Below are 46,235 nucleotides of genomic sequence, written 5' to 3' on the forward strand. Positions count from 1 at the left end.
GCGGCGGCAGACCCCGCCTGACCCCTAGAATAATCGGCGGGAACCTGCCTGTTTTATTACAAAAACCCTTTGTTTTGGCTTAGGGCGGTCAACAGCCTTGCGCCAAAGGGCTGTGGTTTGTATCCCTTGGCACAGCGGTGTCGGGCAGTCTTAGGGCTGGCGGCACTGTTATTTGGATTAACAACACCGGAACATGTTCAGTGCTGAAGCGCCTTTCTTATCGGATCAACACAGCGGTGGGCCGCTATTTCCCTGAACAACGGCTGTTCTTGAAATCTGATTCTGATACGCGCTTTATCCGCCTTCAACCCGTGACCCAAGCGGTTGCGGTGACAGTGGGGGCCTTGTGTTTGGGGTGGACGATTCTGGCGACATCCATTCTGATGATGGAATCGATTTCCGCAGGATCGGGGCGTGACCAAGCGCAAAGGCAACAAGCGCTGTACGAGGCGCGGCTGAATGCGCTGTCGGCGGACCGCGATTTGCGCGCCGAAGAAGCGGTGCGCGCCCAAGAGCGTTTCAACTTGGCATTGAAAGAAGTCAGCGACATGCAAAGCCGCCTTTTGGCGTCCGAGGATGGGCGGCGCGAGATGGAAACCGGGATTGACGTGATCCAAAGCACGCTGCGCCGCACGATCAAAGAACGCGATGAAGCGCGGGCCGAAAAAGAAACGCTGACCGCATCCTTGCAGGCGCAAACCGGGTCGGGCCGCACCAACCAAGGCCGCGTGCGTGACGCCGATGCCACTGTTGAAATTCTGGCCGAGGCGCTGGCGGGCACCGCACAACAGCGCGACAGCATGGCCGTGGTCGCCATGGCCGCCAAGGAAGAAACCGACGCGCTTGCCGTGCAGAAAAAAGCGCTGGAAACCAAGAACGACGTGATTTTCGCCAAGCTGGAAGAGGCTGTGACCATTTCGATGGAACCCTTGGACAAGATGTTTCGCGCAGCGGGCATGTCGCCCGATGATTTGCTGAAATCTGTGCGGCGCGGATATTCCGGCCAAGGCGGGCCGCTGACGCCGTTCAGCCTGTCGACCAAGGGCGAAAAGTTAAGCAATGATGAAATTCGCGCCAATGCGATTTTGCAAGGTTTGGACCGGATGAACCTGTACCGCCTTGCCGCCGCCAAATCGCCTTTTGCGTCGCCCATCAAATCGGCGTTCCGCTTTACCTCTGGTTTTGGGTATCGCCGTGACCCCAAAGGGGCTGGCACCCGGATGCACGCGGGCACCGATTTCGCGGCGAGCCATGGCACGCCGATTTATGCAACCGCTGATGGTGTTGTGACAATGGCAGGCTGGAATTCCGGCTATGGCCGCCAAGTTAAAATCCAGCACGAGTTTGGAATTGAGACAAGTTACGCCCATCAGTCAAATATCCGCGTCAAAGTTGGACAAAGGGTATCGCGTGGCGAGCGTATCGGTGATATGGGAAGTTCAGGCCGGTCTACTGGCACTCATCTTCACTACGAGGTTCGGATCGGGGGCAAACCTGTTAACCCGATGACCTTTATCAAGGCAGCGACAGATGTTTTCTAAAAGCAAAATCAACGAACCCGGCCCAAAAGCTGAGGCAGAAAAAACACCCGCACCAGCGGCAACAGCACGCACGGGGATGGAATTCACATCCTCGGCGCCAAAGGCAAAGCCTGCGGCATCGCTGTTGTCGTCGGATTTGACGATCACCGGCAACCTGCGCACCACGGGTGACATTCAAGTTGAAGGCACGGTTGAAGGCGATATTCGCGCCCATTTGCTGACTGTTGGCGAAACCGCCACAATCCGTGGTGAAGTGGTTGCCGATGATATCGTGGTCAATGGCCGCGTGATTGGCCGCGTGCGGGGGTTGAAGGTGCGCCTGACATCGACCGCACGGGTTGAAGGCGACATCATTCACAAATCCATCGCTATCGAATCGGGCGCGCATTTTGAAGGGTCTGTGCAGCGGCAAGATGACCCGCTGGCGACAGGTCGTATGGCCACGCCTGCGGCAGCAGCAGCGTCCCCTTCCCCACAACAGCCTGCCCCGGCCCCAAAGCCGCCAACAGCGCAAAACAATTGATCCCTTTGGGATTCGAACGAAATGGGCATCCCTGACGGGGTGCCTTTTTTATGTCAACGCGCGGCGGTACAGGTGCCAAGTGGCATGGCCCAGCACGGGCAGCACGATAAACAAGCCCAAAAACCCAATTGCGATGCCCGCAAACAGCAGCACAGCAATCATCAGGCCCCAGATCAGCATCCGGCGCGGGTTGGCCTGCACCACAGACACCGATGTGATCATGGCGGTGATAAAATCCACCTCGCGGTCCAACAACAACGGCAAGCTGACTACGGTCAGCGCGAACAACACACCCGCAAACACCGCACCTATCACAGTGCCAACGGCCAGCATGGTCAGGCCATTGACGGTCAAAAACACATCAAACGAACTGCTTATATTGGTCATCACCGTCAGCCCCAAGAACAGCGCAAAAATCATATGGGCCAGAAAGTTCCAGAACAGGAAAAACACCACAACCACCACAGCGATGGACGGGATTTGACGGTCTTTTTGCCGCGCGATCACGCCCAGAACGGCGCGCCATGACAAGGGTTCGCCCGCCTCCAACCGCCGGCTAACCTCATATAACCCGCAAGCAATGAAGGGCCCAAGGATGGGAAACCCTGCGGCGGCGGGCAGCGTCCACCAAATCTGGCCACTGACGGTCAGCGCGTAAACGATCAACCAGCCGCCCGCAACATAAACCCCTGCGAAAAACAACCCAAACATCGGCGCACGGGTGAAATCGCGCCAGCCCGCCAACAAACACGCGCGCAGATCGCCGGGGGCAAGAATAAGCACTTTGGGTTTGTGCGCAGCGATTGGGGCGGGGTGTGACATATGGCCTCCTGTCGGTTGACAGCAGCCTAACCAGCGCGCGCCACAGGGAAAAGCGGTATTTGGGGGTCAGCCCTCGGCGTTCGCCTCGGCCCGGCTTTTGCCTGCGACGTCCATCGCCAAAGTGGCTGCCATGAACTTGTCCAGATCGCCGTCCAGCACCCCTTGGCTGTCGCTGGTTTCCACCCCGGTGCGCAAATCCTTGACCATTTGGTAAGGTTGCAACACATAGGACCGAATTTGGTTGCCCCAGCCTGCATCGCCCTTGTTTTCATGGGCGGCGTTGATGGCGGCGTTGCGTTTGTCCAATTCCAACTGGTACAGGCGCGCGCGCAGGGCAACCATACACGCATCGCGGTTTTGGTGCTGCGATTTCATCGAACTGGTCACGACGATATTGGTGGGCAAGTGGGTGATGCGCACGGCGGAATCGGTGGTGTTGACGTGCTGCCCGCCAGCACCCGAAGACCGGTAGGTATCAATCCGAATGTCGCGGTCGGGGATATCAATTTCGATATTGTCATCGACGACCGGATACACCCAGACCGACGAAAACGACGTATGGCGCCGCGCCGCACTGTCATAAGGGCTGATGCGGACCAAGCGATGCACACCCGATTCCGACTTTAACCAGCCATAGGCGTTGGGGCCGCTAATCTTGTAGGCGGCGGATTTGATCCCCGCCTCTTCGCCATCCGACATGGATTGCAATTCAACCTTATAGCCCTTTTTCTCGGCCCAACGCACATACATGCGCGCCAGCATCGACGCCCAATCACAGCTTTCGGTGCCGCCCGCGCCCGCGTTCACCTCTAGGAAGGTGTCGTTGCCATCGGCCTCACCGTTCAGCAGCGCTTCCAGCTCCTTGCCACGGGCAAGTTCCAGCAGGGCGCGCAAAGCATCCTCGGCCTCGATCACGATCTCGGTGTCGCCCTCGGCCTCACCCAGCTCGATCAAGTCCGTGTTGTCGCGCAGGCCGGTTTCAATCAGTTGGTAGGTGGAAAGCTGGTCCAGAATGGCTTGGCGTTCGCGCATCAGCTTTTGCGCCTTGGCAGGGTCATTCCACAGATCGGGGTTTTCGATCATGGCGTTGAATTCTTCCAACCGATGCGGCGCGGTTTCCAAATCCATCCGCTGCCCCAAAAGAGACAGCGATTTGCGGATGGTTTCCACATTGGACAGGGTTTCGGCGCGCATTGGGGTGTTTCCTTCAGGGGGTCTTTTGCGACTTGGTCTTAACGGGTTGGGGTATGACGCGCAAGGCGGCCCCTGCAAGGCCGCCTCTATACAAATCACATGACAGGTTAATAAAGCCCGCCCGAACTGACCGACCCAAAGTTCGCCTTTTTTGGCAAGGCCTTGGTCTTGCCGCTGGCCGTGGTCACGGTATTGGTCGCCGGGCCATCATCGCTTTCGCCATAGGCAAACAGCGGCAGGTTGGACCCCATGCCAAAGCCGCCATCAACCATGGCACCTATGCCCAAAATCGGGTCCTCTCCCTCGCGGAAATACTCGGACACCACGTTCGGCCCGCTGGCATCATCAGGCAGCAGCGCCCCGGTAAACCGGTCGATTTTCTTGAAATAACCGCCCGGTGGCACCTTAAATTTGGTGCCGCCATACTTGGTCACCGCCTTTTGCATAAAGCGTTCAAACACTGGGCCGCAGACCGTGCCACCATATGCCGACCCCATAGAGCGCGGGTTGTCATAGCCGATATAGCAACCAGCCGCGATGTTGGACGAAAAGCCCACAAACCACACATCCTTGGCATCGTTGGTCGTGCCGGTCTTGCCAGCAATTGGCACGGGCAGGTTAATGCCCTTGGCCGTGCCGCGCTGCACCACACCTTCCAACATCGAGGTCAGCTGATAGGCGGTGATCGCATCCATCACGCGTTCGCGGTTGGACGTAATATTGGGCAATTCGCGCGGGTTCAGCGATGCCAACTGGCAATCATTACACACGCGCTGGTCGTGGCGGTAAATCGTTTTGCCATAGCGGTCTTGGACACGGTCCACCAAGGTGGGTTCCACCCGTTCGCCCCCATTCGCAAACATTGCATAGGCGGCGACCATTTTGAACAAAGTGGTTTCTTCTGACCCCAAAGAGTTCGCCAAAAACTGCCCCATGCGGTCATAAACCCCAAAGCGTTCGGCATAGCTTGCAACCACGTCCATGCCAATTTCTTCGGCAATCCGCACGGTCATCAAGTTGCGCGACTGTTCAATCCCGGTGCGCAGCGTGGTGGGCCCATAGTATTTGTCGGATGAATTGCGTGGCCGCCAGATGCCTTGGGGGGTGTTCACCTCAATCGGGGCATCGACGACGATGGTCGCAGGGGTAAAGCCGCTGTCGAGTGCTGCCGCAAACACAAAAGGTTTGAAGCTGGAGCCGGGTTGACGCTGCGCCTGGGTCGCGCGGTTAAAGACGGAATGTTGGTACGAAAACCCGCCCTGCATCGCCAAAACGCGGCCCGAATCCACGTCCATCGCCATAAACGCGCCTTCAACTTCGGGCACTTGGCGCAAGGTCCAGCGAATAAAGCTGCCATCCGCATCCTTGGTCATGGCGCGGATATGCACCACGTCGCCCACCGACACCAAATCGCCCGCAACCCGCGCTTTTTTCCCCAAACGCCCGTCCGATTGGCGTTTGCGTGCCCAAGTCACATCCTCGGCCGGGATGGTGCCAAGGTCTGCCACCCGTTCGATGCCAACGGTCGCATCGGTTTCGCCCACGGCCAGCACCACAGCAGGCCGCCAGCCGTCAATATCGCGGGCAATATCGGTGGCGGCCAAGGCGTCACGCCAGCTTTCCTCGGACGACAAAAGGCTGGGGTCGATGGTCTTGCGGGTGCCGTTCCAAACGCCAATGCCGCGGTCAAAATTTTCAAGCCCGGCTTGCAGCGCTTTTGCCGCCTCGGCCTGCAATTCGCGGTCGACGGTGGCGCGGATGGTCAGGCCACCGCCGAAAAATTCATCCTCTCCAAAGGTGCCGGACAATTGGCGGCGGATTTCATCGGTGAAATAATCGCGTGGCGGCAAAGCATCGCGAAACGCCGGATAATCGCCATTTTGCACGGATTTCAGCGGCAGTTCTTTTTCCGCTCGGTAAACATCCTCAGAAATATAGCCGTTTTGCCACATTTCGCGCAGCACATAATCGCGGCGTTCGGTCACGCGCTGTTTGGCGGTGACGGGATGATAGCGCCCCGGCGCTTGCGGCATGGATGCCAGCATTGCCGCCTCATGCGGGGCAAGTTGTCCCAGCGTTTTGTTGAAATACGTCTGCGCGGCGGCGGCCACCCCGTAAGAGTTTTGACCGAGGAAAATTTCGTTCAAATAGAGTTCAAGAATACGGTCCTTGGACAGTGTCTCTTCAATCCGCGTGGCCAGAATGATCTCTTTGATCTTGCGTTCGGCCTTGCGTTCGCCGCCCAGCAAAAAGTTTTTCATCACCTGCTGCGTGATGGTGGACGCACCGCGCACGGTTTCGCCACGGGTTTTGATCGCCTCGACCGCCGCCGCCGCGATGCCGCGCGCATCATAGCCGTGGTGGGTGTAAAAGTTTTTATCCTCGGCACTGATAAACGCGTTTTTGACCAAATCGGGAATTTCTTGCGAGCTGGCAAAAATTCGGCGTTCTTTGGCAAATTCGTCCATCATCGCCCCTTCGCCGGAATAAATCCGGCTGATGGTGGGCGGGCTGTATTGCGCAAGGCTTTCGTGGCTGGGCAAGTCCTTGCTGTACATGTAAAAAACCGCGCCAATCGACAGCGCGACAAAGAACAAACCCATCGTCACAAGGGTGAACAGGCCGCCAAAAAATGAACCGATAAACCTGATCACGGCAGCGTCCCCATGTTTTCCAACCTGTCCTATATACCGCATATAGCGTGGGGTCAAAAGCTGTCCCCTGCGTTAAGGAGTATTTTTGCTGATTTTTGCGTGAACGGGTCAGGGTTTTGGAACGCCCGCCCCACCAACCCCGGCCAGCGCGGCCTCGGTATCGGCCCATTGCGCTAGGCCGGTTTGCAGCGCGCCCGCCATCCGCGCCCGCCACGCAGGGTCCGTCAACCGCGCCAGATCGCGCGCTGACGATAAAAACCCCAATTCGATCAATAAAGACGGGATATCGGGACTTTTCAGCACCGAAAACCCACCCGATTGGATGGGTCTGCGGTGCATCCGCAACCCTTCGGCCTTGATGCTGGTTTTCAACGCCTCGGCCAAACGGTCCACGCGGGGGGCATTTTCGGTGCGCGCCATGTCCATCAAAACATTGGCGATCAGATCATCTTGTTCGGTCAAATCGACGCCGGCCAGCAAATCATCGCGGTCGTGGCGTTCGGCCAATGTGCGGGTGGCGGCATCGCTTGCTTCATCGGACAGGGTGTAAAGGGTGGCGCCCGACGCGTCCCCTTCGGCCAGCGCATCGGCGTGCAGCGATAACAGCACATGAGCGCCCGCCGCCCGCGCGATGGAAATGCGCGCCTCCAGTGGAACAAACACATCATCATCGCGGGTTAAAATCACCAAGGCATTGCCGCTGCGTTGCAACACCTCTTTGAATTCGCGCGCAAATGTCAGCATCAAATCCGCCTCGCGCAGCCCGTCACGTTCGGCACCCGGGTCAAGGCCGCCGTGGCCGGGGTCCAGCACCACAACCAAAGGGCCAACGCCGCGCGGGGTGATTTTGGGCAAATCGGCGGGTTTGGGCGGCACCCAAGCCTCGGGTTCGGGCTTGGCGGCCAGCAAGGCAAATTCGGCGGCGTCAATCGGGGCCAGCGTCACGTCAATCATGGTGGCGCCGTTTTCGGTGGTCATACCCGCCCCTGCCACGCCGTAAGGCCCGGTCAGTTCCAACACCAAGCGCGACCAGCCCGGTCGAAACACACCCGCGCGCAGGTCCGCAACCCGATCGGCATCGCGCGTCATGTCGATGATTTGTGAAAAATCCACCTCGCGCGTGTCCAAGATCAGGCGCGGCGGGTTGTCCAGCACCCGCACCCGCCACGGCACGGGTTGCGAAATGGCAAGGCGCAAGACCACCCCCCGCCCTTTATCACTAAGGCTGGACGCGCTTGCATCCAACCGGGCGATGGCAGACAGGGTTTGCGCGGGTTGGGTTTGCACAGATTGGCTTTGCCAAAGTTGGGTTTGCCCCGCCACAGGCGCGCCCAGCATAAAGATCACGGCCAAAAAGGCCAAAACTGCCCGCATCACACCTGCCCCCGTTTTTAGGCGCCCTTTATCGCGCAAAGGCGGTAAAAAGTAAATTCACAGCTTGGCGGGTTTGTGCTGATACGTCGCCATAAAGGCTTGCAGCCGCGCAATCCCTTCGACAATTTCCGGCGTGCTGCGGGCATAGGAAAACCGCAAGGTTTGCCCGCCGCGAATGGGGTCAAAATCCAGCCCCGGTGTGACGGCCACGCCCGCTTGGTCCAAAATCTGCGCGCAAAACGACAGGCTGTCACCCGTTAAATCCGCCACATCGGCATAGATGTAGAATGCCCCATCGGGGGGGGCGATTTTGGTGAAACCTGCCGCTGCCAATCCGTCCAGCATCAACTGGCGGTTGGTGGCGTAAACGGTGCGGTTCGCCTCCAATGCATCAATACAGTCCAGTGCCGCAAGCGCCGCGATTTGGCTGGCATGGGGCGGGCAAATGAACATGTTCTGCGCCAGCCGTTCAATCGCGCGCACATGATCTGCGGGCACCACCATCCACCCCACGCGCCAACCTGTCATGCTGAAATATTTGGAAAATGAATTGATCACATAGGCCTGATCGCTGATTTCCAGCGCCGATGTCGCGCGCTCATTGTAATGCAGCCCGTGGTAAATCTCATCCGAGACAAAGGCGATGCCCCGCGCGGCGCAATGGTCCATCAGCGCCTTTAACGCGTCATGCGACAACATGGTGCCGGACGGATTGCCGGGGCTGGCCACGATCAACCCCGCTATATCCACGCCTGCCAAATCCGCCGGGGTAGGCTGCAAACGATTGGCGGCACTGGTGGGGATGCCCACGGGGGTCAACGACAACGCGCGCAGAATTTGGCGATAGGAGGGATAGCCGGGTTCGCCCAACCCCACACGGTCGCCCGCCTCAAACAGCGCGGTGAACGCCAGCAAAAACGCGGCGGAGGAGCCGGAGGTGACGATCACCCGCGCCGGGTCAAGATCCACCCCGTACCAACGCTGGTAAAGCGCGGCGATGCCTGCCCGCAATTCCGGCAACCCAAGTGCCACGGTATACCCCAGCGCGCCCTGCCCCATCGCAACCGCCACCGCATCGCAGGCGGCTTGTGGTGCCCCGGTGCCGGGCTGGCCCACCTCCATATGAATGATGCTGCGCCCTGCCGCTTCATGCGCGCGCGCCGCCTCCATCACATCCATCACGATGAACGGATCGACATTGCCTCGGTGTGATGTGCGCATGATTGGCCCTTTGGTTTGACTGGTCACGGGCATTTTGGTTGCCCTGCCCCCCTGCAATCGGGCATGAGGGGGAAAAGGTCAACAATCAGCCCGCACCTGCGGGATGTGAAAACGGAGCAGAACATGAAAAAACTGATCGCCACCACCGCCCTTGCCTTGGCACTGGCCACGCCCGCGCTGGCGCAAAGCACAATGACAGACGCCGCGCGCACCGATTTTCGCACCGAGGTCCGCGCCTATCTGATGGAAAACCCCGAGGTGCTGATGGAGGCAATTGCGGTGCTGGAAGATCGGCGCAATTCCGATGCGGTCGCAGGCGATCTGGAAATGCTGCGCGTCAACGCGGATGAGATTTTCAACGACCCTGCAAGCTGGGTTGGTGGCAACCCCGACGGCGACATCACTTTGGTCGAATTCATGGATTACCGCTGTGGATATTGCAAAAAAGCGTTTGAGGAAGTGTCGGAACTGATCAAATCCGATGGCAATATCCGCTTTGTTGTCAAAGAGTTCCCGATTTTGGGCGAACAATCCGAAATGGCATCCCGCTTTGCCGTGGCGACCTTGCAAGTCGCGGGTGCCGATGCTTATGAGGCGGTGCATGACGCGTTGATGGTGATGCGCGCAGAGGTGAGTGTGGAAACGCTGACCGCCCTTGGCAATGATGCCGGGCTGGCCGATGTGGCCGCCGTGGTGGCACGGATGAACGCGCCCGAGGTAACAGCCGTGATCGAGGCGAACCGCGCGCTGGCCACCCGGATGGACATCAACGGCACCCCGACCTTTGTGATCGACCAGACATTGGTGCGCGGTTATGTGCCATTGGACGGGATGCGGCAGATTGTGGAAGGCCAGCGCAAAGGCTGATGTTGGCGGCCAGCGCCGGGGGGCTTTACGGTCCCCCCGCGTTGGTTGGTTTTTGACCTAAGGGCACACAAACCGCCGCCACAGTTAGGTATTTTTACCAAGATGAATTGGTGGCGTATGCTTACGCGGTGTTCGCTGCTGCCTCAGCCTCCGCTGCGGCGGCCTCAAGTTCGGCGGCTTTGCGTTCGACCTGTTCAACAATATGCTCGATCATCGCGTCATTGCCCAACTTATGGCTTTGCTTGCCCGCCAAATACACCATGCCAGACCCCGCACCGCCGCCGGTAAAGCCGATGTCAGTCATCAACGCCTCACCCGGGCCATTCACCACACAGCCGATAATCGACAGGCTGAGCGATGTGGTGATATGCGCCAAACGGTTTTCCAATTCGGAAACGGTTTTGATCACGTCAAACCCTTGGCGCGCACAAGACGGGCAGGAAATGATGGTGATGCCGCGGTGGCGCAGGCCCAGCGATTTCAGGATTTCAAAACCAACCTTCACCTCCTCCACCGGGTCGGCGGACAGCGACACACGGATGGTGTCACCGATACCGGACCAAAGCAAGTTGCCAAGGCCGATCGCAGATTTCACGGTGCCCGATTGCAGGCCCCCCGCCTCGGTAATCCCCAGATGAATGGGGGCATCAGTGGCATCGGCGAGTTGCTGGTACGCGGCGGCGGCCATGAACACATCGGACGCTTTGACGCTGATCTTGAAGTTGTGAAAATCATTGTCTTGCAGGATTTTGATATGGTCCAACCCGGATTCGACCATCGCATCCGGGCAAGGTTCGCCGTATTTTTCCAGCAAGTGGCTTTCCAGCGACCCGGCATTGACGCCAATGCGGATGGAACAGCCGTAATCCTTGGCTGCTTTTATCACCTCACGCACCCGTTCGGCGCTGCCGATATTGCCGGGGTTGATGCGCAAACAGGCCGCCCCCGCCTCCGCCGCTTCAATCGCGCGTTTGTAGTGGAAATGGATATCCGCGACGATGGGCACCGGGCTTTCGCGGCAAATTTCGCGCAAGGCCAACGCGCTTTCGCGGTCGGGCGCAGACACGCGCACAATATCGGCCCCCGCCACCGCGCAGCGCTGGATTTGTTCAATCGTCGCTTTGATATCGGTGGTCAGCGTGTTGGTCATGGTTTGCACCGAAATCGGCGCATCGCCGCCCACGGCCACTTTGCCCACCATGATCTGGCGCGATTTGCGGCGCGCAATATTGCGCCACGGACGGATGGGATTATGGGTCATAGCACACTCACGCCAAAGGAAAACGATTGCCCTATAGCTAGGACGGATGCACCAAAAGGGCAACCGCCCCGTTGGTCGCATCCCGCAAATTCGGCGTTACAGCGAGGGGCTGGACGGGCAAAGCACCAGCGCGTTATCCGCATCGGCCACGGCCACGGATTGCCCAGTTTCAACCGAAGGGAACCCCGTTTGCACAGCGTCCGCCGTCAGCACCACACCCTTGACCACCTGCGCGCCGGGCGCAGAAGGGCCAAAGGTTTTGCCATTCACGGTGAAATACACCGACCCTGAATTGCCGGCGCGCAGCACTGGCGCATCCTCCATCAGGGGCACCGAATAGCGTTCGCAGGCGTCCAGCACCTTTTCAAACAACACCGTACCATCCGCAGACGACACCCGCACCCAAGAGGGGCGCACGGCCAAAAGTTCAACGGTGTTGGGGTCAGCCGCCATAACCTGCACAGCGCTATCGGCTGCAACAGCCGCATCAGCCACGGCAACTTGCATCTGCGGCAACCGCTGCGGATTGATGGATGCAATGGGACCATCGCGCGCGGTCAGCACAGGCACATCCAACGCTTGGGGGCGATACAGGCGATCAGACCCCACAGGCGCTTGCGTGTTCGCCGCAATGGATAGGGGCGCTGCCGGGGTGATTTCCGCCACGTCGGGCGCGGACCGCACCAGAGGGGCCACAGCCTGCACATTGCCCAACGGATCAATTTCGGCCACAACCAGCGGCGCTTGATCGACGGGGGCCAGTTGCACGCGCTGCACCTCTTGCAACACCGACCAGCCGCCATAGCCCAAACCACCAATCAGCCCCAGCAGCACCAAAAGTGAGCCGACGGCCCCCGGTTCCACACGCGACAACATGGTTTCTGTGCGCGGCACAAAGCTGGCGTTTGGGTTGGCCAGCGGGTCGCCAAAATCTTGCACACGGCTGCGCGCTTGGGTAATACGGGCCGGGGATGCGGCGGCGGACATGCCATGCGCCAGCGTAAAATTCGCTTCACGGCAGAACTTGGCATAGGCCACATCTGGGTCCATACCCAGATAGCGCGCGTAAGACCGCACATACCCCGCGACAAACCCTTGGGTTTCAAACGCGGAAATATCACAATTTTCAATGGCGGCGATGTAGGTGGCCTTCACTTTCAACTCGCGTTGAACATCCAGCAATGACTTGCCCAAGGTCGCGCGTTCCCCGCGCATCAAGTCGCCTAGGCGCAAATCGAAATCGTCAAACCCTTTGGGCTTGTCGCTTTCCTGCGTCGAAGGTACTGTCCTCCGGCCGATCATACATTAAGCCCCGTTCGCTGCCCCAAAAAATACCCGAGTCGGTTTTTCCCCACTCAGAGCCCGTCTATTGTGGATAAGGTAGCATAATACAACCAACTTTGCATACGCAGAATTGATTAGGCCGACATCTCGGCACGATTCAGCGCACATTGCTGCCAAAGCGTGTCCATTGCCCGCACCAACATGTCGATTTGCGACGGATCGTGAACAGGTGACGGGGTAAATCGCAGCCGTTCGGTGCCGCGCGGCACGGTTGGAAAGTTGATCGGCTGCACATAAATGCCGAACCTGTCCAGCAAAAGGTCCGACAACGCCTTGCAATGTACCGGATTTCCAACATGCACGGGCACGATGTGGCTGCCATGATCAATCAGCGGCAGACCGATGGATTTCAAACGATCCTTCAGGATGCGCGCGTGCAACTGCTGGGCATCGCGCAAATGCTGCGCGGTTTTCAAATACCGCACCGATGCCGCAGCCCCCGCCGCGACCGCAGGCGGCATGGACGATGTAAAGATGAACCCCGGCGCATAAGACCGCACCGCGTCACACATCTTGGCCGATGCCGCGATATACCCGCCCGCCACGCCGTAAGCCTTGGCCAGCGTGCCGTTGATGATGTCCAAACGATGCATCACGCCGTCCCGTTCCGCCACCCCTGCCCCGCGCGGGCCGTACATGCCAACGGCATGCACCTCATCAATATAGGTCAGCGCGCCAAATTCATCGGCCAAATCGCAAATCGCAGCGATGGGGCCAAAATCACCGTCCATCGAATAGATGGATTCGAACGCGATCAGCTTGGGCACGGCAGGATCATCGGCGGCGAGCAGTTCACGCAAATGCGCCACGTCATTGTGACGAAACACCCGCTTGGCCCCGCCATTGCGCCGCACACCTTCGATCATCGACGCGTGGTTCAACGCATCGGAATAAATGATCAGACCGGGAAACAGCTTTGGCAGCGTCGACAGCGTGGCGTCATTGGCATTATAGGCTGATGTGAACACCAGCGCCGCCTCCGTGCCGTGCAAATCCGCCAGCTCCGCCTCCAACCGATTGTGATAAACGGTGGTGCCCGAAATGTTGCGCGTGCCGCCAGACCCGGCACCTGTGGCCGCCAACGCCTCGGTCATCGCGGCCAAAACTACCGGATGCTGGCCCATGCCCAGATAATCATTGCCGCACCACACCGTGATGTCACGCTGCGTGCCATCGGGCTTGCGCCACACGGCGGCAGGATAAGCGCCTTTTTGACGTTCAATATCAATGAACGTCCGATAGCGCCCTTCGTCATGCAAACGGTTCAGGGCAACATCAAGGGCAGCGTCATAGTTCATAAATCTCTCCAAGCGTCCCACCGCAGATATAGGTGGGTTTGGGCCAATTCACAACAGAATCGGTTTTGTAGCTTTGATATGCATCAAATGATATATCTGACAGGGGGCAATTTGCCGCCCCTTTGTCGCCTTAGCCCGGATCAACGACCGCCACGGCGCAATCTGTGGCACCTTTATCGGCGCAGGCCTGCACTGCCGCCTCTGGTGCTTGCGCGCCAAACCCAAGGCCAAAAAAGCCGGTTTGCGCCGAAATCGCCATCGCGCGCGGGCCTTTTTGCTTTTTGTAATCCCCGGTCAGCACCAAAGTGCCCTCCAGCGACAGTTGGAAATCGCGCGCCGCCCATTTTTTGGGGCGCACAAGCCCTGCCAGCACACACTCCGCCCCGCCTTTGCGCGCGGCGTTACAGCCAGCCAGCGCTGCGGCCGCAGCCGCCTCGGCGCTGTGATGGTTGGCGACCAAAACGGTCGCCTCCGATGTCAGCAACTCCTCCTCTGGGGCGACGGCCACGGCGGCGTAATAGGCGTAATCCTTGACCACAGATTCAAGCAAGGCCGCATTATCCGCCAACAATCCCGGCACGGGCAGCATTTCCACCGATGCGCCTTTGGGGGAAAACAGATTTTTGCTGGCCACCTCATAGCTGATGGGCTCGGCACCCGCCGCTGTCGCCATCCCACACAGCAGCAGCGCCGCCATCAAACCCTTGTTCTGCATTTTGATACCCACACTTGACCCGATTTGCCCCAATTTAACCCGTTCCGCCTGCCTTCACCAGCCACCCTAGACAGGGCGCGCGGGGCTGATACGCTGGCACCCATCACAATCCGGAGAGTTTTGATGTCCCTAGACGCCGTCCTTGCCCGAATCGACACCGACCTGCCCCATGCGCTGGACCGTTTGTTGGACCTGCTGCGCATCCCATCCATTTCCACCGACCCCGCGTTCAAAGGCGATTGCGACCGCGCCGCCGATTGGCTGGTGGCGGATTTGAAAACCCTTGGCTTTGATGCCTCCAAGCGCGAAACCCCCGGCCACCCGATGGTGGTGGCGCATTACGGCACGGATTTGCCGGGGCCACATTTGCTGTTTTATGGCCATTATGACGTGCAACCCGTTGACCCGCTGAATTTGTGGGACCGCTACCCGTTCGATCCGCAGATCGAGGAAACGCCCGCAGGCCGCGTCATTCGCGGGCGCGGTTCGTCCGACGACAAAGGCCAGTTGATGACCTTCCTAGAGGCGTTGCGCGCCTACCGCGCAGAACATGGCCGCCTGCCCTGCCGCCTGACGATTTTCTTGGAGGGGGAGGAGGAAAGCGGTTCGCCGTCCCTGATCCCCTTTATGCAAGACAACGCCGACGAATTGCGCGCCGATGTCGCCCTGATTTGTGACACCGGGTTGTTCGAGTCCAAAACCCCCGCCATCGTCACCATGCTGCGCGGGCTGTTGGGCGAAGAAATCACCATTCATGGCCCGAACAAAGACCTTCATTCCGGCATGTATGGCGGGTTGGCAATGAACCCCATCCGCGTTTTGTCGCGCATCATTGCAGGCCTGCATGATGATACGGGCCGCATCACCGTGCCGGGGTTTTATGACCAGGTTCCCGAACTGTCGGACGATATGCGCGCGCAGTGGCAGGGATTGGCGTTTGATCACGCGCGCTTCCTTGGCGATGTGGGCCTGTCCGTGCCCGCAGGTGAGGCGGACCGCACACCGCTGGAAATGATCTGGTCGCGCCCCACCTGTGAGGTAAACGGGATTTGGGGCGGTTATGCAGGCGACGGTTTCAAAACCGTGCTGCCCGCCATGGCCCATGCCAAAATCAGCTTTCGCCTTGTGGGCACCCAAGACCCCTTTGCCATCCGTGAGGCGTTTCGCGCTTATGTCACGGCGCAACTGCCCGTCGATTGCCGCGTTGATTTCAAAGGCCATGGCAACAGCCCCGCTGGCCAAATGTCTGTCGCGAACAAAGCGTTTGAGCCCGCCCGCGCGGCATTGACCGAAGAATGGGGGATTGCGGCGGCCTATGTTGGCTGCGGCGGCTCCATCCCGATTGCCGGATATTTCAAGACCTATCTGGATATGGACGCCATGCTGATTGGATTTGGTAAGGATGACGACCAAATTCATTCGCCGAATGAAAAATACGATGTGCAAAGTTTTCACAAAGGTATTCGGTCTTGGGCGCGGATATTGGAACGGCTTGCGGTTTGAGGCGTTTGGTTTTTGGACGACCGCCGGGGGTTTCACACCCCCGGACCCCCGTGAGGTATTTTTACCAAGACGAATGAGGGCGCGATGAATGTTGAGATTAGAGATATTTCTGGCGGCGACGAGGCGGCGTGGCGCGGGCTGTGGGGGCAGTATTTGGCGTTTTATGGCGTGACTTTGCCGCCTGCGGTGACGAACCAAACTTGGGGCCGCATTGTGGATGGCAGCACCGAACTGCGCGGCCGCTTGGCGGTGTTGGATGGGGAAGCAGTTGGGTTTGCGCTGCATCATTCACATTTATCAACTTGGGCGTCGAGTTTTGACTGCTACCTAGAGGATTTGTTTGTGACTGACGCCGCGCGCGGTTTTGGGATTGGCCGCGCCTTGATCGACGATTTGATAACGCATTGTCGCAGCACCGGGTATTCGCGGCTGTATTGGCACACCGACACCGGCAACGCGCGGGCGCGCAAATTATACGACAGCTACCCCCCCGACGATGGGCATGTGAGGTACCGTATCAAGATTTAAGGTATTGGGTGAAAATGGCGCGGTTGACGGGGCTCGAACCCGCGACCCCCGGCGTGACAGGCCGGTACTCTAACCAACTGAGCTACAACCGCGCATTTTCAATCACGTTCGGGCGGGCGGATGGCTGGCGCGGTTGACGGGGCTCGAACCCGCGACCCCCGGCGTGACAGGCCGGTACTCTAACCAACTGAGCTACAACCGCGTATGCCATCCGGGCCCGCCCGAACGTCAGGGGGTATTACGGCGCGGGGGGAACGGCGTCAAGCGGCCAAAACGGTTTTTTCACCGATCAGGCGCGGGAATAAATTCGGCGTCATCACCGGGGGGCAACCGAAAGCGGCCATGCGCCCAATCGCCTGCGCGCCACGCCTCTTTGGCGGCATCAATCTTGTCCCGGCTGGAGGCGACAAAGTTCCACCACAGATGGCGCGGCCCGTTCATTGTGGCCCCCCCCAGCAGCATCAAACGCGCGCCTTGATCGCCTGCCTTTAACGATACGCTGTCACCGGGGCGAAACACCAGCATTTGACCTGTAGTGTAAGTTTGGCCTGCCTGTTCCACGCCGCCTTGCAGCACATAGGCGCCGCGATCCTCATGGTTATCGGGCAAGGGAATCGCGGCCCCTGCTTGCAATATCACATCGGCGTAAAACACCTCCGACAGCATCGGGATGGGCGCGCGCGCGCCCCATGCGTCACCAAGGATCAGCCGCACCTCTTTGCCCTCGCCTTCCAAAACCGGCAAATCGGCTTTGGGGGAATGAACGAAATCTGCCGACGCCTCCTCCTGCGCGTCTGGCAGGGCCAACCAGGTTTGCAGCCCAAACAACGGCCCCGGTGCGCCCGGCCCATCCATCCGTTCGGAATGGGTGATGCCATTGCCCGCCAACATCCAGTTCACAGCACCCGGTTCAATCCATTGATCGGTGCCCAGACTGTCGCGGTGGTGGATGCGGCCCTGCATCAGATACGTCACCGTCCCAAGACCAATATGCGGATGCGGGCGCACATCCACACCTTTGCCGGTCAAAAACTCCACCGGGCCGAATTGATCAAAAAAGATGAACGGCCCCACCATTTGGCGCTTGTTGGACGGCAAGGCGCGGCGCACCTCGAACCCGCCCAAATCGCGCGCACGCGGGATGATCACGGTTTCAATCGCATCAACCGCATCGCCAACCGGGATATCGGGGTCAAGGGCGGGGTTCCAACTCATCTTATGCCTCCTATTGCGGGTTGGTGACACCCTAACGCAGCAGGGGTGTTCATAAAACCGCAACCCCTGCACGGGCGCTGTGCGAATATGCAAAGAGAGGGGGATGGTGGGTAATGACGGGCTCGAACCGCCGACATCTTCGGTGTAAACGAAGCGCTCTACCAACTGAGCTAATCACCCATCTGCGCGCTGGATAGCCCAAGGGTTTGCGCCACGCAAGGGGGGGCGTGTGATTTTTCGCAGCCGCCATCTACGCGCCCCCTTGGCCAATTGCAAATCCCCGCAATCCCATGCAACTTTGCGCCAGATGACAAAGGGGAACGACATGATCATTGGCCATATCGGCGTGCGCAAAGGGTCCAAAGGGGTGCCGGGCAAGAATTTTCGCCCCATTTGTGGCAAACCCCTGATGGATTGGTCGCTGGACCAGTTGTTCGCAGAACCGCGCGTGGATGCGGTCGTGGTGTCCACCGATGATGAGGCGATGTATGCCCATGCGGTGGCGCGCGGTGCTTTAGATATTGGCCTGCGCCCCGCCCATTTGGCCACCGACACGGCGGGCAAATTCCACGTCTGGCAACATGCGCTGGAGGTGACAGAGGCGATCACAGGCCCCGCGACCGCCTTTCTGGACCTTGATTGCACATCGCCGTTGCGCTTGCCCAGTGACATCACGGCGGCGCTTGATTTGTTCGCAACCGCGCGCCCCGATATGGTGATGTCGTGCTGCGATGCGCGCAAAAACCCTTATTTCAACCTTGTGGAACCCGATGCCACGGGCGCGCTGCAAGTGTCCAAACCCCTGCCCGGCCGCGTGTTGGCCCGCCAACAGGCTCCCGTGGTGTACGAACATGTCGGCGTGGTTTATGTCGTCGCCCCCGATTATCTGCGCCGCGCCGAAGGGCTTTATGATGGCCGCGTCATCCCTTACGTTTTATCGGCTGAACGCTGCCACGACATCGACAGCCCATTTGATTGGCGCATTGTCGAATTTTTGCTGCAACAGCAAATTGACGCAGGGCTTAAGCCAGCAGCGTAGAAATCCCCGCCAAGGTGCGCTGGGTCGCCCCGGCATGGGCGGCAAAAAACGCCTCAATCTGGGCGGGGGTCGGGTCATTGCGGGCGATCAGTGCTGCGGCGAGGGCCGCGGCATCTGGCACAGATTGCGCCACACCCGCCGCGCGTGCCTCTTCAAACGGATACTCGATGGTAAAGGTTTCCGGCCCCACCAAAACGGGTTTTTTTAACGCCAACGGCTCAATAATATTATGCGCGCCTTTGGGGTTAAACCCGCCGCCCACCACCACGCGGGTGGCCATGGCGAGGTAGAAATACATCTCGCCCAGACTGTCGCCAAAGAAAACGTCGATGTCATCGGGCAAATCACCCGCTAAATCCGGCCCCAAAACCGCACTGCGCCGCGCCACCCGCAGCCCCGCCGCCGACAGGTCCGCCGCCACCGCATCAAACCGTTCCGGGCGGCGCGGAACATAGACAAACAACGTGTCGCGCGCGGCCTGCACCGCCTTTATGGCCGCGATATATCCCGCATCTTCTCCCTCAATCGCAGAGGCGATGACGACCACATCGCGCAAGGGCGCCACGCGCACACCCGCCGCCACCAAATGCGCAGGAATGGGCTGGTCAAACCGCAATTCCCCTGTAATTTCAATATTTTGCACGCCGACAGTGCCAAACCGCTGCGCCTGCATCTCGGATTTGACCAAAGCCCCGGCAAACCCCCGCATCACCTGCGCGCGCAGCCCCGTTTGCCCATCGCGGGCATAGGATTTGCTGGGATATTGCGCGTTGCACATGAACAAGGGCACACCGCGCGCGCGGGCCGCCATAATCATGCCCGGCCAAATCTCCACCTCCATCACCAACCCGTATTGGGGGCGAAAACTGCGGAAAAATCCCACAAACCAAAGGCCCATATCAAACGGCACCCAGACCACCCGCACCCGCCCCGCCGCAATTTGCGCTGCATAAACGTGCAAGGATGAGCGCCGCCCCGCCGGGGTGAAATGGGTCACAACCACTCGTTCGCCGCGCGCCAGCAGCGCATCAATCAAGGGCACTGCCGACCGAAACTCCCCCAATGACACCGCATGCACCCACACGGCCCCCGGCATCGGCGCGCCATAAATCCCAAATCGTTCCGCAATATGGCCCCGGTAATCGGCATCCTTGCGACCGCGCCGCCACAAATACAGCAGCACAAACGGCAACCCCACACCCCACAAAACTGCATAGGCCCACAGCGCAATCCGCAACCGCCAACCCGGAAATCCCGTCACCGCCGCAGCCCCAACACTTGCGCCGCCAGCGCGTCCAACGGGGCCGCGCGCCGCACCAGCGATTGGCCGCGCAACCCCATCTGCGCCAAATCGGGGTCGGTCAATGCCGCCACCAATTGACTTGCATCCAACACTTGCCGTGCCGCTTGGCCTGCCTGCAACTGCGCATAATCATGGGTAAAATTTGCCACTTTTGGCCCGTGCAACACCGCACATCCCAAACATGCCGCCTCCCACGGGTTATGCCCTTCAACCGCGCTGAAACTGCCGCCAATCAAGGCGGCGCGCGCGCAGCGATACCACAGTCCCAATTCGCCAAAACTATCCGCGACATAGACGGGCTGCCCCGCTAGCACATCGCCCGCACGCCGATGCGCCGCAGGTACGGCCAAGGCCAAATCACGCGCCGGATCGCGCGGGGCCAGCACCAGCAACCAACGCGGATCGGCGGCAAAAAGCGCCGCTTGCGCCGCCAACGCCACCGCCTCATCCTGCGGGTGGGTCGATGCGGCCACCCACACCATCCGCCTCGCAAACTGTGCTTGCACTGCGGCCCATGCATCCGGGTCCGCGCTTAAAGGCGGCGCTGCCGCTTTCATCGACGCCATAACGCCCACGCCCACCGCCCCCAGCGCCGAAAGATTGGCCGCACTGCGCGTATCCTGCGCCAAAATCAGTTGAAACCGCGTCAAAAGATCGGCGTATAACGGCCTGATAATCTTGCGTTTTCCCAATGACGCACCCGAAATCCGCGCATTCAAATAGGCCAGTGGAATCCGCCGCCTGTTCGCCTCATACACCGCCACGGGCCAAATCTCTTGGTCCGACCACACCGACAAATCGGGGCGCCAATGGTCCAAAAACCGCGCCACAAACCGCGGCGCATCCAGCGGCAAATATTGGTGCTGCGTGCGCGCGGGCAAGTTGCGCGCCAGCACTTCCGCCGATGACCGCGCCGACGATGTGATCAGAAAATGCGCCGCAGGGTCGGCGCGGCCCATCGCCTCAATCATCCCGCGCAGGGCCATCACCTCGCCCAAACCGACCCCGTGCAGCCACACCAACGGCCCCGCAGGGCGCGCCTGCCCCGCCTGCCCCAGCTTTTCGCGCCAGCGCACCCCATCCTCGCGCCCGCGCGCAAGACGGCGTTGCAAATGCCAAGGGGCCACCCGCCCCAACACCCGCGCCGCCGCGCGGTACAGTTGCAAAACCACCCCCGGCGCGCGCGCTTCAGCCATGATCGTGAAACGCCTTTTGCAACCCGCGCGCCCAAAACGCCGGATCGTTCAGCACATCCGCAAACCGCGCGGCCGCCGCACCCGACCCAAACCCCTCATCACGGGCATAGGGTTTGCCCCATTCGCCGTCCAAAAACCGCGCAATCGCCGCCCCGTCCCCCGCATCGGCAACCGAAATCGACACCGCATCGGCCCGGTTGTGCTGCCGCGTGCCAATGTCCAGCGATGCCACCCCCAAAAACGGCGCCTCACGCACCCCCGCGCTTGAATTGCCCACCATGCAGGCCGCGTTTTTCATCAATTCCGAAAAATGCGCAAACCGCATCGACGGAATCAAGCGAAACCGTTCTTTTGGCAGCGCGTTGATAACGCTGAAAATATCCTCAGACCCCGGATCATTGTTTGGGGCAATAATCACAAAATTGCGCCCCGACGCCTCCAGCGCGCCAAATAAATCGCGGGCCTGCGCGCCCATCGTGGCCTGCTCCGATGTTACGGGATGGAACACGCAAATCCCGTAATCCTCAAACGCAATACCGTAGCGCGCGCGCACCTCAGCAATGCTCACCCCACTCGGGGCAGAGTGAAAATCCAACTCGGGTGATCCGATCACATACACCGCAGATGCAGGTTCCCCCAGCGCCATAACCCTGCGCGCCGCCGCGTCAGAGCTGACAAAATGCGCGCTCGCCAGCTTGGTGTTGCAATGCCTGAAAATCTCATCAATCGTGCCGGAAACCTCGCCCCCCTCTACATGGCCGCAGCGAATATAGTTGGTGGCCGCAACCAAAGTGCAGGCCAGCGCCTCCACCCGGTCGCCATGCGTGATAATCAAATCGGGCTTCATTTCCGTGATGAAGTCCGAAAACCCCATGACGGTTTTCGCCAACACCATGTCTTGCGGGTCGCCCGGGCGCTGGTTCAAAAACTCATGCACCCGCACGCCCGCCATGCGCTGCACCTCCAGCTTGGTCAGGCCGTACCGCGCCATCATATGCATGCCGGTCACGAAAAACGACACGTCAAACCCCGCCCCCAACGCCGCACGCGCCAGCGGTTCCAGCTTGCCAAAATCCGCGCGGGTTCCGGTGACAAAAAGCAAACTGCGGGTCATGCGCCCTGCCTTTCAAACATCACAACAGTCCCACCAAGTGCGTTTGCCGATGGACACAACCCGTGCCCCGCCAGTGCCGCATAGACCGCCGCAATCTGATCATCCGCCAGCCGGTCTGGGTGCAATTCAATCACCGCCGCGCGCAGGCCGCTGGCATCCAACGCCGGGATCAACTCCGCCTCGCCGCCTTCAATATCGCAAATCAGAACGTCTGGCTTAAACTCTGCCATCCCGTCAGAAATCCCGCGCGTCGGCACCGCAATCGCCTCCCCCGCCCCCAAAAGCGAGCTGGAGGCAACAGATGTCGCCAGATAAAAAGCACGGGTTTCACCCGGCGCGGCATGCGGCACCAAAACGGCATGGTGCAATGCCACATTTGCAATGCCATGCGCTGCCAAAAAAATTGCGGTGTCCGGGATTATCTCCGGGTTCGCCGCAAACGATAAAACGCGTCCCGCTGCAGTGGCCGTTTGCGCCGCAAGTGCTGTGATAATCCCAAGCCCCGAGCCAACCTCCAAAACACGGTCGCTCGGTTTTATCGCGTGTCGCAGCCCCAGAATTTCCGGTTCTTCATAAATCCCGCGCGAAATCGCCATCAGCACTTTATCATTCATGCCCGCGCGGTTCATCAGCACGCTTAATCCACGATAGGCGATGCTGGTTTTCAACCCGGACGGTCGCCAGACCGTCACTTTGACCTTGGCCACGGCCCGCCCAATTTCACGGCCAATTTTCCACAGCGGGGGCAATGTCATTGTGCAACTTTCTTTGTGTCGGCCGCGTCTAACCCACCTGGTGCAAGTCCAGCGGTACAGCAAATGTGCCACCCGCAAATTGGAACCGCCTTGGCACCCGTCATAAAGGGTCTGCGGCGGTCTTACAACGCACCTCCCCCATAAAGGGTGCTGGGAGGGGCGACATATCGCCAGTGTCCACCGCCCGGCCAAACCCACGCCGCCACGCCACCGCCGCGCGGTCCTTGCTTTTCTTCAAAATCGGATAGGCGTAAAACTGTGTCATCGCAAAAGGATAGGCCGTATAGATTTGCTCTCGCGCCAGTGTATCTTGGATATGCCCCATCGCCCGGTCACGCCAATCGACCTTATCGCGGGCTGCCAAAACCGCCAGCCGCGCCGCCTCTAACCTTGGCGTTAAGGGCGCGCTGCACCGCAAAGTGGTTTCCAAAAACCCATCCGGCTGCGCAGCCATCCGCGCCAAAAAATCGCTTTTGGTATAAAGTCCCGCAATCTGCATTCCCGCCGCACGCATGGCTTTTGAAAAACCACGCTCACCGCGCCGTATTACCTTGTATTTGTTCGATGTCAGCCGCAATGCGCGCCAAAACGCCACGAACGCCGGATGCGCAAACGTCGCCGCCGGAATCATATAGCAATAGCTTTCCAAGAACCGCTCCGCACCCCGGTCACGCAAAATCGTGCCCGTCAGGTCGGCGCTTGATGCCTCCAACTGCGCCAGCATCCCCTCCTGCGGGACCACGGGAAACCAAATGCTGTCGTTCATCACCAATAGACGATCGGGCGCAATATCCCACGCCATCAGCTGCAAAATCCCATCGCGGTAACCGCCAAAGTCATAGCCAAAATTGGGCCGCACCATGATCCGCCAGCACACAGGCGATAACAGCGCGCGGTCCACCGACGACAGGGGCGCGTTTGACACCAAAAACGGCGCATATCCACGCGCGACCAAATGCGCGCACATCGCCTGCACGCTTAACGCAAGTCCATCGGGCTGGTACACCAAAACCAAGGCCAGCTTTGGCCCCAAACCCACGGCCCCATCTTGCACCGCAAACCCGGCGGTCGCAGCGCCCTTGCGCAAATGACTCCCACAGCGCTTCGGGTATCGCGCGCAGTTGCTGGCCAAACCGGGCCAGTTCGCGGCGGACCTTCCACCACGGCATCACGCCAAATCGCTCCACTTCAACTGGGTGTTGCGGGTCACGCTTCGGGTCAGGCGCTTGCCCACCACAGCGTCAAACTCATACCCTGCAATCTCGCCCGAACCCGGCCTGCGCGCCCAAATATCAGCCTCGGCAATCACATGGCCAGCCGCCAAATCGCGGTCCGCCACCACCGATGCACGCGCGAACCGGTATACGGGTTCTTCGGCCTCGGTGCGCCGTTTGGGGTTATTGGCGGCAATCCAAATCTCACGGCTCCGATCAATTAGATGCCGCAATTCGGACGGGTCCATCGAATTGATGATATCCGGCCCTTTGCGATACCGGCTGTCGGTATAATGCCGCTCCAAAATACTCGCCCCCAACGCGACGCTTGCCAGCGCCATTTCCGGCCCGATCGAATGGTCTGAAAACCCCACAACCGCGCGCGGAAATGCCGCTTTCAAATCGCTCACCCCTTGCAAGGACACAATCTCCGGCGGGCTGGGATACAGGTTGGTACATTCCAGCAGCGCATACTCCACCCCCTCCGCATCGAGTATCGCCACCGACGCCCGCACACTCTCAATCGTCTGCATCCCCGTGGACAGGATCACAGGCTTGCCCTTGCGCGCAATATGCCGGATCAGCGGCAAGTTATCCGCCTCGCCAGACCCGATTTTATAGGCGCACACGTCCAACGTTTCCAAAAAATCCGCCGCCGCGCGCGAAAACGGGGTGGACAGGTAAATCATCCCCAAACTCTCGGTATACTCTTTCAGGCTGCGCTCATCGTCCAAGGACAGCGCACAGGCCTCCATCACATGCCAGATCGAAACATCGGCATTGGGCGGAAAAATCTGTTTCGCCTCCTCCGTCATCTCATCTTCAATGATATGCGTCTGGTGCTTGATACACTCGCAGCCCGATAACGCTGCCAGCCGCACCATCTCGCGCGCCACATCCAAGCTGCCGCCGTGGTTGATGCCGATTTCCGCAATCACCAAAGGCGGGTGGCCGGGGCCAATCTCGCGGTTACCAATTTTCATCTCAATTCCCTTCAACTGGCCGCAGCCCATCCCGAAACCGCCGCATATTCGCGCGGTAACTTGCCGCCGATGCCAAAAGCCCCGCCTGCGCCGCCGCATCCAAAACCCGCACCACCCGCCCCGGCGCGCCCATCACCAAACTGCCATCGGGAATGTCCTTGCCTTCCGCAATCAACGCGCCCGCACCGATCAAACAGCCTCGGCCAATGCGCGCGCCGTTCAGCACGGTCGCCCCCATGCCAATCAAGCTGCCTTCGCCAATCACGCAGCCATGCAGCATCGCGCGGTGCCCAATCGTGCAGTTTTCGCCAATCACCAGCGGGAACCCCATATCGGTGTGCAACACGCAGTTTTCCTGAACATTGCTGCCCGCGCCCACCCGGATTTCCTCATTATCACCGCGCAAGGTGGCCCCAAACCAAACGCTCGCCCCCGCCTCCAAAACCACACGGCCAATCAGGTTGGCATCGGGGGCCACCCAACTATCGGCGTCCATATGCGGCAAAATCCCGTCCAAAGCATAGATCATCTGGCCTCAAACTCCTCATTCAAACCGCGCACAAAGCCTGACAGTTGCGGCTGGCGGTCACGGCGCAACCGCTCACCTTCCAAAATACTGCGCAGGCGGGCAAAGGTCTGGTCTAACTCGCGGTTCACCAGCACATAATCATATTCCGCCCAATGGCTTATCTCGGATTGGCTTTTCGCCATGCGTCCTGCGATCACATCGTCGCTGTCTTGCGCGCGTCCCCGCAGCCGGGCTTCCAATTCCGCAATCGACGGTGGCAAAACGAAAATCGACACCACGTCCCGCCCCAAAACCGAATTGCGAATCTGCTGGCCGCCTTGCCAATCAATATCAAACAACGTGTCGCGCCCCTCGCGCATCGCATCCTCTACCGGACCCTTGGGGGAGCCGTAGAAATTGCCAAACACCTCTGCATGTTCCAGCATTTCGCCGCCCGCAATCATGCCTGTGAACTGGTCATGGCTACGGAAATAATATTCCCGCCCGTCCGCCTCGCCCACACGCGGCGCGCGCGTCGTGGCGGATACGGAAAACCGGATGCTCGGGTCCCAGCCCATCAACAACCGCGCCAGCGTCGATTTGCCCGCGCCGGATGGCGACGACAAGATCAACAACAACCCCCGCCGCGTGGTGTTTTGCAAAGGTGTGTCCATCATCATTCCACGTTTTGAACTTGTTCGCGCATTTGGTCTATCACGATTTTCAGGTCAAGCCCAACCCGCGTCAACGCCACCGACTGCGCCTTGGCGCACAGCGTATTCGCCTCGCGCATAAACTCTTGCATCAAAAAGTCCAGCTTACGCCCAACCGGCGCATCAAGCGCTAACACCGCCCGCGCTGCCGCGATATGGGCCCGCAGTCGGTCCAACTCCTCGGTCACATCGGCCTTCACCACCAGCAATGCCAATTCCTGTTCAATCCGGCTTTCGTCAATCTTGTCAGTGGCTTCCAGCAATCTTCTCACATTATCTCTTAACGTGACCGCCGCACCCTCTCGCCGCGCCAACGCTTCATCCGCCGCCACATCGGTCAACGCGGCAATCTGTGCCACTTGTCCCAGCAACACCGCTTGCAACGCCGCCCCTTCGGCCGCGCGCACTGCATCCAGATCGGCCATCAGCGCAGGCACATCCGCCAGCAACGCCGCCAGCAGCGGCCCCACATCATCCTCTGCCACGCTCATTTCCACCACACCGCGCAGCGCCAGCACATCCGCTTGGCTTGCCTGCGCCAAGGTCACCCCCGTGGCCATCGCTTCGGCCTCCACCTCGGCCAGCATCACCAATGCCGCGCGCAACGCCGCCTTGTTCACCACCAGCCCCGCATCCCCCGCCGCGCGCGTGATCTTGCAGGCCACACTCACGTTGCCCCGGCTTATTGCCGCCGTGACAGCCGCGCGCACACCCGCCTCCAACCCCGGCACCCAGTCTGGCACCCGCAGCCGCAAATCCAACCCTTTGCCATTCACCGACCGCACATCCCAAACCCAAGAATGCACGCCCAACTGCCCGCGCCGCGTTGCAAATCCGGTCATCGAATGGGTCATCGGCCAAAACCTTCCTTAATTCTGTCAATCCGCGCGCGCGCCGCGTTGTTTACCATTTATACAGTTTACGCACCAAATGCGTTTGGTTTCGTGTAGATTAAGACTCGAGTAACACATCTTGCCATATCGTTAACCCTGACCGCGCCACACACCAAAGGCAAACATCAGATCCGATAGCAGAGCAGGAAGGACGTATCAACATAAGGGCCGTGCCGCATCGCGCGCAGGTAAGGACGCCATGACACAGACCTTTGCCAACGCAACCTGTTCCACCAGCCCCGTGGCCCAACTGCGCGCCTATTGGGAAGGGTTGCGCCCCGAAGGCGGCTTGCCCCAGCGCGCACAAATCGACCCGCGCGGCATCGAATCCGCCCTGTCCGCCACCTTTTTGATCGAACGGGTCGCTCCCGGCATCGCCCGGTTTCGCATCGCAGGCATGGACCTAGCCGATTTTATGGGGATGGAGGTGCGGGGCCTGCCGTTTTCCAGCCTGTTCAGCCCCGCCGCCCGCCCCGGCCTGTCCACCAGCTTGGAAACCCTGTTCCAATCCCCGGCGATTTTGACAATGGATATGGTGGCCGAACGCGGCATCGGGCGGCCCATGCTGACCGCCCGCTTGCTGGTCATGCCCTTGTTTGATGATCTGGGTCGCTTGACCATGGGCCTTGGCTGCATGGCGCTGTCGGGCAATGTGGGCCGCAGCCCGCGCCGTTTTGATGTGACAGGCACCACCCTGACCCGGCTGGACCGCCCCACCACCCCCATCGCCCGCATCCCCGGCTTTACCCCCACCGTGCATCAGGCCGAAACGCGCCAAGGCTTTGCGCAGGCCGCCGCCCAGTTTGATGCGCCAAAGGCCAAAACCGCAGCGCCCTATCTGCGCTTGGTCGAATAATCCCCAACAAAAAGGGCCCCCAACCGGGAGCCCTTTTAAAAACGACAAACGCGCCAACATCGCGACTTTCAAACCGCGCGCTTACATCGCGCCTATCAAGTCGCGCGCTTACATCGCGACGCGGCGATCGGCATTGCGCACCCGCGACAACTCCTCCGCCACCAAAAACGCCAGTTCCAGCGACTGGCTGGCGTTCAAGCGCGGATCGCAAGCAGTGTGATAACGGTCTGCAAGGTTTTCATCCGATACCGCGCGCAACCCCCCGGTACATTCCGTCACATCCTTACCGGTCATTTCAAAATGCACGCCGCCCGGAATGGTGCCTTCGGCCTGATGGATGCCAAAAAACTCGCGCACTTCGCGCAGCACCGATTCGAACGGCCGGGTTTTATACCCCGATGCCGCTTTAATCGTGTTGCCATGCATCGGGTCGCAAGTCCAAAGCACTTTGGCCCCTTCTTCTTGCACCGCTTTAATCAAGCGCGGCAAGTTTTCACCCACTTTGCCCGCCCCAAACCGCGCGATCAGCGTCAAACGCCCCGCCTCATTTTCGGGGTTCAGCTTGGCCATCAACACTTTCAAATCATCGGCAGTTGTCGTCGGCCCGCATTTCAACCCAACAGGGTTCAACACGCCGCGCGCAAATTCCACATGCGCGCCGTCTGGCTGGCGGGTGCGGTCGCCAATCCAAATCATATGGCCGGACCCGGCAACAGGCTGGCCCGAAATGCTGTCAATCCGGCACAGCGCCTCTTCATATTCCAGCAACAACGCCTCATGGCTGGTGTAAAAATCCACCTTCGACAGTTGGTGCGCAGTGGAACTGTCCACCCCCGCCGCCGCCATAAAGTCCAGCGCGTCCGAAATCCGGTTAGAAATTTCGCGATACCGCTCTGCCTTGTCATGCTCGGCAAATCCCAGCGTCCAGGAATGAACGCGGTGAATATCGGCAAAACCGCCCGTGGAAAACGCGCGCAGCAGGTTCAAACTTGCCGCCGCTTGGGTATAGGCTTGCAGCATCCGCGCAGGATCGGGGATGCGACTGGCCTGCGTTGCCTCAAACCCGTTAATAATATCGCCGCGATAGCTGGCAAATTCTTCGCCATTGATAATCTCGGTCGGCGCGGACCGTGGCTTGGCAAACTGCCCTGCCATGCGCCCCACCTTGATCACAGGCACCTTGGCACCATAGGTCAAAACCACCGCCATTTGCAGCATCACGCGCAACGTGTCGCGAATGTTATCGGCCGAAAATTCCGCAAAACTTTCCGCGCAATCGCCGCCTTGCAGCAAAAACGCTTTGCCTTCGGATGCGGCCCCCAATGCTGCCTTCAGCCGCCGCGCCTCGCCCGCGAAAACCAAGGGCGGGTATTTCGACAGCTGCGCCTCCACGGCCCCCAACGCCTCCGGGTCCAGATAATCGGGCATCTGCACCCGTGGCTTGTTGCGCCAATCGGCTTTTGTCCAGCTTTGGGTCATCGGTCACTCCGAAAGTTGTCTTATTGGCTGGGGGTATAGGCAAAGGCGCGCGAAATGCAAAGGCGAAAGGCACCAGCGCCCCTTGCCGCGCGCGCAATTTCCTGTTTCGGTGTGCGCCAGGTCTGTCATCGGGTAAAAAATGTCGCTTCCGCCAAAAAAAGCCACCTCTGTCAGCAAAGATACAGCGCCCAAACGCTTTGTGTTCCTGCTTTTGGACAAATTTACGATGCTGTCCTTTGCCAGCGCGATTGAACCGCTGCGCATCGCCAACCGCGTGATCGGCGCGCCGGTCTACGCATGGGTGCTGGCGGGCGAAGGGGACGGAATGGTGCAATGTTCCAACGGGGCCGCTTTCACCCTCGACATCGGGCTGTCGGAAATTGACCGCGACGATACGGTGCTGGTGTGCGGCGGCATCGACGTGCAAAAAGCCACGACCAAGGGCATCCTGAACTGGCTGCGGCGTGAGGCGCGGCGCGGTGTCGCCATTGGCGGTCTTTGCACCGGGGCTTATGCGCTGGCCAAGGCCGGGCTGCTAGACGGTAAAAAAGCCACCATCCACTGGGAAAACCAAGATGGGTTCCTAGAGGAGTTTGAGCAGGTCAAACTGACCCGGTCAATTTTCGTGATTGATGGCAACCGCATGTCCACGGCGGGCGGCACCGCGTCCTTGGATATGATGCTGAAAATCATCTCTGCCGATCATGGTGATGATGTCGCCAACACGGTCGCGGACCAATTGATCTATTCCACCATTCGCACCGATCAGGACACGCAGCGCCTGTCCATCCCCACCCGCATCGGCGTGCGCCACCCCAAACTGTCCCAAGTTATCCAGATGATGGAACAAGCGATTGAAGAACCCATCAGCCCCGCCGATCTGGCCGAGGATGTGGGCATGTCCACCCGCCAGTTGGAACGCTTGTTCCGCCGCTACCTCAACCGCTCGCCCAAACGCTATTACATGGAATTGCGGCTGTCCAAAGCGCGCAACCTGTTGATGCAAACGGATATGTCGGTGATCAACGTGGCGCTCGCTTGCGGGTTCGCCTCGCCATCGCATTTCTCCAAATGCTACCGTGCGCATTATTCCACCACACCTTACCGCGAACGCGGCACCCAAGGCGGGGTGCCGCTGCGTTTGTCTATCTAAGGCCCAAAATCAAGGGGTAATGCGAAACGCGGCCCCTTCATAAGCCGATAAAAACCAGATCGACCCATCCGGCCCTTCCACAATATCGCGCACACGGGCAGTTTCCTCCGTTTCAATCCGCGCCTCCGCAAACCCCGCCGGGTTCAGGCGCGAAATATAATCGCTGTTCAAACTGCCCGTGAAAATATGCCCCTTCCACTGCGGCCACAGCGCCCCGGAATAGACCATCAACCCCGATGGCGCGATGGACGGGTCCCAGTAATGCAACGGCTGTTCCATCCCCGGTTTCGCCGTGCCTTCACCAATCCGCAGGCCCGAATATTCGCGCCCATAACTGATCACGGGCCACCCGTAATTGCGCCCCGCCTCTGGCATGTTCACCTCATCCCCGCCGCGCGCGCCGTGTTCCACGGTCACCAACCGCCCGGCCAAATCCAGCGCCGCCCCTTGAATATTGCGGTGGCCATAACTGTACAGCCCCGCAAAGGCGCCCCGCCCCTCAAACGCAGGTTCCGTCAACGGCGCCCCATCGGCCGAGAATCGCAAGACCTTGCCTTCCGGCCCATCCAGCACTTGCGCCAAATCACCGTCGCCCCGGTCGCCTGTGGTCAAAAACACCGACCCATCGCGCGCCTCCACCAACCGTGACCCGAAATGCCGCCCGCCGCGCTGCGCCACGGGTTCCACCACCGCACGGAAATCCACCAACCGGGTCCCATCGCTGGACAAGGTGCCAAACCCTGCCGATGTGCCGGCCCCGCGCCCCACCGGGGCCGCAAACGACAGCCACACCCGGCGCGATGTCGCAAAATCACGCGGCACCATCACATCCAGCAACCCGCCCTGCCCGTCATCCGCCACCTTTGGCACCCCAGACACCGCCACTGCCGCCGCCCCCAAGGCGGGCAGAAACAACAACCGCCCCGCGCGTTCGGTCATCAACACCCCGCCGCCCGGCACGGGCTCAATCGCCCAAGGCTCCTCCAGCCCGGTGATGATCGGCGTGATCGTTTGCGCCTGCGCTTGCCCTAACGTCACCTGCGACAGCAACACAACCGCCAGCAGACCCGCCGCAAATCCCCGCATTTTTTCGTAAACCTTGGCCACATTCCGCATGGTTTCCCTCCTTTTCTTTTCATAACAAGGCGATTATTATGCGCCTCTGGACATAAGTCTATCTAGGGAGCGAACAATGAAAAAACTACTCTTGGCCACCGCAGCAACCGCACTTATGGCAGGCGGCGCTTTCGCCGAAGATGCCAAAATCGGTATCATTCTGGGCTTCACAGGCCCACTCGAATCCATCACCCCCGGCATGGCAGGCTCCGCAGAGCTGGCGATCAAAGAGGTCAGCGATTCGGGCAAATTCATGGGCGGCGGCACTGTCACCGCTGTGCGCGCCGACAGCACTTGCGTTGACGCAACCGCAGCCGCCGCAGCCGCCGAACGCTTGATCACCGCCGAAGGCGTCAACGCCATCATGGGCGCAGATTGTTCCGGCGTTACTGGCTCCATCTTGCAAAACGTCGCCCGTCCAAACGGCATGGGCATGATCTCGCCTTCCGCGACATCCCCGGGCCTGTCGACCGCCGAAGATGACGGGCTGTTTTTCCGCACGGCCCCATCCGACGCGCGCCAAGGCGACGTGATCGCAGATATCTTGACCGAACGTGGCGTGAAATCCATCGCGATTTCCTACACCAACAACGACTACGGCAAAGGGCTGTCTGACAGCATCGCAGCCGCTTTCACCGCCAAAGGCGGCACCATCACCGCAAACACCGCGCATGAAGACGGCAAGGCCGATTATTCCGCCGAAGTCGCCACTTTGGCATCGGCTGGCGGCGAAGTGTTGGTTGTTGCAGGCTACGTTGACCAAGGCGGCAAAGGTGTTATCCAAGCAGCCCTTGATACTGGCGCATTCAGCACCTTCTATCTGCCCGATGGTATGTTCGGTGCCAGCTTGATCGAGGCAATCGGCGCTGGCCTGAACGGCACCTACGGCACCGTGCCGGGCACCGACAGCGATGGCGCTGCCAAGTTTGCCGCATTGGCAACCGCAGCAGGGCTTGACCCAACATCCAGCTACACCGGCGAAAGCTATGACGCGGCAGCGCTGATGTTGTTGGCAATGGAAGCGGCTAAATCCACCAATTCCAAGGATTGGACCGCCAAAGTCATGGACGTGGCAAACGCACCGGGCGAACAGATTTTCCCGGGTGAACTGGCCAAGGCGCTGGAACTGATCGCAGCAGGCACCGACATCGACTATGTCGGCGCAACGGCTGTTGAAATGATCGGCAACGGCGAATCCGGCGGCAGCTTCCGCGAATACACCATCATCGATGGGGCTGTGGCGACCGACGGTTTCCGTTGATCTTGACCTAAATCACACGACCAACGGCCCGGAGGGTTCACCCCCTTCGGGCCGTTTCAATGGCAAAGCGGCGATACGACCGCAGGCCAAACTGAACGACCGGGGGGGAACACAGCACCATGATCAGCGTCCAAAATCTGCACAAGAAATTCGGGGCCTTCCGCGCAGTCGATGGCGCCTCGCTTGAAATTAAAACCGGCTCCATCACCGGGCTGATTGGCCCGAATGGCGCAGGCAAAACCACATTGTTCAACGTCATCGCCGGGCGTCTGCCCCCCACATCGGGGCGCGTTAAGATGGATGGTCGCGATATCACCGGCCTGCCCCCGCATGAATTGTTTCACAAAGGCCTGTTGCGCACGTTCCAAATCGCGCATGAATTCGGTTCCATGACGGTGCGCGAAAACCTGATGATGGTGCCCGAAAATCAATCGGGCGAAACGCTGTGGAACACTTGGTTCAAACGCGGCAAAATCGCCGATGAAGAACGCCGCATCCGCAACAAAGCCGATGAAGTGCTGGAATTTCTGACCATCAGCCATTTGGCCGATCAAAAAGCCGCCAACATCTCTGGCGGGCAGAAAAAACTGCTGGAACTGGGCCGCACCATGATGGTGGACGCCAAAATCGTGTTTCTGGACGAGGTGGGCGCAGGCGTGAACCGCACCCTGCTGAACACCATCGGCGACGCGATCATCCGCCTGAACAAAGAGCGCGGGTATACGTTTTGCGTGATCGAACATGACATGGATTTCATCGCCCGCCTGTGCGGCCCGGTGATTTGCATTGCCGAAGGCAAAGTGTTGGCCCAAGGCACGGTCGAAGAGGTCAAAAACGACGATCGTGTGATTGAGGCCTATCTGGGCACCGGATTGAAAAATAAGGTCAAAGCCAATGCGTGACAGGGACACTTGGGGCAAATCCCGGATGGATATTTTTGAACAGAAAAAGAAAGGGTGCGGTTTCGCATCTTTGGGGGCGTGATGGGGCAACCGTTTTTGATCGGGGACCAAATGACCGGGGGGTACGGCGCGGCCGATATTTTGCACGGCTGCACGATTGCTGTCGAAAAGGGTGAAATCGCCGTGATCGTGGGTCCGAACGGGGCCGGAAAATCCACCGCGATGAAGGCGGTGTTTGGCATGCTGAAACTGCGCGGCGGTTCCGTGCGGCTGGACGGTGAGGATATCACCACCCTTTCCCCGCAAGACCGCGTGGCCAAGGGGATGGGGTTTGTGCCACAAACCTCGAACATCTTTACCTCCATGACCGTACAGGAAAATCTGGAAATGGGCGCGTTTTTGCGCCGCGATAATATCAAGGACACGATGGCGCAGGTCTATGATCTATTCCCGATCCTGAAGGAAAAGCGCAACCAGCCCGCAGGCGAATTGTCTGGCGGGCAGCGCCAGCAGGTCGCCGTGGGCCGCGCATTGATGACAAAGCCGAAGGTGCTTATGCTGGATGAACCGACCGCAGGCGTCAGCCCGATCGTGATGGATGAGTTGTTTGACCGGATTATCGAAGTGGCGCGGTCGGGCATCTCCATTTTGATGGTGGAACAAAACGCCCGCCAAGCACTTGAGATCGCTGACAAAGGCTATGTGCTTGTGCAAGGGGCCAACCGTTTCACCGACACCGGCCGCGCGCTGATGGAAGACCCAGAGGTCCGCCGCAGCTTTTTGGGGGGTTGAGGCGATGGATATTTTGAACGCGCTTGTCACCTTCCTGAACTTTGTCGTGGTGCCTGCCACCGCTTATGGCGCGCAACTTGCGCTTGGCGCTTTGGGGGCCACGCTGGTTTACGGCATCTTGCGGTTTTCCAACTTTGCCCAAGGCGACACCATGGCCTTTGGCACCATGATCACCATTTTGATGACATGGTGGCTGCAATCGCTTGGCGTCAGTTTTGGCCCCCTGCCAACGGCCCTGTTGGCGCTGCCCGTGGGCATCGCTGTGACCGCGCTGTTTTTGCTGATGACCGACCGCGTGGTGTACCGGTTTTACCGCGCGCAACGGGCCGCGCCCACGATATTGGTTATCGTCTCGCTGGGCGTGATGTTCGTGATGAACGGCCTGACCCGCATCATCATCGGCGCGGAGGAGCAAAACTTTGCCGATGGTGCGCGGTTTTTGATCACAGCGGGCGAATTCAAGACATGGTCCGGCCTAGATGAAGGCCTTGCCATTCGCGCCAGCCAAGCGATCACCGTGGTCACCGCCATCATCGTTGTGGCATGGTTGTTTTGGTTTTTGAACAAAACCCGCACCGGCAAATCCATGCGCGCGTTTTCGGATAACGAAGATTTGGCGCTGCTGTCGGGCATCAACCCCGATCATGTAGTGCGGATAACGTGGATCATCGTGGCAGCACTCGCGACCATTGCGGGCGTGCTGTACGGACTTGATAAATCCTTCAAACCCTTCACCTATTTCCAACTGCTGCTGCCTATTTTTGCCGCCGCTGTTGTGGGCGGCCTTGGCAACCCACTGGGGGCCATCGCGGGCGGCTTTGTTGTCGCCTATTCCGAGGTGCTGGTGACCTATGCGTGGAAAAAGGTGCTGGGATACTTGCTGCCCGCCGATCTGGCGCCTGACAGCCTCGTGCAACTTTTGTCCACCGATTACAAACTCGCCGTCAGTTTCATCATATTGATCATCGTGTTGCTGTTCATGCCCACGGGGCTTTTCAAGGGGAAATCGGGATGAACACACGCAACCTGATCTTGTTCGCCCTGGTCGGCGTCCTTTATATCGCGACGGGCATGTTCCAAAGCTGGAACCTCGCGCTAAACATCCTCAACATCGGGCTTTTGTCCGCGATCATGGCGCTTGGCGTCAACATGCAATGGGGTTTTGCGGGCCTGTTCAACACTGGCATCATGGGGTTTGCGGCGCTTGGGGGGCTGGCGGTGGTGCTGGTGTCTGCGCCGCCCGAACCGGGGGGCTGGGCGATGGGCGGCTGGGGCATCCTGACCGGGCTTGCCTTTGGCGCGGCCGTTATCGCCTTTGCCACATGGCTGTACCGCCGCCTTGGCAAAGGGCCAGTGCGCACGCTTGTGCTGTTTGCCGTGCTTGGGGGCGGGTATTTCGCTTATCGCGCCATATTGGACCCGGCCACGGCGGCAGTCGAATCCTTTAACCCCGCCGTGGCCGGCAATATCGGCGGGCTTGGCCTGCCATCCTTGCTGGCATGGCCTTTGGGCGGCGTTATGGCGGCCATTGCCGCTTGGGCCATTGGCAAAATCGCGCTTGGCCTGCGGTCCGATTACCTTGCCATTGCGACACTGGGCATCGCCGAAATAATCATCGTGGTGATGAAAAGCGAGGATTGGTTGGCGCGCGGCGTGAAAAACATGATCGGCCTGCCCCGCCCTTGGCCCGTGCCCTATGAGGTGGATTTACAGCAAACTCCCGCCTTTTTGGAGTGGGCCGCGAATTGGGGGTTTGACCCTGCCGCCGCCTCCAGCATCCTTGTGAAACTGGTTTATGCGCTGTTGTTCGGGACGATTTTGCTGGGGGTGATCTGGCTGTCGGAAAAAGCGCTGAACAGCCCTTGGGGCCGGATGATGCGGTCGATCCGCGACAATGAAGTCGCCGCCGAGGCGATGGGCAAAGACGTGACCCGCCGCCATTTGCAAGTGTTTGTCATCGGCTCTGCCGTGATCGGCTTTGCGGGCGCGATGATGACCTCCATGGACGGGCAGTTGACGCCGGGCACCTATAACCCGCTGCGGTTTACGTTCCTGATCTGGGTGATGGTGATTGTCGGCGGGTCTGGCAACAACTGGGGCGCGGTGCTGGGCGGGCTGTTGATTGGTTGGCTGTGGCTGATCGTGGAAAGCCTGGGGCCGGGGGTGATGCAGATGCTGACGCTGGGCCTTGGCGAGGGGCCATTGAAAGCGCATCTGATCGAGTCCGCGCCGCATATGCGCTTGCTGACGCTGGGGGTGATCTTGCTGTTGGTGCTGCGGTTCAGTCCGCGCGGGTTGATCCCGGAAAAATAGGATTGCCCTGCGGGGCCCGCGCGGGGGGCTGCTTGCCCCCCGGACCCCCCAGAGGTATTTGGACCAACACGAAGCGCACGATGCAGGTTGCGACATTTTTTGTCGCAAAACTGCATGACGTGTTTCGCCGTTTCCGGCCATCCTAGTGCAAATTGTTAGGGGAACTGCTATGAAAAGTCATGTGCGCGTCGTTGTCATCGGGGGCGGCGTTGTTGGCTGTTCCGTGCTGTATCACCTGACCAAACTCGGCTGGTCCGATGTCATGTTGATTGAGCGGTCGGAGTTGACATCCGGCTCCACTTGGCATGCGGCGGGCGGGTTTCACACGCTGAACGGCGATACGAACATGGCGGCCCTGCAAGGCTATACCATTCGTTTGTATAAGGAGCTGGAGGCGATCACCGGCATGTCTTGCGGGTTGCACCATGTCGGCGGCATCACGCTGGCCGACAATACAGCGCGGTTTGAACAGCTGAAGGCAGAACGCGCCAAGCACCGCTATATGGGCCTTGAAACCGAGATTTTGGGACCAGAGGAGATTGCCAAGCTGACCGATGGGATGGTCAATTTGGAAGGGATTATCGGCGCGCTTTATGACCCGTTGGATGGGCATCTTGACCCGTCGGGCACTACCCACGCCTATGCGAAAGCGGCGCGGATGGGGGGGGCGGAAATTGTGTTGCACAACCGCGTTTTGTCGACCACCCAAACGCGGGATGGCTGGGAAGTGGTGACCGAAAAAGGCACCGTGACGTGCGAACATCTGGTCAACGCGGCGGGCCTTTGGGCGCGTGAAGTGGGGGCGATGGCGGGGGTTTATTTGCCGCTGTTGCCCATGGCGCATCAGTATTTGGTGACCGATGATATTCCCGAAATCATGGACATCTTGAAATTGGGCCGCGAATTTCCGCATGTGATGGACCCCGGCGGTGAAAGCTATTTGCGCCAAGAGGGGCGTGGCCTGTGCATCGGGTTTTATGAAAAACCCTGTGAGCCGTGGTCGATTGATGGCACGCCTTGGGGCTTTGGCCATGAGTTGCTGAACGAGAGTTTTGATAAGATTGAGGATTCTGTCAACTTCGCCTATCGCCGTTTCCCGGTGCTTGAACGGTCTGGCGTCAAGCGGGTGATTCATGGCCCCTTCACCTTTGCCCCCGATGGCAACCCACTGATCGGTCCTGTGCCGGGTCTGCGAAATTATTGGTCGGCTTGCGCGGTTATGGCCGGCTTTTCGCAAGGCGGCGGGATGGGGCTTGCGCTGGCGCAATGGATGATTGAAGGCGAGGTGGAACGCGATCCCCGAGGCTTTGACGTGGCGCGTTTTGGCAATTGGACCACGCCCGGCTATACCGTGCCAAAGGTTATTGAGAACTATCAAATGCGGTTTTCGGTCGGCTACCCGAATGAAGAACGCCCCGCCGCCCGCCCGTTCCGCACCACACCGATGTATGACGTGTTCGACGGCATGGGGGCGGTCTGGGGCCAGCAATACGGGCTGGAGGTGGTCAACTATTTCGCCCTGCCCGGCGATGCGCGGTACGAAGACCCGACCTTCCGCCGTTCCAACGCATGGGAGGCGACGCAGCAAGAGGTGATGGCTGTGCGCAATGCCGTGGGCATCAACGAGGTGCAAAACTTTGGCAAATACCGCGTCACCGGGCCAAATGCCCGTGCGTGGCTGGACCGGATTATGGCCGGGTTAATCCCCAAACCGGGCCGGTTGTCGCTGACCCCCATGCTGGCCGCTTCGGGCAAGATCATCGGCGATTTCACCGTGTCCTGCCTGTCCGAGACCGAATTTCAACTGACCTCCAGCTATGGCGCGCAAGGTTGGCACAGCCGCTGGTTTGACCAAAACGCGATGGACGGTGTGACAGTTGAAAACATCTCCGACGCGCGATCAGGCTTTCAAATCGCGGGACCACATGCGCGCGAACTCTTGTCACGCGTCACCCGCGCCGATGTGTCGGCGGGCGCGTTCAAATTCATGGATGTCAAACGCATGACCGTGGGCATGGCTGATTGCATCGTACAGCGCGTCAGCTACACCGCTGATATTGGCTATGAAATTTACTGCGACCACATGTCAATGCGCCACCTGTGGACGGTGCTAAACGCAGCCGGCGCCGATCTTGGCCTGCGCCCTTTCGGCATGCGCGCGATGATGAGCCTGCGTTTGGACAAATTTTTCGGCTCTTGGGGCCGCGAATACAGCCCCGATTATACGCCGGGCGAAACCGGCCTTGACCGCTTTATCCGCTGGAACAAACCCAGTGATTGGATTGGCAAAGCGCCCGCGTCTGCCGAAAAATCCGCCGGGTCCAAACGCACCCTTTGCGCCTTTATCGTGGATGCAAACAGCGCGGATGTGGTCGCATGGGAACCCGTCTGGATTGATGGGTCGGTCCAAGGATACTGCACCAGCGGCGGCTATTCACACTATACCGGGCAATCGGTCGCGCTGGCCTTGATCCCAACGGCGCAAGCGGTTGAAGGCTTGATGGTAGAGATCGAAATCCTTGGCGAAATGCGCCCTGCCCGGTTGGTGACAACGCCGCTGTTTGACGCAGATGGCGCGCGGATGCGGGGGTAAACCGCGGGGCATAAAACCAAGGGGGGCGCTGCCCCCCTCACCCCCGAGGTATTTTTACCAAGATGAATTAAACGCCCATTCGTCTTGGCCTAAATACCTCCTGTCTTGCCTTTAAGTGTAATCTGATCGGCTGAGGGAATATTTCGCCATCTTTTCATTCAACGTCCGGCGCGGCAAACACAATTCATCCATCACCGCAACGATGCTGCCTTTGTGCCGGCGCATCGTGTTGTCGATCAGCATCCGCTCAAACGCTTCAACGTAGTCTTTCAACGGCTTGCCTTCGGTGGTCAGCGCTGGCCCCGCCGCCTCGTTATCGGCCATCAACAATGATGCAATCGACCCCGACCCGCGCCTGTTTTGCAGCACCGCACGTTCGGCAATATTCACCAATTGGCGCACATTGCCGGGCCACGGCGCTTGCAGCAGTTGGGCGGCCTCTTGGGCGGCCACTTGCGGGGCGTCACACCCATATTCTTCGGCAAATTGTTCGGACAACCGGGTGAACAGGGTCAAAATATCCTCACCCCGCGCGCGCAGTGGCGGGCACAGAATGGTCAGCGCGCCAAGCCGGTAAAACAGATCCGGGCGCAAAATATCTTCCAGTGTTTTGTCGGGTGCGTGTTCGTTCACAATCGCGATCACCCGCGTTTCGGGCGGGCTGCTTTGGTCGTTGATCAAGGTCAGCAACCGCGATTGCAACCCGTGGCTTAGGCTTTCAATATCCTCCAAACACAAGGTCCCGCCGCGCGTTTCCTCCACCAAAGGCACCGCGCCATCTTCCATCGGGCCAAACAGTTTCGCCGCCAACTGATCCTCGGACCACGCCGCACAAGAAATGGAGACGAATTTTTTCGACGCCCGTGGCCCCACCGCATGCAGCGCATGCGCGACCAGCGTTTTGCCCGTCCCCGTTTCGCCGTCAATCAACACATGACCGTCGGCTTGGCCCAGATCGAGGATATCTTCGCGCAGCCGTTCCATTTCCGCCGACGTACCGATCAGCTTTTTCATCAGCATCGACCCATCCGACAACTCGCGGCGCAGCGCGCGACTGTCCAGCGTCATCCGGCGGTTTTGCGTGGCTTTCTTGGTCAATTCCGTCATGCGGTCAGGGTTGAATGGCTTTTCCAGAAAATCGAACGCGCCCACGCGCATTGCCTCTACGGCCATCGGCACATCGCCGTGGCCGGTGATCATGATCACGGGCAAACCGCTATCAAGGCTCATCAAGCGTTTCAAAAACGCCATCCCGTCCATGCCCGGCATCTTGATATCGGATACCACAACGCCCGGATAATCGGCGCCAATTTTCTTCAGCGCCTCCTCGGCCGAGCTATAGGTTTCGGTTTCAAACCCCGACAGGGCCAGCCACTGGCTGATCGATTGCCGCATGTCGGCTTCGTCATCGACAATCGCGACCTTCATTGCACGCGCCATATTCTACTCCGCTGCTGCCAGTTCTGTGCCCAATATCGGAAGCTGCACCTCAAATACAGCCCCGCCGCCCTCACCATTGCGTGCGATCAACCGCCCGCCCAAATCGGTGACAATCCCCGATGAAATCGCAAGGCCCAGCCCCACGCCCTCGCCTGGTTTTTTCGTCGTGTAAAACGGCTCGAACATGCTGCCCAATTCGCCAATCCCGTGGCCATTGTCGCGCACCGTCAAATGCACCGAATGGTCCACCGCAATGGCCAGATCAATGCGCGGGTCTTTGGTCTCTTTGGTCGCGTCCAAGGCATTGCGCAACAGGTTGATAATCACCTGTTCCAGCCGCAAACGGTCCGCCATAATCATCACCGGCGTGCGCGGCAGGTTGCGCGTGATCTGCACCACGCGGGTTTTCAGCTGCGGCTCCATCATCGACAGCGCCGATGACAAACACGCGCGCACATCCACAGGCTCAAACGCCTCGCCGCCCTTGCGCGCATAGGATTTCAGCTGCCGGGTGATCGCGCCCATGCGTTCGATCAAATCGTCGATGCGCTGGAATGAAGACAGCGCCTCCTCCGGCCGGTGCCGCGTCAACAACAGCCGCGCCCCCGCCAAATAGGTTTTCATCGCGGCCAGTGGTTGGTTCAACTCATGGCTCACCGCCGCCGACATTTCCCCCAATGCCGCCAGTTTCGACGATTGCGCCAGCGTCAATTCCGCCACCGCCAAATCCTTTTGCACCTTCTCACGCTGCGCAATTTCGCGCTTCAACCGCGCGTTAAGCAACCGCAACTCCGCACTTTCGCGCTGAAAACTGGCGCTTTGCGACCAAGCCCTGCGTGACAACACATAAAACGTCAGCGCCAGCAAAATCGCAAAGCCCATGATTTCCAGCGCCAAAACCCCGTTCACCCGTTCGCGCACAGAATCGTAAGCGGTAAAGGTCTGGATGCGCCAACCGCGAAACGGCACCCGCGCCTCGGTTTTCATCACCGCAGTGCCGCGCAAATACGCATCAGGGCGGTTGGCGGCCCAATCGGTCGTGGCGCGCAATGCCCGTTCAATCGCGGACGGTGCATCTTGGGCGGCCAACGCGTCCGCCATCAACAGCCCGCGCCAGCGCGGTTCCGTCGCCAAAATCACCCGGCCTTCGCTGTCGGTCACCAAAACCGCATCGGTCAACCCGGCCCAAGCGCGTTCGTATTTCATCAAATCCACCGCGACCACGATGATACCGATCATCCGGTTGTCGGCCAAAACCGCACGGGAATAGGTGAAATCATTGCCGCCGGTTTGCCGCGGTTGCGCAGAAAAAACCGTATCCTTGGTGCGCTGCGCATCGACAAAATAGGCCGCGCTGCGGTGCAATGACCCCAGCAGGTTCCGGTTGGTCGCCCCCACCGCACGCCCGTCCTTGTCCAACAGCAAAATCGACGCCGCCCCGATTTCCGCTTGAAACGAAATCAGCCGCGCCGATGTGCTGGAAAACTGTGCCTCGCTCAGCGCGCGGATCAACTCTGGGTCGCGTGCCAACAGCAACGGCACCACCGAATTGCGCTGCAATTCCGAAATCAGGTTGCCGGTATACAGCGCCAATCGCACCTCGGCCCGGTTGCGGGTCGCATCGGTAAACCGTTCAGTCAGCCAATAATTGGTCACCAAAACCACCGCGACAGCCATCGCAAACAGCCCCGCAATTAGCGCGCGCATCGCCCAAGACAGGCGGCTTGACTTCAGCACGGGCATTGTGGCCTCAATTTTGGGCTGGGATGGCACATTATTCATGCACCAAGATTACGGCGCGGCGCGCATGACCTCAAGCGCGCAAAGATCAGGCAAGCGCCAAAGCGCCCATGACCGCGCCAAACAGCGCCGCCCCATCCGCCCCACCATGCGCAGGCTCCGCCGCGCGTTCCGGGTGCGGCATCATCCCCAGCACCCGGCGATTGTCCGACAAAATCCCCGCAATGGACCCCATCGACCCATTCGGATTTGCACTATAGGTAAAGGCGATACGGTCCTCGCCCTGCAACCGCGCCAAAACATCCGCATCAGCCGTGTAATTGCCATCATGATGGGCCACAGGAATCATCACCCGCTGACCGCGCACATAAGCGCTGGTGAACACGCTATCGCTGGTGGCCACCTGCAATTTCACCGTTTTGCAGATAAATTTCAGCCCAGCATTGCGCATCAACGCGCCCGGCAACAGCCCCATTTCGGTCAACACCTGGAACCCGTTGCAAATCCCCAGCACATATCCGCCCCGCGCCGCATGGGCCCGCACCGCCGCGCCAATCGGGCTTTGTGCTGCAATCGCCCCGCAGCGCAGATAATCACCAAACGAAAACCCGCCGGGCACCGCGACCACATCAACGCCCTCTGGCAGCGCCGTGTCTTTGTGCCAAACCCGGTGAACATCCGCCCCAGCATGCGCAAAGGCCACGGCAAGATCACGGTCGCAATTGGAACCGGGAAACGTAATGACAGCAGCTTTCATGGGCGGCCCCTCTGGCAAAGGATATCCGCATCCCATAGCCCATCACCGCCGCTGGTTCCAGCCCTTGCGCCCGCATTTTGGCCCAATTCCACCGATTTGGCACGCCCACGCCCTCTTGTTAACACAATCGAAAGGGAGACCTGCCATAACAACGACCCCAAGGATGCAGCGCAAGGGACCATGATGGACTACTTAACTACATTTCAACTCCTGTTCCTGTTGACCTGCGCTGGCGTCACAGGCTTTTTGCTGCTGAACGCCCTGTTGGATGTGTACGGCCCTAAATCTTTTCGTACGGATCGCCTCCAGCCAAAGTAGCGCACCTGCCCCCGATCATAGCGCGCGCCGCATTACCATCTGGTTAATAAAACCACCCGCGTCGGGTCATAAAACATCAAATGCACGCCTTTTTCCGCGCGCCCGCCCCCCACACTATCGCTTTCTTGAATATCTGCGCCAATCCCCCTATGTTTCCCAAACAATCATCCAACGAAAGCCGCACCAATGTCCTTTGCCGCCCTGCGCCGCCCCGCCCGCGATGCGACCCCCGCGATCGACTGCGCATCGGTCCCGGCCGAGGATTTGGTGAAACAGGCCGAAAACGCGTCCAATTTCCTCAAGGCCCTCTCGCATGAAGGGCGGTTAATGATTCTGTGCCACCTCACCTCGGGCGAAAAATCGGTGACCGAACTTGAAACCCTGCTGGGCAGCCGTCAGGCTGCGGTCAGCCAGCAACTCGCCCGCCTGCGGCTGGAAGGGTTGGTGTCGTGCCGCCGCGATGGCAAGGCGATCTATTACGCCCTGTCCGACCCGCGCGCGCAACGCATGATGGGCCTGATCCATGAAATGTTTTGCGGCGATCTGCCCAACACCCAATAGGCCACGCAGCGCTTTGGGCGGCCTCTTTTAACACAACACGAAAGCCACGCCAAAATTCTTAAACACCTTGGGTTTTGAACAGGGTTTATTGCCGCAAAGATAAGCCCCATTTTAACCTTTGCCAAAACAGTGATATAAAAATACCCATATTATCGCGAATATTCAGGCCAAACTTATCGCAACCGAATTTCCGCGCAATCTTCCCCACGTTTCAACGTCACATTCTTCCACCTGCACATCCAGTCTGGCGGATGCTGGCCTATTGGGCGACCACCCACGCCGCAGCCCACATAAGGCAGCCAGATTAAACCGATGTTTTAAAACGCACCCGTCGCAGGCAATTGACAAGATGCCCAAGAAAAGTTCAGATCACGGAACCACAATCGACTGTCATTGACCGCCGCTTGGTTGTTTCCCAGTGTTTTGAGTGTACGAGGGCGTTGTTGCACAACTCACGCCTGAGGCATGACCTCCCCTTTCCCCGCTGACGTCAGGCCACGCGAATGATTTCGGCTGTGCCGAGGGCGTTGAAGCGGTTGATGAGGGCGATGCGGATCTGGATTTCGGCGGTCTGGCTGTCGGGGTGCCTTGCGGCGATGCGCTCGCCGAAGGCTTTGAGGCACCGCATCCGTTGCCCGGCAATGGTTTGCTTGCAAACCATGAAAGGGTTCGCCTCGATCCGGCTTCGTGCATGGTATCCAGTCCAGCGCTTCCAGAATGCCCGGCCGTAGTGCCGGGTGGCGCGCAGGGTTTCGTGTCGGACGATCGCGGCGGGGCAGTCCTCTTTCCACGGTCGCCCATTCTTGCGGATGGGGATGATCGCGGTGGCCTTCCGGTCGGTCCCTCTTGTCTTATGGTTTGGCCAGTTCCTTTGCGAAGCTGGAACAGCTGCCCGGCACGGCATTTATGCCGGGCAGCGGCGGAGGTCGGACAGTTCCCCTCTTGGTCAAGGTGGACCGGGCACGAGTATGGTCGCCTCCGTCTTTTCTTACGACCTGAACGGATACGTGGGCTTCGGGCCCGCATGGCAAGACAAGGTTAGGAAAAGACAGATGGACGATACTATTGGGATCGATATTTCGAAAGACAAATTGGACGCCTATTGGCTTTCCAATCGCGAACACAGGCAGTTTTGCAATGACCGCAAGGGCGTGAAGGCACTTGCACTTTGGGCGC

40 protein-coding genes, 3 tRNA genes and 1 pseudogene (1 of these 44 running past the window's edge) are annotated in these 46,235 nt (G+C 59.5%); 16 read left to right on the forward strand and 28 right to left on the reverse strand.

Annotated elements, in window-relative coordinates; genetic code table 11:
- From BMY36_RS02345 to BMY36_RS02355, 3 genes are all read left to right on the forward strand, one after another.
- Positions 1 to 21: the 3' end of a ferritin-like domain-containing protein gene (locus BMY36_RS02345; protein WP_050520201.1), read on the forward strand. Its footprint begins 810 nt before the window's first position; the window shows 21 of its 831 coding nt (coding positions 811-831); its start codon lies off the left edge, out of view; the stop codon is at positions 19 to 21.
- 179 nt (positions 22 to 200) lie between these two features.
- Entirely contained in the window at positions 201 to 1,541 is a 1,341-nt protein-coding gene (locus BMY36_RS02350) for a M23 family metallopeptidase (RefSeq protein WP_050520200.1), read from the forward strand.
- Positions 1,531 to 2,064 carry a bactofilin family protein gene (locus BMY36_RS02355; protein ID WP_050520199.1) on the forward strand — a complete coding sequence of 178 codons (534 nt, stop codon included), beginning with the start codon at positions 1,531 to 1,533 and terminating at the stop codon, positions 2,062 to 2,064. Before BMY36_RS02350 ends, BMY36_RS02355 begins: the two co-directional genes overlap by 11 nt.
- Before the next feature lie 48 nt (positions 2,065 to 2,112).
- Here BMY36_RS02355 and BMY36_RS02360 read toward each other — a convergent pair whose 3' ends face one another.
- The 5 genes from BMY36_RS02360 to BMY36_RS02380 all read right to left on the reverse strand — a co-directional run bounded on the left by BMY36_RS02360 (position 2,113) and on the right by BMY36_RS02380 (position 9,329).
- Positions 2,113 to 2,886, reverse strand: coding sequence for a DUF2189 domain-containing protein (locus BMY36_RS02360; RefSeq protein WP_050520198.1), 774 nt, complete (start codon positions 2,884 to 2,886; stop codon positions 2,113 to 2,115).
- 66 nt (positions 2,887 to 2,952) lie between these two features.
- Positions 2,953 to 4,080: a peptide chain release factor 2 gene (prfB, locus tag BMY36_RS02365; RefSeq protein WP_050520197.1), complete on the reverse strand. Its 1,128-nt coding sequence runs from the start codon at positions 4,078 to 4,080 to the stop codon at positions 2,953 to 2,955.
- 107 nt (positions 4,081 to 4,187) lie between these two features.
- Positions 4,188 to 6,734, reverse strand: coding sequence for a penicillin-binding protein 1A (locus BMY36_RS02370; protein WP_050520196.1), 2,547 nt, complete (start codon positions 6,732 to 6,734; stop codon positions 4,188 to 4,190).
- 108 nt (positions 6,735 to 6,842) lie between these two features.
- Entirely contained in the window at positions 6,843 to 8,108 is a 1,266-nt protein-coding gene (locus BMY36_RS02375) for an N-acetylmuramoyl-L-alanine amidase (RefSeq protein WP_074818386.1), read from the reverse strand.
- 57 nt (positions 8,109 to 8,165) lie between these two features.
- Positions 8,166 to 9,329 (reverse strand): pyridoxal phosphate-dependent aminotransferase, encoded by a 1,164-nt coding sequence (locus tag BMY36_RS02380; protein WP_050520295.1) that lies wholly within the window; start codon positions 9,327 to 9,329, stop codon positions 8,166 to 8,168.
- A gap of 123 nt (positions 9,330 to 9,452) precedes the next feature.
- On the opposite strand from BMY36_RS02380, the gene BMY36_RS02385 reads away from it, so the two are divergent.
- The gene (locus BMY36_RS02385) at positions 9,453 to 10,196 is read left to right on the forward strand and encodes a DsbA family protein (RefSeq protein WP_050520195.1); all 744 of its coding nucleotides are present in this window, start codon (positions 9,453 to 9,455) and stop codon (positions 10,194 to 10,196) included.
- 121 nt (positions 10,197 to 10,317) lie between these two features.
- Here the strand turns inward: BMY36_RS02385 and ispG are convergent, their stop codons facing one another.
- The 4 genes from ispG to BMY36_RS02405 form a co-directional block, all read right to left on the reverse strand.
- Entirely contained in the window at positions 10,318 to 11,457 is a 1,140-nt protein-coding gene (ispG, locus tag BMY36_RS02390; protein ID WP_050520194.1) for a flavodoxin-dependent (E)-4-hydroxy-3-methylbut-2-enyl-diphosphate synthase, read from the reverse strand.
- A gap of 96 nt (positions 11,458 to 11,553) precedes the next feature.
- Positions 11,554 to 12,759, reverse strand: a complete 1,206-nt coding sequence (locus BMY36_RS02395; RefSeq protein ID WP_050520193.1) for a helix-turn-helix domain-containing protein — start codon at positions 12,757 to 12,759, stop codon at positions 11,554 to 11,556.
- 116 nt (positions 12,760 to 12,875) lie between these two features.
- Positions 12,876 to 14,099 carry a 5-aminolevulinate synthase gene (hemA, locus tag BMY36_RS02400; protein ID WP_050520192.1) on the reverse strand — a complete coding sequence of 408 codons (1,224 nt, stop codon included), beginning with the start codon at positions 14,097 to 14,099 and terminating at the stop codon, positions 12,876 to 12,878.
- Between the two features lie 130 nt (positions 14,100 to 14,229).
- The gene (locus BMY36_RS02405) at positions 14,230 to 14,814 is read right to left on the reverse strand and encodes a hypothetical protein (RefSeq protein WP_050520294.1); all 585 of its coding nucleotides are present in this window, start codon (positions 14,812 to 14,814) and stop codon (positions 14,230 to 14,232) included.
- Positions 14,815 to 14,937: 123 nt separating this feature from the next.
- On the opposite strand from BMY36_RS02405, the gene BMY36_RS02410 reads away from it, so the two are divergent.
- Together BMY36_RS02410 and BMY36_RS02415 are read left to right on the forward strand one after the other, a co-directional pair.
- A complete protein-coding gene (locus BMY36_RS02410) occupies positions 14,938 to 16,317 on the forward strand; it encodes a M20/M25/M40 family metallo-hydrolase (protein ID WP_050520191.1) in 1,380 nt (459 codons plus the stop codon).
- An 84-nt stretch (positions 16,318 to 16,401) separates the two neighbouring features.
- Positions 16,402 to 16,845, forward strand: a complete 444-nt coding sequence (locus tag BMY36_RS02415; protein ID WP_050520190.1) for a GNAT family N-acetyltransferase — start codon at positions 16,402 to 16,404, stop codon at positions 16,843 to 16,845.
- A gap of 15 nt (positions 16,846 to 16,860) precedes the next feature.
- Here the strand turns inward: BMY36_RS02415 and BMY36_RS02420 are convergent.
- The 4 genes from BMY36_RS02420 to BMY36_RS02435 form a co-directional block, all read right to left on the reverse strand.
- Positions 16,861 to 16,937: transfer RNA gene (locus tag BMY36_RS02420), tRNA-Asp, on the reverse strand.
- Between the two features lie 33 nt (positions 16,938 to 16,970).
- Positions 16,971 to 17,047: transfer RNA gene (locus BMY36_RS02425), tRNA-Asp, on the reverse strand.
- Between the two features lie 80 nt (positions 17,048 to 17,127).
- Positions 17,128 to 18,060, reverse strand: coding sequence for a pirin family protein (locus BMY36_RS02430; RefSeq protein WP_050520189.1), 933 nt, complete (start codon positions 18,058 to 18,060; stop codon positions 17,128 to 17,130).
- Between the two features lie 104 nt (positions 18,061 to 18,164).
- Positions 18,165 to 18,240: transfer RNA gene (locus BMY36_RS02435), tRNA-Val, on the reverse strand.
- Positions 18,241 to 18,385: 145 nt separating this feature from the next.
- Between BMY36_RS02435 and BMY36_RS02440 the strand changes: the two genes are divergently transcribed.
- Entirely contained in the window at positions 18,386 to 19,099 is a 714-nt protein-coding gene (locus BMY36_RS02440; RefSeq protein WP_050520293.1) for an acylneuraminate cytidylyltransferase family protein, read from the forward strand.
- Here the strand turns inward: BMY36_RS02440 and BMY36_RS02445 are convergent.
- The 9 genes from BMY36_RS02445 to BMY36_RS02485 all read right to left on the reverse strand — a co-directional run bounded on the left by BMY36_RS02445 (position 19,083) and on the right by BMY36_RS02485 (position 27,739).
- A complete protein-coding gene (locus BMY36_RS02445) occupies positions 19,083 to 20,360 on the reverse strand; it encodes a 3-deoxy-D-manno-octulosonic acid transferase (protein ID WP_050520188.1) in 1,278 nt (425 codons plus the stop codon). The two genes, BMY36_RS02440 and BMY36_RS02445, sit on opposite strands and share 17 nt — an antisense overlap.
- Positions 20,357 to 21,598 carry a 3-deoxy-D-manno-octulosonic acid transferase gene (locus BMY36_RS02450; RefSeq protein ID WP_050520187.1) on the reverse strand — a complete coding sequence of 414 codons (1,242 nt, stop codon included), beginning with the start codon at positions 21,596 to 21,598 and terminating at the stop codon, positions 20,357 to 20,359. The genes BMY36_RS02445 and BMY36_RS02450 overlap by 4 nt, the downstream gene beginning before the upstream one ends.
- Positions 21,591 to 22,712: a UDP-N-acetylglucosamine 2-epimerase gene (gene neuC, locus BMY36_RS02455; RefSeq protein ID WP_050520186.1), complete on the reverse strand. Its 1,122-nt coding sequence runs from the start codon at positions 22,710 to 22,712 to the stop codon at positions 21,591 to 21,593. The genes BMY36_RS02450 and neuC overlap by 8 nt, the downstream gene beginning before the upstream one ends.
- Positions 22,709 to 23,467 carry an FkbM family methyltransferase gene (locus tag BMY36_RS02460; RefSeq protein ID WP_050520185.1) on the reverse strand — a complete coding sequence of 253 codons (759 nt, stop codon included), beginning with the start codon at positions 23,465 to 23,467 and terminating at the stop codon, positions 22,709 to 22,711. Before BMY36_RS02460 ends, neuC begins: the two co-directional genes overlap by 4 nt.
- 100 nt (positions 23,468 to 23,567) lie before the next feature.
- On the reverse strand, positions 23,568 to 24,554 hold the full coding sequence (locus BMY36_RS02465; RefSeq protein ID WP_050520184.1) for a rhamnan synthesis F family protein: 987 nt from the start codon (positions 24,552 to 24,554) through the stop codon (positions 23,568 to 23,570).
- An 81-nt stretch (positions 24,555 to 24,635) separates the two neighbouring features.
- Entirely contained in the window at positions 24,636 to 25,664 is a 1,029-nt protein-coding gene (locus tag BMY36_RS02470; RefSeq protein WP_050520183.1) for an N-acetylneuraminate synthase family protein, read from the reverse strand.
- Position 25,665: 1 nt separating this feature from the next.
- A complete protein-coding gene (locus BMY36_RS02475; protein ID WP_050520182.1) occupies positions 25,666 to 26,193 on the reverse strand; it encodes a gamma carbonic anhydrase family protein in 528 nt (175 codons plus the stop codon).
- Complete coding sequence (gene gmk / locus BMY36_RS02480) at positions 26,190 to 26,846, reverse strand: guanylate kinase (RefSeq protein ID WP_139193910.1); 657 nt, start codon at positions 26,844 to 26,846, stop codon at positions 26,190 to 26,192. The genes BMY36_RS02475 and gmk overlap by 4 nt, the downstream gene beginning before the upstream one ends.
- A gap of 2 nt (positions 26,847 to 26,848) precedes the next feature.
- Positions 26,849 to 27,739 carry a YicC/YloC family endoribonuclease gene (locus BMY36_RS02485; protein ID WP_050520180.1) on the reverse strand — a complete coding sequence of 297 codons (891 nt, stop codon included), beginning with the start codon at positions 27,737 to 27,739 and terminating at the stop codon, positions 26,849 to 26,851.
- A gap of 238 nt (positions 27,740 to 27,977) precedes the next feature.
- On the opposite strand from BMY36_RS02485, the gene BMY36_RS02490 reads away from it, so the two are divergent.
- A complete protein-coding gene (locus tag BMY36_RS02490) occupies positions 27,978 to 28,634 on the forward strand; it encodes a PAS domain-containing protein (RefSeq protein WP_050520179.1) in 657 nt (218 codons plus the stop codon).
- Positions 28,635 to 28,742: 108 nt separating this feature from the next.
- On the opposite strand, the gene BMY36_RS02495 is transcribed toward BMY36_RS02490, so the two are convergent.
- Positions 28,743 to 30,113, reverse strand: a complete 1,371-nt coding sequence (locus tag BMY36_RS02495) for a class II 3-deoxy-7-phosphoheptulonate synthase (RefSeq protein ID WP_050520178.1) — start codon at positions 30,111 to 30,113, stop codon at positions 28,743 to 28,745.
- Between the two features lie 139 nt (positions 30,114 to 30,252).
- Here BMY36_RS02495 and BMY36_RS02500 point away from each other — a divergent pair, with 139 nt between their 5' ends.
- Positions 30,253 to 31,266 (forward strand): GlxA family transcriptional regulator, encoded by a 1,014-nt coding sequence (locus BMY36_RS02500; RefSeq protein ID WP_050520177.1) that lies wholly within the window; start codon positions 30,253 to 30,255, stop codon positions 31,264 to 31,266.
- 9 nt (positions 31,267 to 31,275) lie between these two features.
- On the opposite strand, the gene BMY36_RS02505 is transcribed toward BMY36_RS02500, so the two are convergent.
- A complete protein-coding gene (locus BMY36_RS02505) occupies positions 31,276 to 32,382 on the reverse strand; it encodes a PQQ-dependent sugar dehydrogenase (RefSeq protein ID WP_050520176.1) in 1,107 nt (368 codons plus the stop codon).
- Positions 32,383 to 32,458: 76 nt separating this feature from the next.
- Between BMY36_RS02505 and BMY36_RS02510 the strand changes: the two genes are divergently transcribed.
- From BMY36_RS02510 to BMY36_RS02535, 6 genes are all read left to right on the forward strand, one after another.
- Complete coding sequence (locus tag BMY36_RS02510; protein ID WP_050520175.1) at positions 32,459 to 33,643, forward strand: ABC transporter substrate-binding protein; 1,185 nt, start codon at positions 32,459 to 32,461, stop codon at positions 33,641 to 33,643.
- A gap of 119 nt (positions 33,644 to 33,762) precedes the next feature.
- The gene (locus BMY36_RS02515; protein ID WP_050520174.1) at positions 33,763 to 34,545 is read left to right on the forward strand and encodes an ABC transporter ATP-binding protein; all 783 of its coding nucleotides are present in this window, start codon (positions 33,763 to 33,765) and stop codon (positions 34,543 to 34,545) included.
- An 81-nt stretch (positions 34,546 to 34,626) separates the two neighbouring features.
- Positions 34,627 to 35,337, forward strand: coding sequence for an ABC transporter ATP-binding protein (locus BMY36_RS02520; protein ID WP_050520173.1), 711 nt, complete (start codon positions 34,627 to 34,629; stop codon positions 35,335 to 35,337).
- 4 nt (positions 35,338 to 35,341) lie between these two features.
- Entirely contained in the window at positions 35,342 to 36,352 is a 1,011-nt protein-coding gene (locus BMY36_RS02525) for a branched-chain amino acid ABC transporter permease (RefSeq protein WP_050520172.1), read from the forward strand.
- Positions 36,349 to 37,650, forward strand: coding sequence for a branched-chain amino acid ABC transporter permease (locus BMY36_RS02530; protein ID WP_050520171.1), 1,302 nt, complete (start codon positions 36,349 to 36,351; stop codon positions 37,648 to 37,650). The genes BMY36_RS02525 and BMY36_RS02530 overlap by 4 nt, the downstream gene beginning before the upstream one ends.
- Before the next feature lie 169 nt (positions 37,651 to 37,819).
- A complete protein-coding gene (locus BMY36_RS02535; RefSeq protein WP_050520170.1) occupies positions 37,820 to 40,243 on the forward strand; it encodes a GcvT family protein in 2,424 nt (807 codons plus the stop codon).
- Positions 40,244 to 40,354: 111 nt separating this feature from the next.
- Here BMY36_RS02535 and BMY36_RS02540 read toward each other — a convergent pair whose 3' ends face one another.
- From BMY36_RS02540 to purQ, 3 genes are all read right to left on the reverse strand, one after another.
- Complete coding sequence (locus BMY36_RS02540; protein WP_050520169.1) at positions 40,355 to 41,683, reverse strand: sigma-54-dependent transcriptional regulator; 1,329 nt, start codon at positions 41,681 to 41,683, stop codon at positions 40,355 to 40,357.
- 3 nt (positions 41,684 to 41,686) lie between these two features.
- Complete coding sequence (locus BMY36_RS02545) at positions 41,687 to 43,390, reverse strand: ATP-binding protein (RefSeq protein ID WP_074818393.1); 1,704 nt, start codon at positions 43,388 to 43,390, stop codon at positions 41,687 to 41,689.
- A gap of 121 nt (positions 43,391 to 43,511) precedes the next feature.
- Positions 43,512 to 44,180 (reverse strand): phosphoribosylformylglycinamidine synthase subunit PurQ, encoded by a 669-nt coding sequence (gene purQ / locus BMY36_RS02550; RefSeq protein ID WP_050520292.1) that lies wholly within the window; start codon positions 44,178 to 44,180, stop codon positions 43,512 to 43,514.
- Positions 44,181 to 44,684: 504 nt separating this feature from the next.
- Between purQ and BMY36_RS02555 the strand changes: the two genes are divergently transcribed.
- A complete protein-coding gene (locus tag BMY36_RS02555; protein WP_050520167.1) occupies positions 44,685 to 45,059 on the forward strand; it encodes an ArsR/SmtB family transcription factor in 375 nt (124 codons plus the stop codon).
- Between the two features lie 490 nt (positions 45,060 to 45,549).
- Here the strand turns inward: BMY36_RS02555 and BMY36_RS02560 are convergent.
- Positions 45,550 to 45,894: pseudogene (locus BMY36_RS02560) on the reverse strand (hypothetical protein); the annotation flags it as partial.
- Positions 45,895 to 46,235: the final 341 nt, after the last annotated feature.

The sequence above is a fragment of the Pseudorhodobacter antarcticus genome (assembly GCF_900110135.1).
Lineage (GTDB): Bacteria > Pseudomonadota > Alphaproteobacteria > Rhodobacterales > Rhodobacteraceae > Pseudorhodobacter > Pseudorhodobacter antarcticus.

Bases quoted from the DNA above. Each gene is read 5' to 3' on its own strand.
- BMY36_RS02355 (WP_050520199.1), top strand. From the start codon at position 1,531: ATGTTTTCTAAAAGCAAAATCAACGAACCCGGCCCAAAAGCTGAGGCA.
- BMY36_RS02360 (WP_050520198.1), bottom strand. From the start codon at position 2,886: ATGTCACACCCCGCCCCAATCGCTGCGCACAAACCCAAAGTGCTTATT.
- prfB (WP_050520197.1), bottom strand. From the start codon at position 4,080: ATGCGCGCCGAAACCCTGTCCAATGTGGAAACCATCCGCAAATCGCTG.
- BMY36_RS02375 (WP_074818386.1), bottom strand. From the start codon at position 8,108: ATGCGGGCAGTTTTGGCCTTTTTGGCCGTGATCTTTATGCTGGGCGCG.
- BMY36_RS02380 (WP_050520295.1), bottom strand. From the start codon at position 9,329: ATGCGCACATCACACCGAGGCAATGTCGATCCGTTCATCGTGATGGAT.
- BMY36_RS02385 (WP_050520195.1), top strand. From the start codon at position 9,453: ATGAAAAAACTGATCGCCACCACCGCCCTTGCCTTGGCACTGGCCACG.
- ispG (WP_050520194.1), bottom strand. From the start codon at position 11,457: ATGACCCATAATCCCATCCGTCCGTGGCGCAATATTGCGCGCCGCAAA.
- BMY36_RS02395 (WP_050520193.1), bottom strand. From the start codon at position 12,759: ATGATCGGCCGGAGGACAGTACCTTCGACGCAGGAAAGCGACAAGCCC.
- hemA (WP_050520192.1), bottom strand. From the start codon at position 14,099: ATGAACTATGACGCTGCCCTTGATGTTGCCCTGAACCGTTTGCATGAC.
- BMY36_RS02405 (WP_050520294.1), bottom strand. From the start codon at position 14,814: ATGCAGAACAAGGGTTTGATGGCGGCGCTGCTGCTGTGTGGGATGGCG.
- BMY36_RS02410 (WP_050520191.1), top strand. From the start codon at position 14,938: ATGTCCCTAGACGCCGTCCTTGCCCGAATCGACACCGACCTGCCCCAT.
- BMY36_RS02415 (WP_050520190.1), top strand. From the start codon at position 16,402: ATGAATGTTGAGATTAGAGATATTTCTGGCGGCGACGAGGCGGCGTGG.
- BMY36_RS02430 (WP_050520189.1), bottom strand. From the start codon at position 18,060: ATGAGTTGGAACCCCGCCCTTGACCCCGATATCCCGGTTGGCGATGCG.
- BMY36_RS02440 (WP_050520293.1), top strand. From the start codon at position 18,386: ATGATCATTGGCCATATCGGCGTGCGCAAAGGGTCCAAAGGGGTGCCG.
- BMY36_RS02450 (WP_050520187.1), bottom strand. From the start codon at position 21,598: ATGGCTGAAGCGCGCGCGCCGGGGGTGGTTTTGCAACTGTACCGCGCG.
- neuC (WP_050520186.1), bottom strand. From the start codon at position 22,712: ATGACCCGCAGTTTGCTTTTTGTCACCGGAACCCGCGCGGATTTTGGC.
- BMY36_RS02460 (WP_050520185.1), bottom strand. From the start codon at position 23,467: ATGACATTGCCCCCGCTGTGGAAAATTGGCCGTGAAATTGGGCGGGCC.
- BMY36_RS02470 (WP_050520183.1), bottom strand. From the start codon at position 25,664: ATGAAAATTGGTAACCGCGAGATTGGCCCCGGCCACCCGCCTTTGGTG.
- BMY36_RS02475 (WP_050520182.1), bottom strand. From the start codon at position 26,193: ATGATCTATGCTTTGGACGGGATTTTGCCGCATATGGACGCCGATAGT.
- gmk (WP_139193910.1), bottom strand. From the start codon at position 26,846: ATGGACACACCTTTGCAAAACACCACGCGGCGGGGGTTGTTGTTGATC.
- BMY36_RS02485 (WP_050520180.1), bottom strand. From the start codon at position 27,739: ATGACCCATTCGATGACCGGATTTGCAACGCGGCGCGGGCAGTTGGGC.
- BMY36_RS02490 (WP_050520179.1), top strand. From the start codon at position 27,978: ATGACACAGACCTTTGCCAACGCAACCTGTTCCACCAGCCCCGTGGCC.
- BMY36_RS02495 (WP_050520178.1), bottom strand. From the start codon at position 30,113: ATGACCCAAAGCTGGACAAAAGCCGATTGGCGCAACAAGCCACGGGTG.
- BMY36_RS02500 (WP_050520177.1), top strand. From the start codon at position 30,253: ATGTCGCTTCCGCCAAAAAAAGCCACCTCTGTCAGCAAAGATACAGCG.
- BMY36_RS02505 (WP_050520176.1), bottom strand. From the start codon at position 32,382: ATGCGGAATGTGGCCAAGGTTTACGAAAAAATGCGGGGATTTGCGGCG.
- BMY36_RS02510 (WP_050520175.1), top strand. From the start codon at position 32,459: ATGAAAAAACTACTCTTGGCCACCGCAGCAACCGCACTTATGGCAGGC.
- BMY36_RS02515 (WP_050520174.1), top strand. From the start codon at position 33,763: ATGATCAGCGTCCAAAATCTGCACAAGAAATTCGGGGCCTTCCGCGCA.
- BMY36_RS02520 (WP_050520173.1), top strand. From the start codon at position 34,627: ATGGGGCAACCGTTTTTGATCGGGGACCAAATGACCGGGGGGTACGGC.
- BMY36_RS02525 (WP_050520172.1), top strand. From the start codon at position 35,342: ATGGATATTTTGAACGCGCTTGTCACCTTCCTGAACTTTGTCGTGGTG.
- BMY36_RS02530 (WP_050520171.1), top strand. From the start codon at position 36,349: ATGAACACACGCAACCTGATCTTGTTCGCCCTGGTCGGCGTCCTTTAT.
- BMY36_RS02535 (WP_050520170.1), top strand. From the start codon at position 37,820: ATGAAAAGTCATGTGCGCGTCGTTGTCATCGGGGGCGGCGTTGTTGGC.
- BMY36_RS02540 (WP_050520169.1), bottom strand. From the start codon at position 41,683: ATGGCGCGTGCAATGAAGGTCGCGATTGTCGATGACGAAGCCGACATG.
- BMY36_RS02545 (WP_074818393.1), bottom strand. From the start codon at position 43,390: ATGCGCGCGCTAATTGCGGGGCTGTTTGCGATGGCTGTCGCGGTGGTT.
- purQ (WP_050520292.1), bottom strand. From the start codon at position 44,180: ATGAAAGCTGCTGTCATTACGTTTCCCGGTTCCAATTGCGACCGTGAT.
- BMY36_RS02555 (WP_050520167.1), top strand. From the start codon at position 44,685: ATGTCCTTTGCCGCCCTGCGCCGCCCCGCCCGCGATGCGACCCCCGCG.